The organism is Candidatus Eisenbacteria bacterium (genome assembly GCA_018831195.1).
Lineage (GTDB): Bacteria > Eisenbacteria > RBG-16-71-46 > CAIMUX01 > JAHJDP01 > JAHJDP01.
This window is the reverse complement of record JAHJDP010000023.1, coordinates 57,672-115,342: the sequence shown is the minus strand read 5'-3', so window position 1 is coordinate 115,342 and position 57,671 is coordinate 57,672. Positions and strand designations below refer to the sequence as shown.

Sequence of the window (57,671 nt, the reverse complement as noted above, 5' to 3'; positions counted from 1 at the left end):
GCATCCCACCGGTTGCGCCCCGAGTGTATCCGCGCACCCGATCGGTGAATTGTTTGGTAGGGCTGGGCTATTAAGACGCAGCCTCAGGTTGAATTCACCGTAAGAATGGTATCCGTCATCATAAGGAACTTCGCAGTATCCAACGTCATGCATCTCATGCACGCAGTCGGGACATTCATAACGACCGCTGGGCGAATAGATTGCAATATCGTCGCCCAGGTTGCACGAAGATTCGATATTTGTCGTTGGAATCGAAAAGACCGGGCCTAGAACAAGCCTCCTCCGGCAATAGAAAAGGTCAGGATAGTGAGCCCGGCCGGATTCAATCAAATTGTTATAGATGCGAATCTTGTCTCCAGGCCCAGGCGGGGTTTGGATGTGTGTACAAATCTGGAGTCCAGTACCTGCGAGTGTATTGTGAAAGAAATCGACGGGACCTTGAAGTTGCACAAGGCTTAGTTCATAACACATATCCTGCCAATAGTCACTAAATGTATTGTAAGAAACAGATGACGGACCGAGGATGAAGGCTATGGGCGGGCCGTCGCTCCCGCATGAGTTTTCAAACCGGTTGCCCGTAATTTCCCCCTGCGCAGCAAGGGCATCGATTCCATCCCCCTCATACCACGAATCAAAATTGTAACCGAGATGGTTGTTTCGAAAAAGACCTCTCACAGCAGCAGCTCCCACACATGGCGCGAAGTTGCCCTCAAATTGTGAATTTTCTACTCGGCAATCGAGGCAAAAAAGGGCTCCAGCTACGCCATGCGCTCCCGCAAACGGATCCGAGACGACGCCGGACTCACCCCCGTTCAATCCATTGTACATGAAGTTGGAGCCGAGAACCTGGCTGCCGGGGGCCAGGCATGCAGCCCCTCCGTTACCCAGGCCGGCACGGTTGTAATAAAAATTACAGGCATGAACGGTCACTGGCGCCTCGGCCAGTAAACCACCGCCTGACCCCGATGCGGGAGCGCCCCTTTCAATAGTCAGGCTGTCAATTCTCGTGATGCGACCTGCGGACTCCAGAATATGGACGCAGCGAGTTGTTTCACTTTCGGCGAGTGAAATCCGGGTGGTCCGGCCCTGCCCTCTTAATCTGATCGGGCGGTCCACGACGACGGATTCCGGATAAATTCCTTCCCCCACTTGGATCTCAGCTCCGGGAGGGGCGGCTAGGATGGCATCGGGAATTGTCTCATAATCATCCGGCACCCTCAATACGGGGGGAATTCCTACATACAAAACGTCTTCAACACGAACAGCTTGGGTTCCTTTGGTAACCTCTAGGTCATAAACACCATCTGCAGCCCACTGGAAGTCAGCATTCAGGAGTAGGGTATCGGAAGCAATCTGCTCCATTTCTTGAAAGGGGATTCTTTCATCAATTTCGCTGTGAACCAGCTCAAGACCTATCTCCCCCGTCCATCCGCGCTGCGCCAGTTTCAGCGATCGGCTATCACGCGTTTCGATCCATGGCTCCAGGAAGGCAAGGACTGTAAATGGGAGCACCGTAACGGCCTCTTCCAGCGAGGCCACAGGCTCACCACCTTCAAACAGCCGAAGCGTCCATGATCCCGGATCCGCTCCCAAAAGATCAAATGTGACGGCAAGCCACGTGTCGTCATGAGAAAGCCGAACATCCTCGTAGATCTCTCCCTCCGAAGATTCGAGCGTTGCTCCATCTACCTCGTCCAAACCATACCCATAAATGCGGATTATCTGGGCTGCCTCAGGATTGAGGGGATGCGCTCGAACCGACAGGACAATGGGACCACGGCATCCGACCGGCAGATTGCCGATATCCGGGCACCCCAGCCAGGTCAAAGCCGGCGAACTCTCGTGGATAGTCTCCGGATCGTCCGGACATATCCGTGGATCAGCATAGAAGTAACCGGCAAGATTTTCTTGTGCGAGCAACTCGCGATCATCGATTACCGGGGAGGACTCTTCCCAAATCAGACAGCAGTGGAGATTCAAAAGACCCGAGCTGAGTGTGAATATACCACCTGTCCTTAGGCCGCCCAGTCTCCTGTTTTCAATAAAGAGACAACGCTGGACAGAAAGCACACTCGAGACCCAGTCCATAACCGCGGAGCCATCCCACCCGGAGACATTGCGAAGGAAGGTGCAGTCCTCAATCGTCATTGAGCCAGGGTTGGCCTGAAGCGCAGGATCAGCGGCGTCCGAATTCGGATTCAAACCTGAATCGAATATTGTAAAAGCGACGGCCCCGCCATTATTCATGTCACCAATTGTCCGATTCTCCACGAACAGGCTGCGGCGGATATCGACTCCGCTGTTACTGCCGCTTAAATAGATGGCGCCTCCTTGAGTCCGTCCCGTTGGCGCACAACCGACGACATTCCCGCGGAAAGCGCAATCCTGAATCTGCAGAATAGAATGGCGGGCTCGGACGGCGCCGCCTCCGCCGACATCGGTCCAACCATTCTGGAATGTGATCCCTTCGAGCGTGAGGTTGCAATCAGCCGCCAAAATGAGGCGGTGCTGCCCCGATCCATCCCAGATCGTGGCCGCGGGGCCGTCGGTGGACCGGATGGTGATGCTCTTGGTTTCTATGGTGACCGATTCATCGAATGAGGCCGGCGCCAGCTCGACAATGTCGTATGCTTCGCATGAATCGATGGCTGACTGAATTGTATAAAATGGCCCGTTGATGGGATCGACGCGTAGAATCTCACTCGAAAGGGCACACTGATCCGGTATCAGCAGGATCAGCAGAAATAGAGGCCAGGAGCGGCAAGTCACGGGAGCCTCCCTTCGACAATTCATGGCGATAGGGCGCTTGAGATTCAGGAATAGTATAGCATCTCTCTCGAGCAGTCTGTATCCGGAATATCTGTTGTTCCTTCGGTAGAGGCCATCCGGCTGTCGGAGTTGGAGTTAGGATGTGACTCATTCCTAACCCCCGGTTACGGACCTGGCCTGACCCCCAGGATCGGTCCAGGATTAGAGTTAAACTCTAAGCCTGCCTCCACAAGGAATGTTGGGATCTACAAAAATCTCATCAGTTGATGTATCCTTATCAGTGACTAATGATCACACAAGCTATTGGTGATTCATGCCGATGAATAGCAAGCCAACAGTTTAATAAATGAAAAGGGAGAGTGAGGTATGAAAACCAGAAATAGCGGCCTGGTGTTTATCTTGTGCCTGTTTACAATTCTATTAGTCGGCGCTACAGGAATTGCATCTGCTGAAGATTCATTTGAACCAAATAACACGATTGAGGATGCGTATCCCATCGAAAGCGGAATCACATATGAATCATGGATTTCTGTTCCTGGTGATGTAGATCTCTATACATTTGAAGTCACGATTGCTGGTGCAATTGATATATCACTAACTTCGCTTCCAGCTGATTATGATCTTTATTTGTTTAGGTACAATCCAGAAGAAGATTCCTGGGATTGGGTGGCATTTTCAAATAACTGGGGATCAGAGGATGAAGAGATTCATGAATCAAATATGCCGACGGGAACATATATTATAGACATCGAGGGGTATGAAGACGTATATGATGCGAATGATTCCTACCTGCTGCTTGCTACGTACCCGGAGGGAATAACACCGATTCAAATCACTACTTGGGGAAGCATCAAGTTAAACTACACGGAGACTCGGTGATTCTCTGTTCACGATTCTCGATTGGTTGGACCCAATGGCATTGGCTCTTAAACGGGTCGGATCGGCTAACCCTTAATATCACAGCATAGTGCCTGCGTTTGAGGTCCCTCAGATATCTAGAAAATGATAAAGAGGGCCGAATTTCTGTCGCTGAATCGTCCCATGGGAGTTAAAATCGCCAAATCTGCCCCCGGCTTGCTCATCGTGGCTCCAAACAGGCGTGACGGGAATGCAGATTTCGCATCTTTGTGGAAGCGAATGCAATGTAGAAGACGAGCCAATGCTCAAGTCACATGAATTTTGCCCGCCAGACTTAAGATCCACGAAGTGTCCTGAAAAGCCAGTCATTCTATCATTTCCCGTGCCGCGCGGACTTGTTGTGTTCCGGGGCAAAGTGGTGTTATGGGATGATCGCGGGGAAACGTTGTGGTTGACGTTGCGATTCTGTTAATGTTATAGCAAGCGCGGCGTTGAATATGACACATGCGATGCGGCTTGAATGTGCGCCATCATCTAGGTGTCGGCCCGCCAGTAATTGAAGGCGGCAACCATCGTGGTCCGATCCAAGGCTCAGTTTGAGTCCATTTGTGGGTCCTATTGCGAGTTGAACCGATCAGGTCTCAAGTGATATTATTCGCTCGAGTTTGCGATAACTTACGTTAAGCGGATGTAGCGATTTTGATGATAATGGCTTCACAGAGAAGAGAATGGACGGAGGGCGCGTCAGGACCCCGCATAGTTTTACAGAACGTCTAGTTGCATTGATTGGTGCAACTTGAGAGCAGGGGTGCGGGTTCATCGCAGCAATTCCAGCAGGAAACCATGAAGAAATCACCCGCCGGAAACAGGCGGCTGAAGCGTGATCTCATCACCATCCTTCGGAACATATTTCAGCCTCTGCACCTCGCCCGCGACGATGGCGAAGGCGACGAATTCTTCAGGCACGTCGGCCTGCTTGAGGATCTCTCTTAATGTGAGACCCTCCTTCGTCTCGATCGTCATCGTGTGTTCGTCGGCGTCGGTCTTCAGCTTGTTCTTAAGGATTCCACCGGCGCGAAGAGTTATCTTCATGTGAGTCCCGCTTTCAGCCGCCCCAAAGTCAACCCGCCCTACATCGCCTTCGGTTTCAGTTTCTGGCCGCGAACCGCCGGGATGCCGCCGGGGATGGGCGCGCCCAGCTGCCCAATCTTCTCGAGATTGTCCGCCGCGAAGCCGAGGCCGAGATCCTCGAGAATCTCCCGCGTGGGATTGCCGTTTTTGGCCCAGCCACGGTTTTTGTAATAGTCATCCAAAAGCCGCTCGAAGTTTTCCCGGCCGACCATCTTGCCCTGTGCGGGGCCGTCGGGAACCGGCTCCTCGAGATGCCGGATCGGCGCCTGGTCGTGATCCCGCCCCGGTCCGCCGTTGCGTTCGATATAATGCGCGCGGGTCAGGTTCCAGATCTTCTCGGAGATGCGATACGCTTCTTCGATCGTCAGATCCCAGCCGGTCAGGCAGTTGATCGACTCGACATGCTCCTCGGGTGTAATGTCCAACTCGCCCCAGAAGAGACGGCAGCAGCTCCATGAATCAAACAAGGGCCGGATATGCTGCAGATAAATTACAACCGCCGCTTTGCCCTCGATCGTTTCGCGGCCGAGCTCGAGATCGGCCGTGATCGCCCAGCTGCGATTGTGATGCGCGCCGATATCGGCGGTGCAGAAGGAGAGAAGCTGTGACGGATACCAGCGCGTGTCATATCCGCTGAACTCCATTCCCTTGGCCTGTGAGATAAACTTCGGCGCGTCGCCGCCGATGTGATCCGCCGCCCGCTTCGTTCCCCTGGAGAAAGCGGCGCCAATCCCACGCTTCTCAACGATCATCCGCGTGAAATGTTCAAAATCGTCGATGTTGCCCCAGCGCAGCTCATGCCCCTCGAGATCGTCCTTTGTGATGAGGCCCTTCTGATAGCACTCCATTCCGAGGGCGACGGAGGCGCCGCCGCTCATCGTGTCGATGCCGAGGTTGTCGCAGAGGTAATTTGCATAGGCGACATGATTGATATCGGTCATGGCGCAATTGCCGCCGATCAGGGCCAGTGTCTCGTATTCGGGTCCTTCGAGATAAGCGTCCGGCTTGCCGGGGATCCTGGCCACGGCGTATTTCCCGCAGTTCATCCAGCAGCCGAAACAGGCCTTGTCGGTCACAACACAATCTTTGACGAAGCGCTCGCCGTCGATATGTTCCCAGCCGTTGAAATATGTTGTCTGGAAATTCTTGGTGGGAAAGCAACCCCGCTCGTTCGACCAACCCACAAAGAAGGAGGTGCCATATTTCTGCCAGGGCGCCATGTTTGGATGGGTCTTTGTCCGCTGAATAATGTCATAGGTCAGCTGCGTGTGTTTCTCGATATCGTAGACCGGAAGTGATTTCGTGCCGCGAACGGCGATCGCCTTGATCTTTTTGGAGCCCATCACGGCGCCGACGCCGCAGCGGCCCGCCTGGCGGCCGAAATCGTGCGAGATGCAGGAGAAGACGACGCCGTTTTCGCCGGCCGGACCGATGGTCGCGATCTGGAATTCCTCGCCGAGATCCGTCTTCATGCGGGCTTCCAGGTCAAGCGATCCCATGCCCCAATAATCACCGGCGGGGCGGATCTCAACCGTGTCGTTATCGATATAGATATAGGAGGGTTCCGATGCGATCTTTTCCAAAATGATATAGTCGTAACCGGCATATTTCAGTTCGGGTCCGAGGTGCCCGCCCATACTCGAATCGGCATGGCCGTTGGTGGCGGGGGAGATGCATCCGAATCCGATCTTCGAGCCGGCGGGCGCGAAGGATCCGGTCAAGACGCCCGGGGCCATGATGAAAATATTATCCGGTCCCAGCGGATCGGCGTCCCGGGGAACCTCTTCATACAGAATCTTCGAAACAAAACCGCGGGCGCCCATCCACTCACGCGCCATCTTCTCCGATGTCGGCTCCCGGCGGATGTCCCCCGTGGCGAGATTGATCCGCAGCGTGGTTCCTCCGAATCCGTTCATCTTGCTCTTGCTCCTTTCATCAATCATCGATAACGACAAGCGCGCCCGTGTTGCACACCTCGGTGCATTTCAAACAGAGATCACAGATAATCGGTGTCTCCATATCGGGATGCTCGTAGATGACGCCGGTTGGACATTCCTGAACGCAGAGTCCACAATTGGAACATTCGTCGGGATCAATGACAACGGCATCGTCCTTTTTCGAAATGGCGTTTGAAGGACAGACTTCTATACAATCCCCACATTGATCGCAGAGCTTCGGAATAAAGACGCCCGGCACGGGGAATTCCGCCTTGATGCGAATCGCTGATTTCTTGGGATTAATCTCTTTGCAGTGGTGAATGGTGCAGATCTGCTCGCAGAGTCTGCAACCCGTGCATTTCTCTTGCAGGACCTGAATCTTCATCGAGGCCTCCATCCTCAAACCAATGGTATTTCATGAGGGCGGGAATGGGCATCCGACTTCGGCCGGAGTCGGGGCGCCGAACAAAAATGATCGGCTGCAGAAAAGACATCCGCCACCTCTTAATGTACCCATGGCGGGCCGGTTCGTCAACGGTCAGAGACCGGCCGCCGGCGTCAGCCGTGTTGACGTAACGTAATGATTGGATTACGCTAACGCGACTATGACGAGGCTCCCAATGCGGCGTTTTTCGGGACTTTTTGTCGATATTCATTATATAGTAAGAGTTTCTGGAGAAGGTGGAGGTCATGATGCTGGATCTGCAGCGGCGCCTGGCGAATCGCGCCCGGGGGAAGGAGCCGTCGATTATCCGCGAGCTCCTGAAGTATCTCAAGATCGATGGGATGATTTCTCTGGGCGGCGGCTACCCCAATCCCGACACGTTTGTCTTCAAGCAGGTCGATGTTCAATTTAAGGATGGCACGAAGGCGGCGCTGGAAGGCAAGGATCTCATCACGGCCTCGCAGTACGGCCCCTCCGATGCGCATGCCGGTCTGCGACGGGAGTTGATCGATTGGCATCGGGGCAAAGATGGGGTGACCCTCGACGAATCCCAGATCGTCGTCCTCAACGGCAGCCAGGAAGGCCTCTTCATCATGGCCTATCTCTTTGCCGAGGCGGAGGACAGCATCGTCGTCTCTGAGCCGACCTATCCCGGCGCTTTGGCCTCCTTCAAATCTTTCACAAAAAACTTTGTGTCGGTCCCTCTCGATGTGAACGGGATGGATACGTCGGCCTTGGCTTCGAAGCTGTCGGTGTTGTCTTCGCAGGGGAAGCCGATGCCGAAGTTTATTTATACCATTCCGAACGGCCATAATCCCGGCGGTGTCGGACTCTCCCAGGATCGGAAGAAGCAGATGCTGGAGCTGGCGTCGAAGTACGATCTGCTCATCTGCGAGGATGATCCCTATCAACTGGTGCGTCTGGACGATAATCCTCCCGGGGCGTCCCTGCAATCGATGGATACGGAAGGCCGCGTCGTCCGGCTGGATAGCTTCTCAAAGATCTTCGCGCCGGGTTTGCGGATCGGATACGCTTCGGGGCCGGCCGATATCGTGAAACAGATCCTCTATTTCAAGCAATGCTCCAATCTCCACACGAGTATGTTCATTCAGGCGCTGTTACATCAGTATCTAACGACGGGCGGACATGACGGCTTCCGTGTGCACATCCGCAAGAATTGCGACTTTTATCGCAGGAATCGCGACGCGATGATGGCGGCGGCCCACGAGTATCTGCCTTCAGAGGTGACCTACAATGTCCCCAATGAAGGAATGTTTATCTGGTTTGTGCTGCCGAAAGATTGCAATGCGAATCGGATGATTGAGGAACAATGTGAAAGCTTAAAGGTGCTTCTTGTGCCCGGCGGCGCTTTCTCGACGCAGGGCGGCTTGCAGAATTGTATGCGCGCCAGTTTCAGCATGGTCTCCCCCGAGCAGATTCACGAGGGGATGAAGCGGTTCGGTGAGATGGTGAAAGTGGAATTGGAGAGATCATAGGTGTCACAGGATGGGCGTATCGGCATTGCGTTGCTCGGCGGGGGCCTCCGGCTCGGCGGGGCGGAGCGGCAGATCGTCCACCTGCTGAGCGGGCTGTCGAAAGAAACTTTTCGTCCCTGTCTCGTTCTAAAGCAATTTGACGGTCCTCTGCTCGAGGAGGTCCGCCGCCTCGACATTCCAATGTTGGAACTCAAATTCCGCCGCATTTACAGCCCGGCGGGGTACAGCGCCGTCGTGAAACTGCGCCGCTTTCTCATTAAGCAACATGTACAAATCCTACAGAGCTATCTCTACGGAAGCCATATGATGGGCGCCGCGGCCCTCGATCTGCTAGGAGGCTGGCGGGAGATGCCGCGCCCTCATCATGTTCTCGCGATCCGCGGCCACTCCCTTCCACATCCGGCCATTTTAAAATTGTTCTACCGCTGGGCCGGACGGAGAGCCTCCTCGGTCGTCGCGGTGTCGGATCATCTTGCGCGTACGGCGGAAGGATGGGGCGTCCCGGCGGAGCGTTTGGTCACGATCCCCAATGGGGTGCCGCGACAGGACGCTGACCCGGGCGGCCGCGATCGGATCCGGGGAGAATTGAAGCTTTCCGAAGATACCGTTCTGCTGGGTATGGTCGGCAATTTCCATCCGGGAAAGGGGCATGTGGATCTGCTGCAGGCTTTGCGGAAGGTTGCCGCCGAAGCGCCGATCCCGTGGCATCTGATGCTGGTGGGGGATGGCCGCACGCTGTCGGAAATGGAGCGGCTGGCAGCGGAGCTGGGTATCGGGGAACGTATAACCTTCCGGGGGCGTGTCGAGGATGTGGGCATGCATCTCGCCGCGATGGATCTTTTTGTTTTTCCTTCGCATAGTGAGGGGATGCCGAACGCCTTGCTTGAGGCGATGGCGGCCGGCGTGCCCTGTCTCGCCTCGGATATCCCCGTTCACCGGGAGATCCTGGCCGGGGGGGCGGCCGGCGGTCTTTTTGCCCCGGGGCAAGTAGATGCCCTCGCCGCGCTGATTCGCGGGATGCTGCAGCTGTCACCTGAGCAACGCCGGGAATCGGGCCGGCGCGCCAAACGGCGGATTGAAGAAGCTTACTCGATTCCCGTCATGATCAAATCGTATGAGAAATTGTACAATAATCTGCTGGAACCTTGATCCTTCAGGTCGAGTCGTATCGTCCAAACTACTCTTGCTGGCCTGGACGCTCCTCCGGCCACATGGGAAGGCGATGATCGCCCCTACGCCAATTTCTCCGGCGGATTCGATCCGATCGTCACATGCCAATCGGTGTTTTCATGAAGCATCAATGACTCCGCCGTCAGAACCTTCCCCTTGAGCTCTTCCAAGCTGTTCATCCGGTCAAGCTGATGATCCAGTTTCTCCAGACGGAACGCCATCATCCCTGATCGCCTGCTCAATTTTTTATACTGAAAATGCGAACGCAATCCTGCAAAGGCCGAACCTGCCGCCGGCAGGGCGATGACAAGAAATGTCAGGATCCTGGCAATTGATTGATGATAGGCATGCAGGCCGGGATACAGGGAATGGGGCAGGAGATGCAGGATCGCCGCAATGAAGGTCATCCAGAAACAGGCTTCACTCGCACGGGAGATCCTGTTATGCCTCTTAATTTCTCTTGCCGCCGTTCGTTCATGAAAGACTCTCTGATCGTTCAGCCAGGCCGTCCTAAAAAAATCTTTGAGAACCGGAAGAGAGTCTTCCGTCAATGCCTTGAGCTTCTGTTGATGCATCCGGAGATCCTGAAAATGATCGATGCACCAGGAGTTGATGATCCACTCTGATGTCCACTGACGGCCTTCCTGATCCGAGTCGTCATCCCTCAAAAAGTCCACGAAGATGCCGCAGCGAATCCATTCAGCCAGCAAACGGCAGTCGACCCAATGGCGATGCCAGCCTTTCCAGTTACTCCAATAAAATAGGGTAAGGATGGTCGCGATGGCCAGCACCTCGCCCAGAACAAGCAGATGCGGAAGATGAAATATGAATTGAGCTGAAACGATTATGACAGCCGAAGCGGCGAGAAGAAAAACCGCCCTGGTGGCGTTCCGATGCCGGGCTTGATAGAAAATAGCGGATTGATCGGCCTTCACATAGGTGGGAATAAAATACTCCAAAATCCGGCGCAGGCGCTCCTTCAAAAGCGCGGCGGCCTCCGGAGTCGTATTGCCCGCCGCCAGGGCCAGGCTCTTTTCAAGCGTCGACTCCAGCTTCTGTTTCTCTTCGACCTCATGCCGCCTCAATCGCTCCTCTTCGATGGGCGCCCAATCTACCTTGCATCTAGGGGGTATCGGCTCACGAATGATCTGCCCGGGATGCTCGCTGTGGATCCAGACGATGGGCCGATTCTTCCGGCGGGCATAGGCGACAATATCCGCCGTGCCGCCCCGCCCCCTCGCCGGCTGCCCGTCCCAGACAGCGATCAGCAGGTCACAGGTATCGACGACGTGGTGACCCGCGGCTTCATAGGCCCGTGACCGATCCTTTTGTGAAGGAAGGATCACGGTTTTCCCGGCCAGGGCGATGAGATCCGCAAACTCCTTCTGCGAATCGGCGGATTTGAAATCCGTCATGTAATCATCGATTTCGAGAGGAAGGATCGCATGAAGTTCCGAATTCGGGTGCCTCAGCAATTCACGCGTTGCGATTCGATCCGCGCCTTCCGCCAGGGAGGAGAGAATGAAAACGGGAGAGGAGGGCTTTTTGTTCTGTAAATACTCTGCGATGATTTCCTTGACGGCTTTTTGTACAGCCAAGGCCGCCGCCGCGGGGTTGGGAAGGATTCTATGTCCGGTCACTCCTATGCGGAGATTCTCACCATCAGTCATATCAGATCCTTTAGCTCGGAGCCGAACCGATCTACCTCACCGTCAGGGGAATATGGTATAACTGAAAGCTGTGAAATGCGAGGGGAGTTCTTCATGCAGAGCGCATCCTACGACCTTTTTCTCAGCTATCAATCTGAAGATTCGGCGCAGGCCGAACATCTTTATCAACGGCTGCAATCCGCCGGTTTCAAAGTCTGGTTTGATAGGGCCCGTCTCCAGGCGGGATTCAATTGGCATGCGGAGATTGAAGAGGGGGTTGAGGCCAGCCGCATCGTGCTCCCGATTCTCACCCCGCGGTGGAAAAACTCCGAATGGACCAAGTTTGAAACCTACGGCGCCGAGGTAGTCATCCCTTTGCTTTGTGAAGGGGATTGGGATGATGTGGCCACGCCTCCATTGAAGCGGTGGCAGAATATCAGCATCGATGCGGCGGATCCTGATCCGGCTGATTGGAAGAAGCTGCTTGCGGCGATCCGCGATCATCTTCGAAGGCCGGCCCCGATCAAATCGGAACGGATGGCCTTTCTCCGCTACACCGTAAATCCTCACTTTGTCGGACGCGAGCGGGAGATGAACCGGATTCATGAAGCCTTGCATGCAGAGCCGACGGCTGCCCTATCGCAAGGGAAAATCCACGCGATCGTCGCCATGGGGGGGATCGGGAAGACAACGCTGGCCCGCCATTATGCCGAGAGGTTTTGGCGGCTTTACACCCAGATTTTCTGGGTTGATGCCCGCGAGGAGGAGAGTCTTCGAAGTGGTTATGCGGGCATAGCGAAGCTCCTATTTCCTGAGCGAGAGAACGGGACGGATGAGGAAAAGCTGGCGCAAAGGGCGCTTGTTGAGTTGAACGGGAGCACCGAGCGGCTTCTCGTTCTGGACAATGTTGAGGATGAGGAATCGATTCAACGTTGGATTCCCAAGAGCGGAGGATGCCGCACTCTCATAACGTCGCGCTTCACCGCCTGGTCTCCGGGGATCGGCACGAGCCGGGTCTATGTCCTTGATCCCGGCCCGGCCCGGGAGTTGTTATTGCGAAGAACGGGGAGATACGGGAGGGAAGCGCAAAGTGAATCGTGCGACAGGTTGGCCGAAACCCTCGGTTACCTCCCCCTGGCTCTCGAGCAGGCTGCAGCCTATGTCGCCGAGGAAGGGCCCGATTTCGGTTTTGAGGATTATCTGGAGTTGTACCGGGAGGCGACCCAGGACTGTCTCGCCGAGGGCGTACTGGGATCCACCGAATACCCCGATTCTGTCGTAACAACCTGGAAAGCGACTCTGGCCAAGCTGTCACCTCAGGCGAGAACCCTGCTTCGGTTTTCATCCTTTCTTTCGCCTGAGCCGATTCCTATCGAGCTCTTCATCAAAAATGTGGAGAGGGTCCGGGCGCACTTTTCCGAATTCCCGCTGCCGGCCGGATCAAAACCCGCGAAGGAATCATCATCGGATAACTTCATGATCCGAAACGCCCTAAAAGATCTTACCCGCTATGCGATGGTTGATAATACCGGGCAATCCTTCCTCGTTCACTCGCTTGTACAAATGGTGGAGAGGCTGAATGCCGCCGGGGACCGGCGATCCGTCTGGTTGGGTCATCTATTGGAAATGGTCAATGCGTACGGTCCGGTTAATGCTCATTATCCAATAACCTGGGATATATGGGATGGGCTTCGGCCGCACGCGGAATTCCTTCTGAATCTCATTCCTGAAGAGTTGAAGGCCGAAACCGCCCTTTCGCTCAATGAAGAGCTGGCAAAGTGGTACTACGGAAAAGGTCTGTATAACAAAAGTCTGGTGTGGGAAGGGTTGAAACTGGAACTGGCAAAGAGGCTCCTTCCTGAAAATGATCCCCGCATGGGCAGCTATCTGATTAATTACGGTGAAAGTCTCTTGAGAGTCCGCGGCCGGGCGGAGGAGGCAGCGGAGATTTTTCTCAAGGCCGTAAAGATAGAAGAGAACGCCTCAGGACCGGAGAGCCCGTCTGTGGCCGATAATCTGAACTATTATGCCATGGCCTTGAAGGATTCAGGTCAAGAGGAAAAGGCGGAAAATGTTTACCGGCGGGCGCTCGCCATCTATGACAAGACCTCCTTTCCTGACAGTGAAAGACTGGCGCGAGTGTTGACCAATCTCAGCAGCCGGCTGCTGGATCGTGGTGATTGCCAGGGCGCCGAACCGCTGATAAAGCGGGCCGTTGATCTGCTTGAAAGCGGGAAGATTAGTGCTTCGTTCCCCTATATTCATCACATGCTCGCCCAGCTTGGAATCATATATTATGAGACGGGGCGAAATGCAGCGGCCGAGCCTTTGTTAAAGCGGGCGCTCGAGTTCTGCGCCGGCACTCTCGGCCCGGAACACCCAGAGATGGTTTTTCCGCTGGAAACCTATGCTGAATTCCTTGGATCTGAGGCCGCGGTTGATGCGGCGATGGAAGTTTATCAGCGCACACTTAAAGTGGTAGAGAAGAATAGCGGTAAAGAGAGTTATACTTATGCAAGAATACTGAATAATATCGGTCTGCTGCTTCAATCCCATAACAGGCTTGATGAGGCGGAGAAACCCTTGATAGAATCATTGGAGATTCGCCGCCGTGTCTGCGGCGACGACTCGGCGGAATTCATGAGAGTCATGGGCAACCTCGGCGAACTTTACCGGGAAATGGGGAGGCTTGACGACGCTCATCAATACCTCGATCCCGCGGTTCAGTACTGGGATCGGGCTGATGTCGAGATAAAATTCGAGGCGGGGCGCCTTTTTCACAAATTGGCCCGTCTCTATCGGTATGAGGCGAAAAGCAAAGAGACGGAAGAGATGTTTCGTAAAGCCCTGAAAATTCTCGATCAGCGGCCTGAACACGAGTGGACGCGGGAAGCGCGGCGGGAATGGTATGAAATATCCGGCGAGAAACCGGATTGAGCGGTAGAAAGCGAGGATTCCATGGCTGCCTGGTTCTTCAATGCTGAGCGAAAGATAAAAAGCGCCGACGCGGCGCTCGCCAAGGGTTTTTTCTACGAGGCCCTGAAAGAATACAAAGCCATCCTTAAAAAAGAGACCGACAACAAAATGATCCTCATGCAGGCGGAGAACGGATCCAAGAAGGCGCGCGAAGGATTGATAAAGGCGCAGCTTGCCGAGGCGGAACGGCTGCTCGGCGAGAATGATCCGGTCGAGGCGGCGGAATGCTGCCGGAACGCGGTCGATCTCGCCGGTGCGGATCTCGATTCGAAGGAAGCCAAAAAGATGCTGGCGAGGCTCATGCCGGGGATGGATGAATCACTCGACAGTGAGATCGGCGTCGATACAAAACCATCCGGCGGAGCCGTTCTCCGGCCGGCGTGCGGCTGCCGCGCCGAGGTGTGCGAGCTGGATCCTTCCGTCCCCCTCGATATAGACAAAGATGAACTTTTTGAGCTTTACCTCAACGCCTATCCGGAGGAACGCGCTGAAGAGCTGCGCCATCTTGGATCGGTGTTCCGCGACGCCTTTCTCCTGACGCAGGAGGGCAAGGGGGCCGAGGCGTCGGATCGTTTCGCCGAGGCTTCCGCCGAAGAAGCCGGCCGGCCGATGTTCCGCTTTCACCAGGCGCAGGCCCTGTACTCCTGCGGCCGGGATGAGGAGGCGCTGAAAATCCTCGAGGATCTGCCCCTTCCCGAGGACTTGCGGCCGGTGCGGACCGAACTGCGAACCGGTCTTTTCTGGCGATTGAAGCAGGTGGAGAATGCCGAAAACGAAGCGCGGCAACTCGCGGCGATGGCGCCGGATGATCTCGGCTCATCCCATCTCTATGCGCAGATTTTGGCGGCGCAGGGGAAGTACCAGGAATCCCTCGACATCCTCGACGAATGGCTCGATCCCGGCCAGGTCGTGCCGCCGATCGACATGCTGGTGATCCAACTCAATCTGAAACTGGACCGGGTGGATGAAGCCCGGCAGCTGCTCGAACGGGCGGTGAATCAATACTTTCACAATTCCCTCTCACGCAAGAATCAATCGCCGGTCAATGAATCCTTCGGATTGGGCACGCGGATGTTCACTCCGCAGGAAGATGAGGATAATGCGGAGAATCCCTTCCCGCTCTGGGCCGGACGGACGCTGCTGAATCTCTATATTAAGCATCAAGAAGAGCCGGACCGCGTCAACGGCTTGGTGGAGACCCTTATTATGTTCGATCCCGGCGCCGAGGTGGAGTACCGGGATCGATTTGAAAACTATGTGAATTCGTGGGAGTAGACCGGCAACTCAGGCTTTCACCTCCCACATGTCGCCTGATTCGAGCAATGATTGTACATCAACCTTTTTGTTCTTCTTGGCTTCACTGAGCTGTTCATGGACGACCGCATCATAGGTCTGATGCTTCACGCGCCGGAATATTCCCAGCGGCACAGGCCAGCGGTCGATCGTGTGGCCCGGCAGATCCTCCATGTGCGCCAGCATCATCGCGACGGAGGGATCTTCCCGCGTGGAATCATGAACCATGAGATCCTCTTCGCCGGTCCCGTTCCCGAGAGGCACAACCTCGAGGCCGTCTTTCAACAAGCGGATGCCCTTGTCGCGTTCTTTGCCGAAGATGAGGGGCTTGCCCTCTTCGAGAATGAGATCATGATCTTCGCGCACCGCGTTCTCGGTTATATACTCGAAGGCGCCGTCATTGAAGATCACGCAGTTCTGCAGGATCTCGACGAAGCTGGTGCCGGGATGTTCCGCCGCCGCCTTTAAAACCTCTTTCATGTGGCCCATGTACCGATCGACCGTCCGCGCCACGAAGGTGGCGTTGGCGCCGAGGGCGAGGGCGAGCGGGTTGAAGGGACGGTCGGGCGAACCCATAGGGCTCGATTTCGTTTTCTTTCCGAATTCGGATGTGGGGGAATACTGCCCTTTTGTTAAACCATAGATCCGGTTGTTGAAGAGGAGGATATTGACATTGATGTTCCGGCGCAGGATGTGGATCAGGTGGTTCCCACCGATCGATAATCCGTCGCCGTCGCCGGTCGCGATCCACACATCCAGATCGGGCCGGGCGACCTTGAGCCCGGAGGCCACCGCCGGCCCCCGTCCGTGAATCGTGTGCATCCCGTAGGTGTTCATATAGTAAGGGAAACGGCTGGAGCACCCGATTCCGCTGACGATGACAAAACGCTCGCGCGGTATGCCCATCTCGGCCATAACCGTCTGTGTGGCGTTGAGGATGGCGTAATCCCCGCAGCCGGGGCACCAGCGCGGATTCATCGCGCTGGCGAAATCGCGCCGGGTCATCGCCGCCGAAATGTCCTTGCCGCCCGAGTCCTTCAGTTCCTTCAGCACCTGGCCGCCGCCGGTCGAACCGCCCTTCTGCTTGAGTATTTTCGGGGTCATTTTGCCGCTCCCTTCCCGGCACGCATATCCTTTAATTCCCGTTCAATCGCCCGGTGGATTTCGAACTGTTTGAAGGGCTGGCCTTGAACTTTTGTATAGGATCTGGCGTCAATCAGAAAGCGGCCTCTCAACAAAAGGCACAGCTGCCCGAAATTCAGTTCAAAAACCAAGACCCGCTTGAACCTCTTGAGAATCTCGCCGAGGTTTTTCTGAAAGGGATTAAGATAGCGCAGATTGACATGCCCCACCGTATCGCCTCCGTCGACGAATTGCTGAACAATGCTCTGTATGGGGCCATAGGTGCTTCCCCATGAAACGATGAGGATGTCCCCTTCCTGCGACCCTTCAACGACGGCCGGGGGAATGTCATCGGCGATCCGCATCACCTTATCGGCCCGCAGCTTTGACATTTTCTCGTGATTGAGCGGATCTTGGGAGACGCTGCCCGTTTCGGCATCCCGCTCCAAACCGCCGACGCGATGCTCCATTCCGGGCGTGCCGGGGACCACCCAAGGCCGTGATAAGGTGATAGGGTCGCGGAGATAGGGTTGAAATCCTTCGGGATCGGTCCGGAAGTTCACCTTGATAGGCGGGAGATCTTTATATTTTGGAATGTTCCATGGTTCCGCGCCGTTGGCCAGGTATCCATCCGAGAGCAGGATGATCGGCGTCATATACTTGACGGCGAGCCGGACGGCCTCATAGGTCATGTGAAAGAGCTCCGGCGGCGAAGAGGCCGCGATAACCGGAAGATCGGCGTCGCCGTGCCGTCCGTAAATGGCCGTCAAAAGATCGGATTGCTCTGTTTTTGTCGGAAGTCCGGTGCTTGGTCCGCCGCGTTGTACATTAATGATGACGATCGGTAGTTCCATGATGTAGGCCAGGCCGATCGATTCCTCTTTCAAATCGAGTCCGGGGCCGCTGGTCGCCGTCGCCGCGATCGATCCGCCGAAGGCCGCGCCGATGGTAGAGCACATGGCGGCGATCTCATCCTCCGCCTGAAAGGTCAAGACGTCATATTTCTTATAACGGCTTAACTCGTGAAGGATATCCGACGCCGGCGTAATCGGGTAGCTGCCGTAGAAAAGAGGCCTGCCGCTCTTCTGCGCCGCCGCAATCAAGCCGAGCGCCACAGCCGAGTTCCCGTTGATATTCCGGTATTTGCCAGGCGGAAGAACGGTCGGCGGGACCTCGTATGTGTTCTGAAAGAGTTCGGTCGCTTCGCCGTAGGCCCATCCGGCCTGAAGCGCCCTGAGATTGGCTTCGCACAGCGTCGGAGTAGGCTTGAACTTTTCCTTGATCCAGGATTCGGTCGCGGTCATCGGGCGATTAAAGAGCCAGTACATCAGACCGAGGGCGAAAAAGTTTTTGCAGCTATCCTTGACCTGGGTGCTGAGATCGATCTCTTGGAGGGCCTGGTTGGTCAGATACGAAATATCAACGGAGATGACGCGAAAGCCGTCGAGGCTGCCATCTTCAAGGGGGTTTGTTGTATAACCCGCCTTCTTGAACTCCCGCTCGATGAAGGTTCCCGTATTGGCCACGATGATGGCTCCGGGTTCCAGGTCGGTGAGATTCACTCTCAGCGCCGCGGGATTCATCGCAACCAAAACATCCGGCCGGTCGCCCGGCGTATGAATGTCGAGGCTGCTGAAATTAATTTGGAAGGCGCTGACACCCGGGAGCGTCCCCTTGGGCGCCCGGATTTCCGAAGGGTAATCAGGCAGCGTCGCGACATCGTTCCCAAACAGGGCCGAGGTGCGGGTGAATTGATTTCCGGTCAATTGCATCCCATCGCCCGAATCGCCGGCGAGACGCAGGACAACATGATCCCGTTGCTCGCGGGTCGGTTGATGGCGCTGGGGCTCTTTCCTGGGCCTCGAAGGGCCATCTGATGCGGGGCTCTTTTTCTCAGGGTTTTTTTCGGTCGGAGTCACTTCGGGCCTCTGCGGATCACGGTTTTTGGTCGACGCCTCACGCTTTTTCTGAGACATCATTATTCTCCTTATGAGCCTGCTGATCAGGACAAGGAAGGGCCGGCATCCGAATGGGCGCCGCACCAACAGGTAAGACTAACACCCCTTAAAAGGCATGAACAGAACTTATTCATTACAAAAACACAGGGGTTCGTATCAGCGATTCTTATGGTCTTGGCGCGGCTCGGCCGGCCTGATAGCATAGGTTGAACCTGGATTTGGATCGGTGGAACTCAGTGCGCCTTCAAGTGGTACGAGGAGGGCGCCAGGGTTCTCCATGGAGTCCTTCCGCGCCGGCTTTTCACCGTGGGTCGAAGGTAAACGGATCGATGCAGGATCATTCTGTCGCCTTTTGTTTTTACTGAAGGGGGAGTCATGAGTTCAGAATCCGCCACTGAAGCGATTGCCGCTATGGAAGAGTTGACCTCGGCCAGGGCAAGGATCCTCAAAGAGCTTCGTAAAGTTATTGTCGGGCAGGATCAGGTCATCGATGAAATGCTCATCGCGCTCTTCTCCGACGGCCATGTCCTTCTGGTCGGCGTGCCGGGGCTTGCGAAGACCCTGCTCATCTCGACGCTGGCGCAGGTGCTCGATTTAAAGTTCAACCGGATTCAGTTCACGCCCGATCTGATGCCCTCTGATATTACCGGGACCGAAGTGCTCGAAGAGGACCGTACAACGGGCCAGCGCGTCTTCAAATTCATCAAGGGACCGGTTTTCGCCAACCTTCTTCTGGCGGATGAAATCAACCGGACGCCCCCAAAGACGCAGGCCGCTCTTCTGCAGGCGATGCAGGAAAAAGAGGTGACCGCCAGCGGCCAAACATTTCCGCTCGAACCGCCTTTCTTTGTGCTGGCGACGCAAAACCCGATTGAGTTGGAAGGCACCTACCCGTTGCCGGAGGCGCAGCTCGATCGCTTTATGTTTAACATTTTTGTCGATTATCCCGAGGAGGCTCAAGAGGTTGAAATCGTCTCTTCCACAACCGGCGACAATGAGCCGGATATCCATCGGGTGCTGACAGGGAACGATATTGTCCGCCTGCAGAAGGTCATTCGCCGCGTTCCGGTGAGTGATTATGTGGTGCGGTACGCCGTACAGCTTGCCCGCGCGACGCGGCCGAAGGCGACCTCGCTTCAATTCGTCAAAGATTGGGTCTCCTGGGGAGCGGGCCCGCGCTGCAGTCAGTTCCTCATCTTCGGCGCCAAGACCCGCGCCGTCTTGCTGGGCAAGGATACGCCCTCTTGTGAGGATGTCAGGAAGCTCGCGTTGCCGGTGCTGCGGCACCGGATCATCACAAACTTCAACGCCGAGGCGGAAGGGATCACGGTCACCGATATCATCGACCGGATTATCAAAGAGGTGCCGGAGCCGGCCGGGAAATAATGTGAAAGTTTTTGCGGAAGAGACGGGCGGATTATGACGGCGCGCTCAAAAACAGGAATCTTCAGTGGACGGAAGCAGCGCGCCGAATCGGCGGGTGAGGGCTTTGTGCACCTCGATCCGCTGCTTGTCAGCAAGCTGCAGCGGCTCGATCTTGTGGCGCGGCTCGTGGTGGAGGGTTTTCTCACCGGGCTTCATCGCAGTCCTTATCATGGGTTCAGCGTTGAATTCGCCGAGCACCGGCCGTATATGCCCGGCGATTCCCTCCGGCATGTCGATTGGAAGGTTTACGGCAAGCGGGACCGCTACTACGTCAAGAAGTATGAAGAAGAGACAAATCTCCGCGCCCACCTCATTCTGGACGCCAGCGCCTCGATGGGGTATAAGTCCGGCGGCGCCGTATTCTCAAAGTTCGATTACGGCGTCCGCCTCGCCGCCGCCCTGACCTATCTCATGCTTCATCAGCAGGATTCCGTGGGATTGCTGCTCTTCGCCGACCAGGTCCTGCGTTTTGTTCCGCCGCGAAGCGCGCCGTCCCAGTTGCGCTTGGTGCTGGCCGAACTGGACAAGGCCCGTGTGCAGGGAACGACCGAGATCGGACAATCCCTGCATCATTTAGCGGCGCAAGTCCGCCGGCGGGGATTGGTCATCCTTATCTCCGACCTGATGGACGACCCGGCGAAGATCCTTTCCGGACTTAAACACTTTCGGCATCGCAAGCACGAAGTGATTGTTTTTCATGTGCTGGATCCCGCCGAGATCGATTTTCCTTTCAAAGAGGAGTCGGTTTTTATCGATTCGGAAACACAAGAAAAGCTGACGACGATCCCGTGGGAGATCGCCGACGAATACGAAGCGCGGCTGGCGGCCTGGAAGAAATTGTACAAGAAGGAATGCGCGGATCATCATGTCGATTATGTCGAGATTCGGACCGATATGCCCTTTGATCTGGCATTGCTCCGGTATCTGGAGAAGCGCAAGAAACTGCATTGATCTGGAAATAGAGAAACTGAGGTCCCATGCCCTTTGGATTTCTTAATGGTGTCTTTCTTTGGGGTTTGTTTGCCGCCGCCGCCCCGATTCTGATACACCTCTTCAGCAGAAGGAAGGCCAAGAACCAGCCTTTCTCGAGTATCCAATTTCTGCAAGAGATCAATCGCAAGAAAATCCGCCGGATGAAATTGCGCCAGTGGCTTCTGCTGGCATTGCGTGTTTTGATCATCGCCTTGTTCGCGCTGGCCATGGGCCGTCCCGTCGTTAAGGGTTTCGGGAGCGTGACTGAAAGAAGCCCTTCAACGCTGGCGATCATTCTCGATGATTCGTACAGCATGGGCGCTTTGCTCTCCGGCGGCGATGACGCGCCGAGCCTATCCGGCAGCCACGTGCTGACGAGATTCGACCTCGCGCGGCAGCGCGCCGCCGAGATCCTGAATTTGTTAAAGGAAGGCGACCGGGTTTACCTGATCTTTTCCGCCTCTTCCGTCCGCATCCCCTATGAAACGCCGGTGTATGATTTCCGCCTGATCGGTGAAGCGTTGGAAAGGGCCGAAGTGCGGATGACGCGGTCGGATCTCTATGAGGCGATCGGCCGCGCGCAGGATCTCCTGGCCGACAGCAAGACATTGAACAAAGAGATCTTCGTGATCTCCGATTTTCAACGGGCCGATGGCGATGATCTTCTGCGCCGGGCCGGCGGGGAGCATCCGGCGGGCGGCGATTCAACGATGGACGGATTGGAGGCTTCAGGCCTCCTGCTGCGCAATGAAGAGATCCGTCTTTATCTCCTGCCGGTCTGGGGCGAGCGGCGCGACAATGTCGCGTTGCGTCGAGCCGATTTTCAACCCGATCCGGTCGATCCCTCCCGCGGGGGGCGGATGGTTGTACAGGCCAGGAATTTTTCCGAAAGGCCGGTTGAACGTTACGTTGTCCGGGCGTTAACCGCCGGGCCATCGCCTCAACTCGTGGGTGAAACAGCCTTTCCGATCGAGGGGCTCAGTGTTGAGCCGGCGGAGATGGGTCTAGGTGACATCGAAGGTGACCTGGCCGCGTTGGATGGATTCGTTCTGGAGTCGGTCGCCGATGCGCTCGACGCCGACAACCGCCGCTTCATCGCCATGGGCGAGGACAGGACCTATCGTGTTCTCCTTGTTCTGGGTGGATCCCCGAATGATCCCGAAGTGGCAAAAGGCGCCGCATATCTCCGGCTGGCGCTGGATCCCTGGTCCGCATCAGGAGCCGCCCCGGTCGATCAAGAACGTCTTTTCTCGGTGGAGCCGGTTTCCGCCGATGATCTGGCCTTCATCGGCGAGATTCAGGCCGATGTGGTGATTCTTCTCGATGTCGGCCGCATTCCCCGTCAGGCGGCGGAATCATTGGCGGCTTTCCGGGCGCGCGGCGGCGGCCTCTTTATTGTTATGGGGGATCGTGTTGATCCTCGCTATTACAATACCGTGCTGCTGGAGGGATTGACCGATCTTCGATTGGGCGGCCTGCATGTCTCGGAAGGCGAGGAGGCCTACTTTGTTCTACGGCCTGAACGCACCGGTCATCCGATCTTCAGCGGATTCGCGATCGGCCCCGGGCAGACCCTTACCCAGACACGTTTCCGCAAAGCGCTGGAGTGCCGTGTGGGAGCTTCCGGGCAGGTTCTTGCGGCCTTTTCCAACGGCCTCCCCGCCTTGGTTGAGGATCAGGGGCTGTTGCTCTTCACTTCATCCTTTGACGGTGAGTGGAGTGAGTTTCCGACCAGCGGATCTTTTCTCCCGATGGTCCATAAATCGCTCTTTTATCTTATCCGGCGCGAAGAGGGGCGCGGCAGCGGTCTGCAGGCGGGCGAGCCCCTGCGCTGGGTGACCGACCCCCGCCGTGTCGGGGACCGGCGCGTCATCTGCCGCGGGCCGGAAGGTTTGGACATCCCCGTGCAGGTTCGCGATTCGGGTGAGGGAACGGTGGTTGTGACCGATCCATTGCCGATCCCCGGTATTTATACATTAGTCAAAGAGCCGGATGAGGTCCTCATGCGCGCCGCCGTGAATCTGGACACCGATGAGTCGGATCTGCATCCGATGACGGCGGTACAGATCAAAACCCTCTTTGGAGAAAAGGCCGTTCGCGTCGAGGCGGAGCAATCATTCGATCGCACCCTGCTCGAGGCTCGCTTCGGGAAAGAGCTGTGGCGGATCTTACTGGTCCTCGTCTTCTTTCTATTGATCGCCGAGTCGTTCCTGGCGCGGGGCCGGATCGCGCTTTAAGGGCGACCATTTATCCTTTATCTTGTTTTCTATCAACGAGTTGCAAGCGCTCTCGCTTTTGGCGTCCGTCCGCTCCATCGCCGGGGCTTGCGCTGCGGGATTCTAAACGTCCATAATATGAGGACGCGGACCGAAGGTAAGGTTGCTGCGGGGTGGGTGGGAGCGATCAACCCGAAATAAGCTCGGGTTTTCGCTCTGTTTTTTTGAGCCCGAGCGCAGAAGACCGGAGGTTCGCAATGTCTATCACTCTCACCGGGAAAAATCTAACGGTCGACGATGTCGTCGCCGTCGCCCGATTCGGCGATCAAGTTCAACTCCACCCCGAAGCCGTCGAACGCATCAAGAAATGCCGCGCTTTTATCGAAGAGCGGATCGTTGCGGGCGAGATCATGTACGGGGTGAATACCGGTATTGGTGAGTTCTCCGAAGTTGTCCTCAATGACGACCAGGTTAAGCAATTTCAACGTTATCTTATTTATAATCACGCCGCCGGGATCGGCGACCCATGTCCGATCGAGTGGGTGCGGGGCGCGATGCTGTTGCGCGCCAATGTGCATGCCAACGGTTATTCCGCCTGCCGTCCTGAAATAACACGGACCCTGGTCGAGATGCTCAACAAGGGTGTCACGCCCGTGGTCTGCCGGAAGGGCTCCGTCGGCGCCTGCGGTGATTTGGCCCCGATGAGCCAGATCGCGCTGCTTATGATGGGGGAGGGCGAGGCCACATTTAAAGGCGTGCGCATGCCGGGTCGTGAAGCTCTTGAGAAAGCGGGAATCCCCATTCCGGGATTGATGGCCCGCGATGGGTTGGCCTGCATCAACGGATCCAACCTGATCAATTCGATGGCCTGTCTCATTCTCTATGATGCCGAGCGGTGGCTGAAGCAGGCCGAGATCGCCGCGGCCATGACATTGGAAGCGCTCAAAGCGAATCTCAAGCCCTACGACACCCGCCTGCACTCATTGCGGGGTTTTCAGGGCGCCGTCACCAGCGCCGGAAATATCAGGCGGGTGATTGAAGGGTCCGATCTCGCCACCGGCAAGGAAAAAGTTAAAGTACAAGACGCTTACAGCATGCGGTCGACCCCGCAGGTGCTCGGCACCATGCGCGATCAGATGCGATGGACCCGTTCGCAGATCGAGATCGAGGCGAACGGCGTGGGCGATAATCCGATCTTTTTACCGGAGGACAAGGTTGTTCTGACCGGAGCCAACTTCCAGGGAACGCCGATCAGCCTGCCGCTTGACACCCTCGGCGCTTCGATCACGATGGTCTGTGTTATGAGTGAACGGCGTCTCAACCGGCTGACGAATCCGGCTCTCAGCGTCGGCCTGCCGCCCTTCCTCACCAAGGGCGCGGGACTCATGAGCGGCATGATGCTCAGCCAATACACCGCCGATATGCAGATTGTCGAACAGCGGATTCTTTCCGCTCCGGCCTATATACAATCGATTCCCGCCGCGGCCGATCAAGAGGATTTTGTCTCGATGGGGATGAATACGGCGTTGAAGACGCATCAGATCCTTGAGGTCGCCTATGGTGTCTTGGGGATCGAGTTTATGGGCGCCGCGCAAGGGCTCGACTTCAGAACCTTCACACCGGGGAAGGGCACGCAGGCCGCTAAAAGTGAAATCCGAAAACATGTCGATTTTCTTGGCGAGGACCGGCCGCTCTATACGGATCACAACACGATGATGGCCCTCGTTAAGAGCCTCGCCATTCTCAATGCCGTTGAATCGGAGATCGGCGAGCTGGCGATCTACTAAAAACAGTCGCCCGACATTGTCAGGATCTTACGGATCCTCTTCATATGACCTGTCTGTGTGAGAGGCCGAGGTGGGCTATGGATATTATATCTGTATTTGCGACGCTGTTTCTCATTATGGATCCCTTTGGGAATATACCGGTTTTTCTTTCGATTCTTGATCGAATCCCCGAACGGAGGAGGCGCAGGGTTCTCATCCGGGAGCTTCTGCTGGCCCTGCTCGTGATCATCATCACTATCTTCGGCGGGCGTACCGTGATGAATTTTCTGGGACTGAAGGAGCAGTCGGTGAGTATCGCCGGCGGCATCATCCTCTTCCTGATCGCCTTGAGAATGGTCTTTGCGTCACATTCCGCAACCCCGGAGGATGATCTCGAAGGGGAGCCGCTGCTGGTGCCTCTCGCGATCCCCTTTGTTGCGGGACCTTCGCTGCTGGCGGTTCTGCTCCTCTTCTCGACCGGAGCGCCGGGTCAATTGCCGGGTTTGTTGCTGGCCGCCGGGCTGGCCTGGGCTGCGACTTTTGTTCTCCTCTTCGCTTCAACATTTTTGATGAGGATACTTACAAAACGAGGGCTGATCGCCATGGAACGGTTAACCGGCATGGTTCTGATCGCCCTCGCTGTACAACTCTTTTTAGACGGTCTGACGCGATACTTTCAGTAACTCAGTTGATGACGACAACCCCGGATGTTTTTGTGAGCCCACCGGCCCGCATCCGCGCGAAATAGTATCCGGGGGCCAGCAATGCACCGCTGGAAGCCCGCCCGTCCCACGGAATTTCCTGAATGCCGGCGGAGACCTCTTCCCGGGCCCAGCTCCAAACCCGGCGCCCCGCCGCATCGTACAACTCCACCTGAACCGACACGTCCCGCGGCGTCTGGAAACGCAGGGCGCCGCCGGGTCTCAGGGGATTCGGCGCGGCGGTCAGCCAGCTGGACGCCGCGGCGGGAAGGTCAGCCACATCGGCCGGCGTGGTTGTGGCATAGGAATAGGTGACCGATCCGGTTCCGCTGGTCAGATTCGCTGCGACCAGAACCAATTGATCGACACTTCCGCCGAAATCCTCAAAATCGAGCAAGCCGTCCTGGTTTTCATCCAGGGGTAAGTCCTGCACGCCCGTCGCCAAGCCCCCGGAGTAGGTGACGACCCGGGCGGCGAAGGTCGAGCTGTCGAGTCCGTTAAACAGAAGCCCCAGCGGTTCGCCATTGATAAACTTGACATAATCCGCGGCCCAGTGCTGCACAGCGGCGTTGTACGGTCCCGCCGGATAGCTGCTTCGCAGTATCGACGTGAAAACCGGGAGACTTTCACCGGAATAGCCGAAACGGCCGTCGAGTAATGTTTCGTCATCGACATAGTTGGCGACGACCCAATCACTGAAGACATCGGCGAAGTTTTCTGTATAACCCATGGCGTCGAGCACGGCTTCATATCCGGGGATGCCGTTGCCCGGCTGTTGAACCAGATTGTTAATCGCCACCTGCCCGCCGTAGCGCTCGAAGAAATAGAGAGTCCAAAGATAGGTTTTTATATAATCGGAGAAGGTGCCGTTCCAAACGCTCAGATTGTTGTCCGGTACGGAGTTGAAGCCCACAATGTTGTCGGGGTTGCCGTACAGCCACATCGCCAGCTCGGCGCATCCCTCATCCACCCAGGAGGATTCATTCGTATCGTAGTTGTGGTGGATCATATGCTCGAATTCATGGGCTGCGACGGCGGTCAGGTAGTCACCCCCCGGATCGCTGACGGCGCAACTCAGATAGATGACCTCGCATTCATTGGAGGCGAAGGGCTGTGTTCCATCGGGATATTGATCGTAAATCCAGAAGAATCCGTCGGAGCTGACATCAAAATCATAGTAGAGAATGTAGATGCGCGGATCGTTATCGAGGGGATCGGGCGGGAAACCGAAATGCGATGTGTTGAGATCCCAGATTCCCTGAGTGGGATAGGGGCCGACACTGCTGTTATCGAAATGTTCAAGGATCAGATCAACATCCTCCTGATTCACATGGACATTCCAGCGCGAATCTTCCACGACAACATAAACATTGTCGCCGACGCCGCGGATTGTACACGATTCCAAAGTGGCCGTGGGGTATCCAGCCAGATGCCAGATATACCAATCCCAGGAATCGCCGAGTCCCGGATCCGGCGGCGGGGTCATTCCGTCACTCATCTGGTAGTCGCCCGGATCTACAGGTTGGGCCATCGATTCGTAGACTTTGAGTTGATCCCTGATACACCGTGGGCCGTAAGCCGCCGGGTCATCCGCCCATCCCGTTGTAACAACGGCAGGAGCTAAAAAGAGAAAACAACAAATGAATAGGGGAATCTGAAAACTCTTCCTGTTCGTCATACGGGTCGCTTTCATTAAGATTTACCTCCGTTGACTTGACGCAGCCGGACGACAGTGGCTCCCCAATGTCCTCGTTCCGGTGGAGCGGAAGCGAAGGACTCCACGGCCGGATGGCTCTTCAAAATTTCGGTCACGACATCTTTTTGATAGCCCGTTCCTTTCCCATGAATGATCCGGACTTCTGAAAATCCGCGGTCCACCGCCTCCCAAAGGTAATCCGCCACCACATCGGGAATGTCGCGCGGGTGGAAGGCGTGGAGATCAATCACATCCTCAATGGGCAGTTGCATGGGCTCGCCGGAGAATTCATCATCCCCGGCCCGCGGCCTGCCGGATGATTTTTTTACCCTGGCCGGCGGTTTGCCGGAGGATTCATCATCCCCGAACGACGCCCCCCCCGATGATCCCGGTTTTAAAAAAATCATTTTGAGTGCATCGTCCCCGTAAACTCTTCGCCGCCACAGCGGAGCGTCCAATTCATTTCAGCCGTAGCGCTGAGGATGGCGGAAACAGCGCAGTACTTGTCGACGGAAAAGTTGATCGCCCGAAGGATCTTTCTGGAATCCAATGGTTCTGCATCAATATTATACAACACATTGATGCTTTTGAATATGCGGGGGTTTTCCCTACGCCGCTCCGCGTCGATTTCGATGCTGAAGGATTTCAGCTCGACCCGCATTTTCTTCAGAAGACTCACCACATCATAACCGGAACAGCCGGCCAAGGCACCGAGGAGCATCTCCATGGGCCCGGCGCCGGCGAGAGTATCCTGATCAAACCCCTCCAGCCTGGCGTCTGTCTGATAGGGAACGCCGCTCTTCGCGATATGCTCGAAGTGCGCGCCACTTTTCCAGGTCGACACGGATCTCATCGTGTTGGATGGTGCGGCCATGTAAACCTCCAAATGGACCTTGTCAGTCAAAAACAACTTCGCAGTATATTCATTCGCCGGCGGATGATCAAGTGATGCCTTCGATGGGCGCTTGGCCCCGCCGCGCCCGGCCATTTTTATCCCATTCCCGACGCGAGACCCGTTTCCCCAGACCGGCCCAAGGGCTAGACTGGACACCTATGGCGCCTGAAACAACGGAAAAGATCCCTGAGACGTTGGAACGGCGGCTCCTCGACAGAATCTCGGGGGCCGAGGCCTTTCATATCCTCCAGCGGCATCTACTGGATGTGAAAGAGCCGGGCGAGTCGTTTCTGCTGGGGGGGTTATGCGGCTCGTCACGCACGGTGGCCGCCGCCTGGCTGGCCCGCGAAGCAGCCAGCAGAGGGCGTGGACCAGTGCTTTACCTCCTTCCCGAGAGCAGCGTGATGGAGGACGCCCGTGAGGATATCCAGTTTCTCATCGGAAAGAAGCATATGGCCCTCTTCCCGGACCTGGGCGTTCCCGTTTACGGGTCGCAACATCCCAAAGTCCCCTATCGCGCCGGACGGATCGAAACCCTCGCGGCGCTTCTCAACCATGATGCGCAGCCGTGGATTATCCTCAGCACCCTCCCCGCGATTCTTAAGAGGCTGGCGCCCGTCGAGCGTTTTCGCAGCGGGATCTTTCATCTCCGGCTGGGGCAAACAATCGATCAGGAAGAGTTTCTCGGCATCCTGGTTCGTCTAGGTTATGAGAACCAACCCCTTGTCGGCGAGTACGGCGACATGTCTCATCGCGGCGGGATTGTGGATGTTTATACATTCGGGCTGGAGAATCCCGTCAGAGTTGAATGGGATGGGGATGAGATCGCCTCTCTGCGGGAGTTCGATGTTTTCAATCAGCGATCGATTTCGCAGCAGGCGCAGATGTTCATTCTTCCGATGTGGGAATTGCTGTTCGAGTCTGAAGATTGGGACCGGATAGACAAACAACTCTCGAAACGGCTCAATACGGAGGAAGGCAGCGAAGAGATGGAAGCGGCGCAAAACGCCGTCGACTTTCTCCGCAATGAAGCCGCTTTTACCGGGATGGAATGGATCGCGCCCTTCTTTGACATTCGCCAGGAAACATTGCTGGACTATCTTGGTTCCCGGGCAATTGTTGTCGCCGATAATCCGCTCATGCTGTCACGAGCCCTGCGGTCGGCGCAGGCGACGATCCAGGAAGAATATGCGAAAGTTTCGGGTGACAAGGCGGAGACCCACTGGGATACCGAAACCCCCTGGATGTCTCTTTACGGCAATCCCGAACAAAATTTCATCATGGAGCAGGACCTCTCCCGGCTGTTGAGCCGCTACCCGACACTCTTCCTCGATCCGGCGGGCAGCGATGAGGATTTCCCTGCCGTCGAGATCCCATCACCGCTGAGTCGCGGCGGTGTTGATTTGGCCGGGGTGGGAGAGGGTTTGGAGGATTGGAGCGGCGCCTCCGGCAAGGGGGGCGGGCTGCCCGCCCCGCGGATCGTGCCCGGAACGCAGCAAACGGCAAGGCCTTTAACATTACGAACACGGCCGCAAGAGCGCTTCAATCGAAACCTCGAGCTGACTCGGGATTACCTGTACCGCCTGCGGGACCGCGGCATCGATATCTGGATCTTCTGCGACACAGCGAATCATCGGGACCGGCTTGAAGAGCTGATGGCTGAGGCTCCGGCTGTCTTTGAAGTCGGCAACCTCGCGCAGGGATTTGAGTGCCCCGAGGCGGGGCTGGCTGTTCTGACCGATCATGAAATTTTCAGGCGTCTGCGGCGCCGGACCGCCGGGCGGCGCTACAGCCGCGGGATCAGCTTGAAAGAGCTTCTCGCCATGAGCGCGGGGGATTTCGTTGTTCATATAGATCACGGGATCGGCGTTTATAAGGGTATCCGCCGGCTGGTGGTCAACAGCCAGGAAACCGATTGCATGCTGCTCGAGTACGCGGGCGGCGACAAGTTATACATTCCAGTCGATCAGCTCGATCTTGTGCAGCGCTATTCGGCCGAGGAGGGTGTCCGTCCCTCACTGAGCAAACTCGGCTCAGGCCAATGGCAAAAGACAAAAGCCCGCGTCAAGAAGTCCGTGAAAGAGATGGCCGGCCAGCTCCTGCGCACTTATGCGATCCGCAAGAGCCGGCCCGGCTATGCCTTCGGGCCTGATACCGTTTGGCAAACCGAGATGGAGGCGTCTTTTCCTTTTGAGGAGACGCCCGATCAGGCCAAAACGATCGAAGAGGTACGGACCGATCTCGAACGAGCTGTGCCGATGGAGCGGTTGATTTGCGGCGATGTCGGTTATGGCAAGACCGAAGTGGCGTTGCGGGCCGCTTTCAAAGTGGCGCTGGAGGGGAAGCAGGTCGGCATCCTCGTACCGACCACGCTGCTGGCGCAACAGCACTATGAGACCTTCAGGGAGCGCTTGGAGAAATACCCCGTTCGCGTCGAGGTGATCAGCCGGTTTCGAACGACGAGAGAGCAAAAGGCGATTTTGGCCGACCTGAAAGCCGGTTCGGTGGATATCCTCATCGGCACGCACCGGTTGATTCAGAAAGATGTCGAGTTCAAGGATCTCGGGCTTCTTATCGTCGATGAAGAACACCGCTTCGGTGTGGCGCACAAGGAGAGGCTGAAGCATCTCAAGGAGACGGTCGATCATCTTTCGATGACGGCGACGCCGATCCCGCGGACGCTGCATATGTCATTGATGGGTGCCACGGATATGTCGATCATCCGGACGCCGCCGCGGAACCGGCAATCGGTACAGACTCAGATTGTTGAATTCCGCGAGGATGTCATTGCCTATGCGCTGATGCAGGAAGCCGACCGCGGGGGTCAGTCGTTCTTTGTACATAACCGTGTCGAATCAATCGACGCCATTGCGAATTATGTCCGCGGCCTGGTGCCGCACCTCAGGGTGGCGGTGGCCCACGGGCAGATGCGGGAGCGCCAGCTTGAGAATATCATGAAGTCCTTTCTCGCCGGCGAGCATGATGTGCTGGTTTCGACGATGATTATCGAAGCCGGTTTGGATATGCCGAATGTGAATACAATTTTGGTGAATCGCGTCGATATGCTGGGATTGGCGCAGTTGTATCAGCTGCGGGGGCGCGTCGGCCGCTCCGACCGCAAGGCCTATGCTTATCTGATGCTTCCGTCGAATCGTGTGATTACGGAGACGGCGCAGAAGCGGTTGAAGGCGATTGAAGAGTTCGACGATTTGGGATCGGGTTTCCAGCTCGCCCTGCGGGATCTCGAGATCCGCGGCGCGGGGAATATGCTGGGAGCGGAACAACACGGCTTTATCGTCAATATTGGTTTTGATTTGTACACACGGCTGCTCGAGGAGGCGGTGCGCGAGTTGAAGGGCCTTCCAGCGCCGGAGCGGGTCAGCGCCCGGATTATCACCAATATCGAGGCTTATTTATCCGACAGCTACCTGACCGATCCCAAAGAGAAGATGAATCTTTACAAAACTCTGGCCGACACAGAGAAGATCGAGCAGGTTGATGAACTGATTGCGGAAATCGAGGACCGGTTCGGGAAGATGCCTCCGGCCGGCGAAAATCTGGTGGAGTTGCGCAAGCTGCGGATTCGAGCGAGTCGCGTGGGCGTCGCGACATTGACCATTCGAAACGACCTGATCGATATCGAGATGAACCGGCCGCTGATGCGCAAAGAGATTCAGACCCTCGTATCGGACATGCCGATGCCGGTCGAGTTTCAGTCGCACGGCCGCCACCGGATCCGCGCCAAACACCCGGGCGAAAAGGCGGCGATCCGCGTCGCCGCGATGCTACTGGATGCCCTCGAATGACAATGACCAGGCTTTGAGGGTGTCGAGGTCCGCCGGCGAGATTTTGGCCTCTGGATGGAGCCGGAGATAGATAGGCAGTGGCATCCCGCCTTCCTCGACCTCCTTCACCGCTTCTTTGGAAAGATAAAGCTGCTTCTCCGGCGCATATTGCCGCCAGAGTGAAAAGTTGAGTTTTCCTCTGCCCTCTTCGATATGGCGGCGAAGCATCCAGGATACGGGGGCGATCCGGCCATACCACGGCCAAGTGGTGTTGTAGGAATGGCAGTCAAAGCAGGAGCGGGCCAGGATGTGGGTCGCCGGACCCTGAAGGGCATCATCCGGATTCGCCACGGGATGGGTCCGGTTCACGGGAACGAGCTGAATGGTGATCGCAGCCGCCGCCAGCAGGATGAGGATGATGACGAGGGATCGTTTCATAACGGGCTCCTTATGGGTCGCCGGAGAGGGAGATCGGTTTCCGGCTCCAGCGTATATTGGCCTCTCCGGCCGTCAGCTCATGTCCGGCGCGCCAGCACGACGGTGATATCGTCGGATTGGGTCGAGGGACCCGAATAGCTCGATAGTTCTGCCATGATGCGGCGGAGCAGATCGTCGCAGGGCTCTTTGTTGCAGTTTTGCAGCAACCGATGCAATCGCATTTCACCGAAGAAATCGCCATCGGGGCTTTGGGCCTCGGTGACACCGTCGGTAAATATCGTCAGAAGTGAATCTCGCGGCAGGTCGACCCCGGCCTCCTCGTACTCAATCCGCGGTTTTAGACCGAGGACGAGGCCGGCCGTGGTGAGGGTCTCAATCGATCCTTTGCTGTCGACAAGGATCGGCGGTTCGTGGCCCGCCTGTGCGTAGCGCAGGTTCCCCGCCGCGGGGTCGATGATGGCGAGAAAAACAGTGATAAACCGGCCGGGATCCACACTTGAATAAATAAATCGGTTCAGACGACCCATCGTTTCGGCCGGTCCCTGGCGGCAAAGATCCTGGCTGCGCAGAGAAGCGCGGAAGGACGACATCAGCAGGGCGGCGGGAACGCCCTTTCCGGCGACATCGGCCACAACGACGCCGAGGCGGCCGTCGTCGAGTTCGATGTAGTCAAAATAGTCCCCGCCGATTTCGCGGGCGGAAAGACTCAATCCGGCCAGTTCTAGCCCGTCCAATTGAGGGGCGGATCGGGGCAGGAGCCGCTTTTGTATATCATACGCCAGCTTCAATTCTTCATTATAACGCTGCTGCTCCAGCTCCATGCTCCGCCCGCGTTCCAATCCCCGGGCCATCGTGTTAAACGAGGAGGCGACGCTCCATAATTCATCCTGATCTTCCACAAAAATGCGGTGTGAAAGGTTGCCCTTTGAAAGTTCGCGTGTCGCCTCTGTGAGGCTGCGGACCGAGCGCGCAATCGATCGTCCCATCCCATAGACCATGGTGGTTGTGATCCATGAGGCGCCCAGAACGAGGACCGCCAGTATCCCAAGAATGATCAAGATGGCGATGGCCAGAGGATTGCTCTCACCCGCTGAAATCAACGCCATGAGCGATTCACCCAGTGTTGCGGATGATAGAACAGGGATGGCGGTGCGGTCCCACTGATGATTGTTCCACTGAAGGCAATGGATGATGGCGCCGCCGGGAAGCTGTTTCCAATCCGGCTGGCCGGGCCCGATGGCGGGGGATGTATTCACACCTGTGTTGGAGTCGATAGTGACTCCGCCGGCATTGCGCAAGACGCGCAAGGATGGACTGATCCTGACCGGTATGCCGAGAAGATCGCTGACCCGCGCCATATGCAGCGAGTCGACAATTGTTAATGCTTCGATGCGAAATGGATGTCCATTATAAACCGTATCGACCCGGGCTCGAAGATAGAGCGCCTGGCCGTCCCAAAGCAGAGGTGTGTCCGCGGAGGGACTGTCGATGCCGAGGAGGGAGTCGGGTGGAAAAGCCGGAGTTTTGCCGAGGGAATAGGCGGGATTATCTCCTTCTTGTATCAAGACCATCTGGCTCCTGACACCCATACCGAATGGGTGGGACGCGATCTCTCCCGACTCGGACAATGTCGCCGAAAGGCGTTCAACCGCCGCTTCGGATGATTGCGTGATGAGCTTGGTGGCGATGAGGCCGCGATAAGTGGAGAGGAAGAGGGCGCCGGAGAGCAGCAGGAAGAGGGCGACAAGAACGACGGGGACCACACCGGCCAGCAAATGTGAAACCAGGAGCCGGTTGCGGATGCGCCGGATCGATAAATGAATCCGATTCGCTGTTCGAGGAAGGGTCAGCGCCGCATAGATCAGGGCCATGGTGGAGGCAAATGACTGGAATTGGAAAATCGACAGAGCGATGTCGCTCGGGAATATTTTGCCGTCGACACCGATGCTGTAGCCGCACAGGAGCAGCGAGATGAAACTCACAAAACTTACAAGGGTGAGGGCGCGGGCGCCCAGGCCCTCCCGCCAGCGAAGCGCCCAAAGCCAAGGGATGGCAAGGATGACCACCAGGGGATAGAGTTTTCTGCCGAATCCCGCGATGAGGAGCGCCGCGATGAAGAGCGCCGCCCAGACCCAGAAGCGCCGGTTCTGTTGGCGCCTCCAAAGGGTGAGCGAAAGGATGACATGCAGGAGGATGATCGATCCGACCCAACCCGTTACCAAGACGAGATTCAGCGCAAACGGTCCGATCGTCCTCTCTGCTGATCCATAGATGAAACCGACGAGTATTGGGCCGACACGGCAGGTGATGATCCCGATGCACCAAAGGATGAGGAGCCCGGACAACTTGGGGCGTGACCGATACCGGTACCAGGCCAGCGCTATGGAAAGTCCAAGCAGATGAAAGAGGTAAGCGGTCATTCCGTGCCCTCTCCGGCCGGTCCGTTCTGGGGATTGCCAGGATAGCCAAGATCCTGAAGCCTCTGGATCTCCGCAGTCTAAAGGAAGTATACGGGCGCTGAAAGGATCTGTTTCGATAAGGAAGATTCTTCCATGATATGATCTTATACTGTATCACTTGATCCAGGTTCAGCGAGCGCTATGGGTATCAGGAGTCCGGCCGCCGGGAGGTGCAATGATCAAGGCGATTCTGTTGGATGTCTATGGGACACTCCTCACCACCGATCTTGAGATCGCACCCTATTCCGATCTTCTGCGGGCGTATCAACTTGACGACCGTGAGCTGGAAGAGGCCCGGCGGGATTTTATGACCACACCCTACGATACTATTGATGCATGGGTGCTGGCGCTGAGCCGTCAGTATCCTGACCGCGTTGTTTCCAAAGAAATTCTGCACAAAGTCGAAACCGAACTGAAGCGGCATCAAGCGTCGTTCAGATTATTCGACGGCGCGGCGGCCGTCCTTGACGGCCTGCGAGGGAAGGGATACGTGACCGCGATTGTCACAAATCTCTCAACGACATACAAAGAGCCCATCCTTCGGCTCGGTCTGGATGAGCTGGTTGATTATCGGGTCTATTCCTGTGATGTCGGCTTCATGAAACCGGAACGTGAAATATTCGAGATTGCTCTGGGAGCGGTGGAGGCGGCCGCCGGCGAGGCCGTCATGGTGGGGGATAACCTCGCCGACGATGTAGAGGGAGCGAAAAACGCAGGGATCCGGCCCATCCATATCGAGGCCGGCGTCCACGGCGCCTTGCCCTCCCTACTCGAGTTGCCGGAGCATTTGGAGCGGCTTATTTAACGATAACGATCCGCCCTCCCACCCGGCTCCGGGAATCAAGATTCAGAAAGTAAAGGCCGGAATTCACCAGGTCGCCGTTTTCCATGCGGCCGTCCCATAGATAGACCGCTTCGGCGCCGGAAAAATCACCTGTCAGGGTGCGGATATGCCTGCCGTCCAATCCATGAATGTCTAAGAGGGCCGGAGTCCGCCCGGCCGGCATATCACCGAGAGGTGCTTGTATAAAAACCCTCTGGCCGGCATGAACCGGATTCCGGCTGAGGCGCAGCCCGCCCCTCCCGCCGGATGGTTCCAGGGACTCGACACCGGCACCGGTTGAATTGAATCCGGCGTAGGCGTCCTGATGGAGATTGCGGATATCGGTCCAGATCGGCACCGCCCGGCCGTTGTGGGAGACCACGCCGATATACTCGCCGAGAAGACCCGCCCGCGAGAGTGAGATCACCGGCTGTCCGAGATCGATCGCCGTATCGTTCGGGAGGTTTCCTGTGAAAGCGAAATTCGGGTCGCTCGCTTCTGTGCTGACCTGGGTGTTCGCCGCCCAGGTGAGGCCGCCGTCGGTCGATTGCGTCAGGTAACAATGATATTTGCGGTTTTGTGGATCATTCCGCCGGTCTAAGAAAACGACAGTGACGGTGCCCTGATTGTCTACCGTGAGCCATGGCAGGAATTGATCCCGGCCGTTGCCCGGCGTGTCATCGTTGATGCGAACCGGTGTGCTCCAATTCGATCCCATGTCGTCGCTGAACATCACCCAGATGTCCCGATCGGTGAAGCCGCCGCGCCGGTCCATGAAGGAGAGATAGAGGCGCCCGGAGTAGGGGCCGTCGGTGATATCGGCATCCATATGGGGTGACGAATAGGCGTCGACACCCCCGTTCAGTTCCGTCGACGGCGTATAGACATTAACCACGGTGCGGTCGGCGCCGAAAGTGGCCCCGCCGTCGGTGGAGACATCCAGCAGAATGGCGGAGCTGTAATAACTCGTCCACGCGATGTAGACCTCGCCGGAGCGGCCGACCACCGGTATGGGGAATTGCACATTGGAGATATCCCCGACGCGGATGGAGTTTCCCCAGGTCTGGCCCGAGTCGGTCGAGCGGCGATACATGATCTCCGTGATTGAGGAAAAGCGGGCCCAGGTCACATAGAGGTTTCCCGCGTGCGCGCTGTCGGTCCGGTCACAGGCGATAAACTCCTTGTCTTCGAAAACGCCGGGGTACTGATCGATCACCGTCATGGAAGGACCCCAGGTGACGCCGCCGTCGGTCGATTTTTGAACGAAGAAGCCGTTGGGCTCGGAGGTGCTGGTGTAGGAGAGGATGATCACATAGAAATTTCCGTCGAGATCGGTCGTGATCCCGGGATCGCTGTGCCAAGGATAATGGGATTCCTCTAGAAGTCCACCCTCGGTCCATGAAGCGCCGGCGTCGAATGTATAAGACCAGCCGAGCCGCCGGTATCCCAGCCGGAAATCCCGCCAGACAGCGACCATATTGTTCGGATTGGCGGGATTGATCGCAATCTGCTCTTCGTTCTGAAGCTCCGTCGTGCTGTCCTGATTCAGCCGCTGGTTGATCCACTCATCAGCCTGGACGGCCAACGGAAGAACAATCAAGCAGATGAAGATAAAGAGCCGGAAGACGCCGTTCGGTTTGCCCATGATAATGCCTCCTCGTGGGGCTGGTTTTTTTGGGGGCCGGCCGCGATGCCGCTCACCGGCATTATAACGATATCATAATCGGGGGCGTTCTTGAAGGGGTTAACGCAGCAACAATGTCCGCTTCACCGTTTCCGTGTGATCCGTAGTGAGCTTGTAAAAGTAAATGCCGCTGCCGACGCGGCGTCCGCCGTCATCCCGGCCGTCCCAGCTGAAATGATGAAGCCCCGCATCGAGGCCGCCTTGATAGAGGTTTCGCACCCGCCGCCCGGCGACATCGAAGATCGAGAGCGTGACGGAACCGCCGGGGTGATTCAGTTCAATCCGCTGCGGCGGCAGGAAGGGAGTCGGCGAGAGATGAAGAGCGCCGAGAGGCCATGACGCCGCTTGAGGGGGTGGGGCCATGGAATAGTGCGCGCCGACACGGGCCGAATTAAAGATGTCAGCCCCATATTGATTCCATCCGCCGCGGGCGGAGGCGGCGATGCTTCCCGGCAATTGTAAAACCTGTAGCGTCGCGTCCCGGCACGCGATCACCATCTCCAAATCGCCGTCGCCGTCCAGATCCTCAATGGTGGGGGGCATCACCAGATCATTAAAGATCATCGGCCAGCCCGATTCCGGGCGGCAGGTCTCTCCCGGCTCCCAGGAGAAGAGCGCGCCGCCGGCCGAGGGCGCGAGGATTTCTATCACGCCGTCGCCGTCGAAATCGCTCAAAATCGGCTCGCTCCAGACCACGCCGGCATTGATATTCCCTGAATTTCTCGAAGGGAGAATGGACTCATCGGTGCACCTCCATCCGGTGATCTCGGAATTTCCGACGCTGAGGATATGAACGCGGTGGGAAGAAACATAGCGCCCCCGGCGATCAACCCGGCCCGCAATCACCATTTCATATCCGCCGTCATGATTGAGATTGGCCAGCGCCGGCCGCGGCGGAGGGTAGCTGTCATTATCCGACCGGAACGACCAATCCCAATTCTCGCCCCGCGCCTCGACCTCCCCCGTCAGCGGATCGATGACCCAGACGCGGCCGGGCCGCCCCGGGTCGCCCGGTTCGCCGGTCTGGTTGGTCACGACGATCTCTTCCATGAAGTCGCCGTCCACATCCGCGACCGCCGGAGAGGAAAGGGAGTAATCGGCGATATCGGTATCGAAGGCTTCGAGATGAATATCCCATAGGGGATCGGCAAGGGTGGATCGATCGCGATCGCGGGGAACAGGCCAGCAGATCAGATGCCCCGACCGCGTCGATTGTATAATATTGAATCCGCCCGGTTCGGCCGCTGAGGCGATGGCGAGGGATCGGAAATTATAAGTGGATCCGTCCGGTGTTTCGGCGTACGACCCGCTTGGAAAATGTGTAAGGAGAGGCTCGCCGTCAGCCATCCAGGCATGCAGAAGGGCGCCGTCGGAAGGGAGCAGGATTTGTGGAAGATCCTCTCGATGGAAACGCCAGACCAGCGGCGCGCTGAGGATAGAGGAGACGGGCGCGGTCCAATACAATTCGGGCCGCCAATGTTCACCATCCTCCTCCGGCACGAGACGCAGGACATAGAGGGCGTTCTGGCGGACATTTCCGGCCAAGCCCCAGCTCGGCACCGGCGGCGAGAGGAGATCTTCCCGGTAGTCGAAGGGGAAAAGGGCCAGCGCCTCCGTGAAGATCCGATCGGGATCGTCGGGTAATCCGGGATCGAAGAAGAGACCGTCGGCATATTCCTCGCCCGACCGCAGGGGCGCGCCGTCGGAGAACCAGGCATAAATCTTCCGGCCGGCCGCAAAGACGACACCGCGATCGCCGAAATAGGGCGGCGGCAGAACGGTCGGCGCCGTCGAGAGGATGCCGGGCACCCGGCGCGGCCAGCCGGGAGCGGCGGGATACCAGGGGTGATCGGGCTCCGTCACGGCCGGGGGGCCGGAAACGCAGCCGTCACAGGCCCGGATCTGAAATCGGTATTGTGCAAGAAGACCTTCGTCGTAGGTTTCGATCGCCATGCCGTTCATTGAAGAAACTTCGTAGCGGCTGGTGGAATCGGCGAACCCGATCAGAAAGGGGTTATCATCGGGAGGGACGGCTTCGATCAGATAGCGGACCGCGCCCTCGACCGGACTCCATCGAAGCACCAGGGATCGGCCGGCGGACTCGATCTGCAAGTCTTTCGGCGCTTGGAGTGAATCGGCGGCGCCGCCGCAGGGGCCGAAATGCTGTATTGTCGAGCCCTCCATGAGACCGGCTTCTACTTCCAGGGTAAAGGTTGTCTCCAGAACCTCTTCTATGGTCGCGGCCGAGAGAAGGAGCGGGGTGGAGGTGGTTCCAAAGCCGCCGGGAGGGATGCCCGCGGCGTCCGCCGTGCTGTCCACCACTTCCCCCGGGCCACTGAGCCTGCGAAGGGTAATGTGCAAGGTGTCCGGCGCGGCGTGGCCCCTGTTCCGAAAGATCGGAAACAATTTCAGGATCACATCGGCGTCGGCTGATCGCCATGTTCGCTTTGAAGTGATCAAATCGAGTACGGGGGCGCTCCAGACCGTCGAAAAATCCGAGAAAGATCGGAGATTTTCTCCATAGTCGAGACGGAGGGTGAAAGGCATCGTGATCTCATCGGGCGCCGATGGCGCGAGCGCCAACGACCAGGTCGCCTGAAGCGTGTCGCCCGGATCCACATCCCGTTCCGGCGCCAAGCTGCCACGATGCGGCCCCCGCAGTGACAACCAATCCGACGCATCGGCCCGGAAAATGATAGCGTCATCCGTTGCGTCGCCGCGGAATTGGAATTGAATTGAATCGCCGCTCCAGACAATCTGATCCTCCCAGGTTTCCATCGATGTGCCGACAGCGGTGAAGCCGCCTCCGGTGAAGAGCGTTCCGGTGAAAAGCGGTTCGGGCGACCCCTCTTGTGAGTGGGTCGACAGCATGTAGGAACCATCCTCGGGATCCCGCCAGAGCCGGACGTTTGAGCCTTCCGGTGTGGGGGGCGCTCCCTCACTGCGATACCCGTGCCCGGCGTCCGGAAGGGAGAAGCGGCTTTTCGCCGGATGGGCGCCGCCGGCGCCGATGAGGATCGATTCCCGATCCGCCATATCGTCGATCGAGAGATCCACATCGATCGGGGGCGATGCCCAGAGCATCGGCTGCGGATGGGACGCCGGACCGACTCCCGTATTCAGAGCGGTCACATGCAGCCGGATGTTTTCGCCCGCCTCCGGAAGGCCGTCTCCATCGCCGCCGGGCGGGGCGTCGGAAAGGATGTGATGGTCATAAGTGAGATAGGGCAGGGTTGATTCGACCGCAAGGCTCTCCCGCACGGTGAGATACCCCGGAGCGGTAACGGTGATGAGAACGGGATCGGATGTGAGGACCGGGAAACCCGGGAAGCGGGCGGTGCCGTCAAGCCCGGCCGTCTCGATGCCGTAGGACGCGGCCCCCTGTTTCAGGCAGACGGCGGCATCTTGTACAAAACCACCGCCGACGCCGTCGCGGAGCTGAATGGAAATGGAGCGAGGACCCAAAGATGAGAGGCCGGGGGGATCGATCTCGATCTCGAGCCGCTTCGGTTCGCCGGGCCAAACCGGCATTTCCGGATCTCCAAGAAGGGTGTATTCGAAGGATTTTTCAACCGCGTCGGCGCCCCCCTCATAAGCCTCAACGATCGACAGGGAAAGGGCCGCGCCGAGGTTCGGGAGATCACCGGTCGCGACTTTATCAAAGAGCCTTTCGGCGATATCGCTTCCGAACCCGCCGAGCGAGAGGGTCTTGCCGATGAAGGCGACCGCCCCGCCATCGGGCGATCTAAGAAAAGCTTCGCTCACGGCGTCGAGATCGTACTCGTTGACGAAACTCCCGGCGCTGAAGACGATCGAATAACGGGGTGCGCCCGCCCCGTTCTGAAGCTCATAAACGAGCTCCTTCGACAGATCCCGGATGCCGGACCATTGTCCGCTCAGATGCGACCGGCAACGCGACCGCCAGGTGTCGGAGTGGTTGCATCCCAGCGGGGGCGGGGGAAGGCCGGCGACCGTGGGATTTCCAAGAAAAGAACGGAGAGAATGTTCAAGATGCCAAACAATGTGAAATCCGTCATTGAGACGGTCGCGCAGCGCCGATCCGGTCCAGGGTGTCGGATGCAGCGGCTCCAAATAAGAGATGAGTTCGGTATAACAGGGATGCGGGATCCCATCGCACATCTCCATATGCAGGTCGGGCATCGCATAAAGACGCAGTGTGTCGGACCAGCCCGCCGCGCGAAATGGTTTTAGGACCCTCTCGGTATGCGGATAGCCGCAACCGTCATCGCGGGGATTCATATCATTCACCGGTCCCGTCGCCAGCAGGACGGATGTGTAATAGCCGGGACCGGGATCCAGGCCGCGGTCGCGGCGATAGGCCCGGATCTTATCCACCATGACCTGGGCCTCGGCCGCGCTGCGGCAGGGCAGGCGTCCGATCCAGGCCTGATCAAATTGCGGCGACAAGGGCCCCAGATCGCCGGCGCCGTCCCAAATGAAAGCGTCATCATCGAGGTTCCAATCCTCATGATACCGCACATAGTAGATGTCGGCCGGAGGATCGGGCCGGTCGTGTTCCCGGTCGCTCTGGCCGTCGAGCCGGCGCGTGGGCACGATGTCGATATCGCCGCCCAGCAGAACCCATCTCACCCCCCAGTATTTCACCGCGTCATACAGGTAGTTCTTTATCTTTTCCGCCGTATCAAAACCATCATAGCGGCGCCGGATCGCGCTGACGCGCTCCACGACGGTCGGCAGGCCCTGCTCGGTTTTCCAAAGAGCGTACGCGGCGAAGACGGCGGTCATCGGTCCGGCGGAGTTCCCGGAGATGGTTTGATCGTCGGTCAGGATGACCTGGGCGATCGCGGGGCCTTGCAGCGAGGGCCAGCGCGTGGGATTGAAACCGCCGTAGGGTGTCGATGCGACCTGATTCTTTGTATAAGACGGTGTCTGAAACAGCGTATCAGCCGCGGCATCCAGGAGCGCCTCGGCCGGAATCGCCGCCCCCCCGTAAAACGTTTGCAGGTCTTCGGGATTGAGAACCGTCTTGAGGATCCATCGCGCTTCCGGAGATCGCACCCCTTCAGTATCGGATGATCGCAACGGCTTGAAGACGGCCGCCTCTTCCGAAGGAGAGAGCGGATCAAGGTAAAGGGTGATGTGGAGTTCGCCGGGCGGAAACAATCGGCCGGAATCGAGCGGATGATGATTTGGTTTGAACATTATCTGTGCGAGATGATAGCCGCGGAGAAATCCTGTTCGTAGGAGTTTAACATAAGACGGCTCAATCTCCCGCACCCGGGCCGCGCCGGGCAATAGAATCCAGCGGATCTCGCCGGCGGGTGCGGAGGTGTGGGAAGGCAGGGTTGCGGTTGAGGGCCCTGCGCTCGGAGAAAGAACGAGATCGAGGCGGCCGGGCGTCCGGCCCGCCCCCACCGCGGGCGCGGCGAGGCACCCATCCGTCAGAAGGAAGAGGATTCCGGCGGACAGGATTCCAATGAAGCCGAAGTGCGTCATGCGATCCATCCCACGGCGACGCCTCATTCCACCCTCCACAAAAGGGGATCTCACAAATCCCGCTCCCCGGATTCCAGGGGTTTTACCGGGGAGGCTTCGCCCACTATGATGCCACAGGAGGGATCGATGAAATACCGCTTTTGCCCACTTTGCGCGACCCCCTTGAAACCGGAGTTTCGAGGGGGCCGGGAGCGTCCCGTGTGCCATCGATGCGGGTATGTCCGCTATGAAAATCCCGTCGCCGGTGTGGCCGGGATCGTTCTCGTTCCCGGCGATCATGCGATTCGCTGGCATGAACCCCTGATCGGTGGCGGGGCCGGCCTTGCCCCACCCGGCCGGACGCCCCTCATTCTTCTGGCCCGCCGCACGATTCCGCCGGAGGGATGGTGCATACCGTGCGGTTATGTTGAAGCCGACGAGGAGATTCGATCGGCGCTCATCCGCGAAATGGAGGAGGAGACGGGTCTGATCATCGCGCCGCGGGAGGTTTATGCCGTCCAGAGCAATTTTCACAATCCGGATCAACCCACGGTGGGAACCTGGTTTCTCTGCAGCGTCACCGGCGGGCGAGCGCAGGCGGGAGATGATGTCGATCGCTTGGCCCTGTACCCGGTGACCGATCCGCCGCCGCTGGCCTTTCCGACGGATAAGGTTGTCTTGGAGCGGTTGGGATCGATCCCGCCGGAAGAGTTGTGATACGATGCCCCTCGGTCCCCGGCACGGGGAGAGAGTTGATGTGATGAGGGGGGAGGATGAATTATGCAGAAAATTGTCGAATGTGTTCCGAACTTCAGCGAGGGGCGGGATAAGGGCGTCATCAATGCGATCACGGCGGAAATTTCGGGAACAGATGGGGCGGAGCTCCTCGATGTCGATCCCGGCGCCGATACCAACCGCACCGTCGTGACGATGGCCGGGGCCCCTGAGGGGGTTCTGGAAGCGGCTTTTAAGGCGATCAAAAAAGCGGCGGAACTCATTGACATGTCCCGGCATGCAGGGGCTCACCCGCGTTTCGGCGCGACCGATGTTTGCCCCTTTGTCCCTGTTTCAGGAATGACGATGGACGAGTGTGTCGAACTGGCCAAGCGTCTCGGCGAGCGGGTCGGCCGTGAGCTTGGGATCCCCGTCTATCTTTACGAGCACGCCGCCACGCGCCCGGATCGGCAATCGCTGGCTGATATCCGGCAGGGTGAGTACGAGGCGCTGCCGGAAAAGCACAAGGATCCCGGGTTCAAGCCCGATTACGGTCCGGCGGCATTTAACAAAAAATCAGGCGTCACCGCCATCGGGGCCCGTCAGTTTTTGGTCGCCTATAATGTGAATCTCAACACCCGCGACAAGAAGCTGGCGCACGAGATTGCTTTGAATATCCGCGAAGGCGGGCGGAGTCTCAGGGGCGAAGATGGCAAGTTTGTCCGCGATGAGAATGGCGAGGTGGTGCGGCAGCCGGGTACGCTGAAGGCGGCCCGGGCGGTGGGCTGGTATATCGATGAGTACGGCCAGGCGCAGGTTTCCATCAACCTGATTAATACAAGTATCACCCAGCCGCATGTCGCTTTCGACGAGGTTGTCCGGCAGGCGGAGGCCCTCGGCCTGCGCGTGACGGGGAGTGAGATTGTCGGTTTGATTCCCCTCGAGTCGATGATCGCGGCCGGCAGGCACTATATCAGGAAGCAGGGTTTGTGGGAGGGTGTGCCGGAGCGGGAGATTGTACATATCGCCATCAAGTCGATGGGTCTCGCCGATCTGTCGCCTTTTGATCCCGATGAAAAGATCATCGAGTACAAACTGCGGAAGAAGACACCGAGCCTTATCAAAATGACCGTGAGGGATTTTCTCGACACCGTTTCATCCGACGCCCCGGCGCCGGGCGGCGGCAGCGTCGCCGCCCTATCAGGGGCCCTATCGGGCGGGCTGAGTTGCATGGTCGCCAGCCTGACGCGCGGCAAGAAGGGATACGAGCAGGCGCAGGTCGCCCTGGAGGCTGTCGCCGACCGGGCCCAAGGACTGAAAGACGCCTTTCTGCTCGATGTTGACCGGGACACCGATGCTTTTAACCAGCTCATGGCGGCGGCGCGGCTTCCCAAGAAGACGGATGAACAGGTCGCGGCGCGTGAGGAGGCGATGCAGGCGGCGACCCGCCTGGCGATCGATGTCCCCCTGTCCGTCCTGAAGAGGAGCCTGGAGGTTCTCGAGGTGGCGGATGCTGTGGCCGATTCTGGCAACGTGAATTCTCTCAGTGATGCCGGTGTCGCTGCTTCGGCGGCGCGGACAGCGGCGGAAGGAGCCTATCAGAATGTCCTGATCAATCTTCCAGGTCTGACCAATGCCGCGGAGCGCCGAAAAATCCTCGATCAAGCACAAGCCGTCCTGTCGGCGGCCTTGGCGCAGTCCCAGCGGATCTGGAAGGGGATCAGCGATAAACTCGCGAATAATTTAGAGAATTAGCGCGGCGCCGCAGAAAAAATAAAAAATGACGGCGGCGTAACGGTTTGATTTACAAGCGGTTACGCCGCCGATCCTCTTTTTCTTAAAAAGATACAAAAAAATAGATTTTACATGTTGACATCTTATTTAGAGTATGCGATATTTTAATACATAGATGACAGGTATCCCTCCCCAAGAGCCTGTTGTCGGAAATGCGGTCACCCGTAGGGAAACTTGGTAGCCACGCGGCCAGGCTCTAAGTGGAAGTTCGGGTGACCGCCTTTCTTTTTAATAAAGCGTGACCCGCACCGTATCCCGAATGGCCAGTGCCTGACCCACGATGATCGCGATCCCCGGTTCATTGACACTGCGATAGGAGACAACCGCCAGCCCATCCCTCGTATAGGCGACCGGGTCGATTTTTCCGGGAGAGGCTAGAAAATAAACCGCTGTACTATCGGGCGCCGGCTCACCATTCACCTTGAGGGTCGCCCAAACGGTCGAGCTGCTGAGGGTGTCGGCCTTGAGCAAAAGGGGCATGACATCCAGCTGCAGCTGAATTCCGGTTTGCGGACTCACGGGGTCGTTACCGGTTTTGCAGGATGGGAGGATCACCGCAACGGTCAGAAGACCGAACAAGACCCCCCAAAAGGAGAGACGGGCGAATCGGGGTCTCTTCCCGTCAGCACCATTGTACCTTGTTATCTTTGTCATTCTGCTGGTATGACTCACAGGCCTATTCACCTCCTGTTTTGTGAAAGTTCCGATTAAAGATCGGCCACCCTCACCGGTGCGGCCTTCCTAAGTACCCTCCACTACCGCCAGAACACCTAACAGCTCCGTCTCCACATCGATGGCGATTCGCCGGGCGGCTTCTTCCATGAGCGCCCGGCGAACTTCCGGCGGCGGCACCATTCGGTCCTCATCGGAACCGATCGGTAGGAGTTCCATCCCCATTCCTCGCCGGATTTTGCTGTGAAGTAAGGTCTCATGGAGGGTAGACCCATAGATTCCGTCTTTAACAATAAGCCTCATCGTTACATTGATTGTCGCCCGGGGTGACGAAAGGATATGCGGGATGCTGAGGCCTCGATCGTTGCCTTCAGAAATCCCCACAAGATTCGTCGACACCGTGACGACCGGTTCCCCGCTCCCAAGAGCAGCGGCATCGGCCGCTGACCGAACTCGGAATTCCGGAGTTTGTGAAAGTTGAGCCAGGAGCCGATCTTTCACCATATCCAGAAAACCGTTGGGATCCTTCCCTGTTCCCTCTTGAGCCGGGGACTCGAGGATTACCGTCATGAACCTGTCAGCCGGTCGATATGGTACGAAGCCCCGCACCAATGTCTGCCGGCCCTTGCTGAAGCGGAATGACATCGTTGTCGGCGCTTCAATACCGGAAAGCAATTCCCGGTTAACACCGAACTCCAACCCAAATCCCCAAAAAAGGGAGTGGCGGATACCGCCAAAAACCTCTGATTGGAAATCCTTATCGGTAAGGTTGTATTGGGAGAAATATTCCCCCCGCAACGCGAAGCCGAAGGGCAGTCCATCGTACCAATCGACGCCGGCGCCGCCCGTCAGGGCCATCGATTTATCGCCTCCCGGCATCCAGAGGCCGGGTGACAACATGACACTAACGAGTGAACTCTTCCATTGAAGGGATCCCTCGGCGAGAAGATCGTGTGTCCGGCTTGTAAATTCGGCCAGAGGCGGCTTCTCTTCGTCAAACCCTGTTGGAAGGCTGAGAGCGAAACGAAGGCTTCCCCTGATTTCACTGTCTTCGCTGAGCCAAGTGTGAAGCCTCGCTTGAATGGAGGTATCTCCAGGGCCCTGCTTGTGAAGCTCCCCAAGCAGTTGCTCGTGGAAAGGGAAGGAAGCGCCGACAGCCAACCAATGTGTAACCCCATAGAGCGCTGAAAACCTGTTGGTCACAAAGGTCGGGGCGGAAGATTTTTCCTGGTCGTACTGGTATCGTAGGAAAAGTTCGCCGGGCGCCGGACCATCGGCGTAGGCCAGATGATTCAGGTCACCATCGGCCGGGACCGGCCAAATGGATGTTGCCGCATATGTGTAACTTGTTGCGCACAACAAGATAAGACCTGCGATCCAAACGATCCTCATCTGTCTCCCTTTGGCCATCCCTTCGACGACGGCCATGCATCCCCACGCTATCATCGCAAGGGCCGTGCCACTTGCGGTGGTTATCCGCTAGGGGGCGTTGCCGGAACGGGAGGAGGGAACTTCCCGCACCGGCGCCCCCTAGAATTACCGTGTGACTAAAAGTTTCCTGCTGATACGGATCTCTTCCGTATTCAACATATAGAAGTAGACGCCGCTGGCGGCCCGTTCACCCATGTCACTACGGCCATCCCAGACAATGGTGTGGTAACCGGCTGTATGCGGTCCCTCGGACAACAGACGGATCTGCCGGCCCCGGACATCATAGATGGCCAGCCTGGCGTCAGCCTGCCGCGGCAGGGCATACGTGATGCTTGTTGTCGGGCGGACCGGGTTCGGCACGTTTTGATAAAGCGCCGCGAGATAGACCGGTTCCGATGTTCCTGCGAGATCCTTTTCTCCGCGTGCAATGACATGGTTGCACTTATCTCTCAGGTCGTAAGCCATCATCAAGGGCGCCTCGTTCCCTTTTAATACTCTGAAATGGAAACGTGCGATAACACCCTCGCCGTCGACACCGGGATCTTCCGGATGCAGGCGGGTGGCGTCGATTTCAACCCGGCCTGCTCCCTCGATTGTGTGGAACATGACATAGCCGCCGCTGCGACCCAGCAAACCGCCGTCCTCGGCGCCGAGGAATTCCATCTGCGAATCGTCATAACTGAGCCGGATCATGGCGCCCATTAATCCTTCAACATGGCTGGCGACGATCTCGACCGTTTGGATCGGTTCGATCCCCGTCTCCATATCGGAGCGAGCGTTAATTTCGGCGGCGCCTTCCACTGGATCATTCAGGGGCATAAAGGCAGGATTCCAAGAAGCGCTGAGGGTCTGCGATCCTGTATAACCCTTAGAGGCGAACCAGGAGAACTGGGTGCTGAAGGACAGAAGATCGTCGACATCCCAGCTGTTGTCCGGCGCCGGAATCAAACTGGGGGCCGATCCGGACGCAGGGCCGATATCGGCGATCGGATCCTGTATGCCGTTTTCACCGTTCCATCCTAATGTGAAGGCAATCTGATCTGCGAAATTGATATACCCATCGGGATTCGGTCGTTGAACGGGAACGGTCGAGTCGGTCCCTGCTGTTGTGTTGGCGATATCACCGAGGTAAGCGACCTTGGCGTCGAGGGCGTACCGGTTCCACACGATCGGGGCATCGCCGTTGATATCGGTTATCTGGGAGAGATTCGTGTTCAAGGCCACCGATCCGGATTGGATCCGGGTTTGCTCGGTCACGGCGGTGGATTTCGCCTTCATCCGGACCGTCGCGACAACGTAGGGGCCGGCGCCGTTCAAGCCGGTCGGCGCGCCGGTGACGGATGCCGAGATGAGATAGGTCCCGGAGATATTGTCATAAGTGCTGTTAAAGAGCAGGTCGGTGTAGCCGGTTCCCGCCCAGGCGTTCCCCGGTGCGATCCCTTCAATTTGAAGGTAATCGGCGGGGAAGGTTCCACCGTAGGAGGCGCCGACAACACTGTCGGGATAGATCAAACGCATCTCAATCGACTGTTCCATGTTGTTCTGGAAGAGCAGAGCCTTGTCCCCGTCCCGCTGATCCCGCACGGCCAATGCGGTCGTGAGAGCGCTGTCGATTGTCAGCAATTCGGTGCTCGCTGATTGATCCTGAGCGGTGAGGCCGCCGAGGCCGTCGCGCAGGATCGCGTAGAGGTAGTAGGTCCCATCCGCCGGTGTGCCCGACGGTGAAGCCGAGAAAGTCCATCCGGTCGTGCCGGCCGATGGAGATATCGTTCCCGCAGTGAAGCAGAGTTCCGCCGTGCCCGCATCGAAGGTTGAGGCGGTATCATAATAGAAATCGACCCAGCCGCCGTCAGGGGCATTCTGTGTTGAGAAGGTGAATGTATAAGATGAAGAGGGCGGGAAGCTCGTCGGCAGGGCGCTTGCGCCCGTAAAGGTCAGCGCGATCGTCGGGACCGGAGCCGCTTCAAACTTCACGGCGCGGTCTCTGGAGCCGTCCGATACATAAACATCCAGAACAGCTCCGTTGTCGACGAGATCGACGGTTTCGGCCTGTACAAAACCACCGAGTGTGTTGCCGGTCGAGCCGAAGGACGTACTGTATGATGGAGCGGTGGCACCCCCGCCGCCCTCCGCTTCTACATCATGATAGATCACGATGCGATCATTGCCGGCGTCGACAACCGCGACATAAACATCACCGCTGCCGTCATCCTCAACATCCAGATCCCAGGGGGTGACGAGGTCATCGGATCCCGAGGAGGCGGTGCTCCACTGGGTGACATATTGTATGTAAGCGGGGATTTGCAGGGCCGGTTCGGGCGGGTGGAAGGCCAGCTTTTGAATCCGGTCGTTACCCGAATCAGCCACATAGACATCATAGTAGCCCAAGCTCGAGTTCCAACGCGCGCAAATCCCGTGCGGATTGCTGAATTGTCCATTGCCGCTGCCGACAGTGCCATAGCGAAGGACATCCGGCGTCACGGTATATGTGAATCGGATATCGGTGGCGGCGGCCGGTTTCTCGCCGTGAACGCCGTCACCGAAAGTGATCTGCCCCGTTCTCCAATCCAACTCATAAACCTGGTCGCCGGGACCCGCGGTCTGCAGATTGTCAATCCGGGTCCAGGTTGCGGGCGTCCCGTCGGGATCGAGTGTCATTTCATCGAGCGAGCCTTCTTTAATCGGAGCGGTCAATGTCCAAGTCACCCAATTGTCGGGAACGGTTCCCGGGGTGGTCAAATCGTATTCTACGTCGGCCGTCGCGCCGACAAGTCCGGCGCCCGCCGGTTGAGCCGTCATTGTTTTCGCGTCGCCGGGGAGCTCATCGCCGGCCCAGGCGAAATTGCCGATCTCGACAACCTTGATACGATTCGCACCGGCATCGGCGATAAAGGCGTAATGGTTGATCGTGGATACGGTCGTCGCCCAGTCGTAATCAGCCGCCCCGGGATCGGCCGCGGGGATATCCGCGGAGATGCCAGGAACGACCAACAGCGGATCGGCGAGGTTGGCGTAGGCCGTTGATGAAACCAGGACGCGGTTTGTCGTGAGATCGGTGATCGTGACATTGCCGCCCGCGCTGGTCGCCCGGTAGGTATGGCCTGTCACTTGATTCGGATCAGTGATCGCCGCAGCGCCGCCCGCGTCATCCCAAAACGTCGCGCCGCCGCCGACCGCCGCCTGCGCCGCGATCACACTGGCTCCACTCCAGGCCACATACACATCGGTCGGATTCGTCAGGACGTCGTCATACGCCTGTTGGTACGACTCCACACCGGCCGCCGTCACCGTATAAACAAAGAACTCCTCATTCTGGCTGCCGCTGTTGTCCGCTTCATCAATAACGAAGATGTCATCTGATGTTGCGGTGTTTTCATTTTGGGCTACCATGATGGAGGCGAGATCCTGGAAACTGGCCGGTCCGCCGGTGGCTTCATCGAACTCGACAAGCGCAACCGAGGCCCCAGAGGAATTACCGTAGTCGAGGTCGCCCAATCCGAAGGCCGCCGTGCCGCCGCCTTGATAATCCGTCACCAGGTAACGAATCTCAAAAGAGCTCGTGGACGACAGAGAGTTCGCCGGCAGCACCACTTCCGGCGCGGCGGAGGCGTCATCGTAATCGATCGTATAGACTTTATCGGCGGCTGTGAAACCGGTGAGGTTAGCGACCCATCCCCAAGTCGTTCCATCAATGATCACGACCTCTGTATAGGGGATGACCCAGTTTGCGGCCGGATCCCCGTATTCGGCCAGGACGATCTGATCGGTGTCCCATTCCTGGGCCGCCGGCGTCACACCAAGCGCTTGGAATGTGAAATTATCCGAGTCATCAATGACATAGGTTGCGCTGACCTCGAAACCCTGGATCCGGTCATTACCGCCGTCCAAGACATAGACCATCTTGCGTCCGTCAGCGGCATACCGCGCACCGATCCCCTTGGAACCCTGAAAGGGAATGTCGGAGACGGGATTGTTCACCATTTGATCAAGACCCGCTGCGTTAATAGCGTTGAAGTAGGGGCCGTTCCACTCGATGACTGCTGTGTAGGTCGGGGCCGCTAGCCCTTGCCCCGACCACAGCAGACCTATGAGGAGGACAACCACACGAGCACACTGTTTATAAATTTTGCCGTCCATGGCATTAATCTCCATTTGGGTTCCCATTTAACGGATCACAAAACCGTGTTCGCTGTGGTAGTCAATCTCCAAGCGATTGTGATCCAGCAACCGGGTTTCGGCCTTGCCGTCTCCGTCAGAGTCGGCCGTGATAAAGATAAGTGAAGCCGTTCCGGATGCGATGGACTTGCAGATCATGTAAGCAATATCGCCGCCGCCATCGGCCTTTGTGCCGATCGGCTCGTCATCTTCAATGATGAGACCCCAGCTGGCGTCGAATCTGAAACGTCCGATTCCCGCGGTCTGATCCCGTAACAAAAGAAAGGGATTGTTTCCGTAGAAGAAGGGACCCTGTTCAAGTCGGATGACTTCCATTTTCGCCGGCTCATAGGCGATGGTGATCGCAAGCCCGGCGAGGTTTTCCACATTCTCGATATGGATGGCGATTTGGAATTCGTCGGCGCCCGCATGAATGGTGTCGGGTGAGAATGAGATGGTCGGGCGGGCCAGAGTTCGGAACGGGAAGTTTTCGCTGAAGCTCTGAAGGCCCGGCATATTGTTCACGCCGACGCTGAGGTGATATTGTGTATTCTCCGTCAATTCCGTGAGAATAACGCTGTGCCCGCGGTTGTAACTCTTGGGAGACAGCGGCTCCGATGTGATGAACCCATAACTTGTACTTAACCCGTAAAAGACCTGGCCCCAGGTGTGATCATCCGTCCGCCACTCGATGAGGGCCTTGCTGCTGGTGATTCCCTTGATATGCAAGTCGGTGATGTTGGGCGCCGTCGAGTCGCTGAGCGCCAGTGGTGGCAGGGTTCGAAGGGATTGCCCCGTCAACTGATCCTGCCGGCCGCGGGGGTCGGTGACGGTTACCTCATAATAATAGGTCGTCTCAGGATCCAGACCCATGATCGAGGCGATGTGATTGGCGCCGATCGAAGTTGTGCGGCTGGCCGTGTTGACCAATGTAGAGGACTTGGAATAACGGACGATACCCATCGCGTCGCCGCTGGTTTTCCAAGTGAGAACGGCGGAGCTGTCGGAGATATCCGTGACGTTAAAATCCTTGATACTCAATGTACCCGGTGTCGGATCGCCGGGTGAGATGTCTCCGTCGCCGGAAATGCCGCAGCCCCATGAGAAGATGAACGCGAGCACTCCGGCTCCAAGAAACAAAAGTACGCGGTGTTGTGTCATATCGTCTCACTCCCTTGAGATTCTGGTCCTCCTGGTTTGGGGAAGTTCACCGGTAATGCATTTTGCAAAGCATGTGCCATCCGCGGAGGGAAATCAGGGCAAGGGGTTACGAGAGGCTATATGATGACATAGGAAGGATTTGCCGACCTGTGGGAAAATGATTCGGCCTTCGCGCCCTTTCCCGGCGGCCGCATTTTGCCTCATCCGGCCGATTCTGAAGCAACTGCGACAAAAGATTGGCCGGTCTCAATTCAGTGATTGAAACCGGCCGGAGGTCTCGGTTTTAAAGATGGGTTCAGATGGATCGTTAGCGGATCACGGTTCCGGTTTCGAGCCGGAAAGAGATCGGGAGCCTATTGTAATCCAATAACCGGGTATCGTCTTTGCCGTCCTGGTCGCCGTCGCGCTCGCTGAAGCCGAGGGTCGCCGTTCCCGGCAAGAGGGCGCGGAAACGGAGATAGGCGATATCGCCGCCGCCGTCCGCTTCGGTGCCGACCGGGATAAAGTCGACCATTGTCAGGTACCAGCTCGCCTCAATCTTTATCTTTCCCAGTGTTCCGATCGGATCGGGCATCATGATATGCCCGCCCTGTTCACAGAAGAAAGGTCCCGCGCAGACGTTGCTCGAGTCGGGGCCGCTGAACCGGCAGGGGCACTGCATCGGTTCCTGTATAAATTGGAGCCGGGCAAAATCATAGGAGATCTGCGTCGCCAGCCCCGCGATATCGACCGCGTTCTCTATATGGAGGGCGACGGTGAAGATCTCATCGGCTTCTACAATGACTGTATCAGGTGAGATCGAGAGGATCGGCCGCGATAGTGTTCGAAAGGGTATGTCGGCGCTGTTCGCGGTGAGACCGCGGCGGTTGGCTGCTTCCACGCGAATATGGTAATCGGTATCCTCCGCCAGATCGGAAATAATCATACTGTGATTGTTATAGTAGACTTTTTCCGGCGTCATCGATTCAGTGATTATCGTTCCGTACGCCGTTGTGAGACCGTACTCGACCTTTCCCCAGGAGCGATCGTCGGTTTCCCAAACCAGGAGGGCGCTGCCGCTTGTCACTCCCTCGATGGCGGCCCTGATAAACATCGGGGGTGTCGAATCGTTCATCCAGGCGGCTTGCGCCGTCGTGAAGAGGTTCCCCTTCTCCTTCGCCTGGTCACCCCCCGGCTCCTGCGCGACGACGTCAAAGAAGTACGTTGTCTCGGAGATGAGATCTTCTATCGGAAGATTATGCATGGTCGACAGAGGGGTGAGGCGGCTTGCATTCATTGCCGAGGAATCGGTGGAGTACCAAACCGTGCCCACCGTTTGGGTTGTCGTGTTCCAGGTGATCACGGCGGATGTGTCGGTGATATCTTTCACCGCAAGATTCTTGATCTCCAACTCGGTTTTGCCGCTCCCGCCGGGGCCGGTTCCACCATCCCCGCTGATACTGCATCCCAAATAAAGGACCAGCATGAAAGCCAGCGCCGGCAAAAATCCCCATATCAGATTCATTGAAATTCTGAAGGCGCCCGGAGGGGCTGTTGAATATCGACGATTCATCGCTCTAACTCCCGTGAATAACCTGTGATAGACAATCCAACGATTCCCGGCACAGAAGTGAACTCAATCCCCTCCGGACCCCACTAGATATTTCGTCATTTCACCCACTCCGCTTTAGCGGCGCCGGGGTCCGGGAGTATGGAATCTCAGCTCCTCCTCAGGGTATGGGGGGGGTGAGCCCGCCTGGACGGCATGCGTCGGCGGGGGTAAGATGCCCTGTAAGGCGCGGCGGCCGGTTTGATCCCGATTTCCTGAAATTGAGGAGTTTTTGATGGCGACGACCACACCGATCGATCCGAAGCTCGATCTCTTTGATGCGATCGATAAACTGCGGAAGAAGCTAAATGCCGTGATTCTCGCTCACTTCTATCAAGAGGGGGAGATTCAGGATGTGGCCGATCATGTCGGCGACAGCCTCGCGCTGGCGCAGGAAGCCGCCCGGACGACAAAATCGGTGATCGTTTTCGCCGGGGTCCATTTTATGGCCGAAACGGCGAAGATTCTCAATCCCGACAAGCAGGTCTTGTTGCCCTCCCTCGACGCCGGCTGTTCTCTGGCGGATGGTTGCAAGCCCGATGAGTTCCGGAAGTTTCTCGGCCGGCATCCCGATCATGTTGTCATCTCCTACATCAACTGCTCCGCCGAGGTGAAGGCGATGTCGGATGTCATCTGCACATCGAGTAATGCGGTGAAGATTGTGCAATCGATTCCGGCGGATCGCAAGATCGTCTTCGCGCCCGATCAGCATCTGGGCCGGTATGTCATCAAGCAGACGGGCCGCGATATGGTCCTGTGGCCCGGCACCTGTGAAGTGCATGAAACCTTCAGCGCCAAGCAGATTGTACAGCTCAAGATCCGCCATCCCGAAGCAAAGGTGGCGGCTCATCCCGAGTGCACCGAGGCGGTTCTGAATCTGGCCGATCATATCGGTTCGACGTCGAGTCTGTTGAAATTCGTCGCCGCGTCGCCGGCGGCGGCGTTTATTGTCGTGACCGAACCCGGCATCATCCACCAGATGAAGAAGCTTGCGCCGGACAAGATATTTATCCCGGGGCCGAGCGACTCCTGCTCTTGTAACGAGTGCCCCTACATGCGCGAGAACACGCCGGAGCGGCTATATCTTTGCATGCGGGACAGGACGCCGGAGATCGAGGTGCCCGAGGAGATCCGCCGCCGGGCCTTGATTCCCATTCAAAGGATGCTGGAGATTTCGAAATAGGGTTTTGAAGCGTTGATCGGTCGCGATGCCTCTGTTTTACATCGGCACTATCCGCCTGCTTCATCTTGCCGGATAAACCCCAGCTGGGCGGCGACCGCCGGGAGCCAGCGCCGGGGATGCAGCATCAGTCTCTTATAGTTGTTGGGCAGGGATGATCCGGTTGTCCAGTAGGCCCGCCATCCCCGCCGGGATGCGGAATAGAGCAACCCGTTCACCAGATGGTCCAAAGCTTCCACCGTGGCGCGCCGTTCGTGATCCGTAAGCGGCATCGCATCCGCCTGATTTAACATTTTCAGAATCACCTTCAACTGTGATGATCGCAGCCGCAACAGATTCTTCGAATGCGTCATATTCTCTTCATGCCGGCGTTTTTCGGCCAGTACCATAGGGCAGAAGGCGAAACGTCCGGCGCGGGTCAGCCGCAGCCAGAAATCTCGATCGTCACAGAACGGGATCTCTTCATCAAAGAACCCGATATCCTCCCAGCACTTTCGGCGGAAGAGAGTGCTGGCGGTGGGGATGTAACTGCCCTCTATCAATGATTCATAGAGACCGGAACCAAGGATGCGAAATCCCTCCTGCTCTTCGAATTCAACGATATCCAGGCGTTTGCCTTCCAGGAAACGCAGGCCGAGATCGCCGTTTTCTCTGAGACGCGCGTCACCAAAACAGAAGACGATATCCGGGAAGATCCGGAAGGCTTCCTCGAGCTTTTCCAAGTGATGGGGCAGGAGAAGGTCATCGGCGTCCAATAAGGCGATGAGATCGGAATCGGCCCGCAGGATGGCCTGATTGCGGGCCGCGGGAAGTCCGCGATTCTCTTGCTCGATCAGTTCGACCCGCAGCCCATGCGGCAATGGATGTTGCCGGCGCCAAGCCCGGATCCGGCGGGCGGTATGGTCCTTGGATCCGTCATCGACAATGACAACCTGATCCGGCCGGCGGGTTTGGGCGAGGATGCTTTCCAAGGCGTCGGTGATGAAAGCCTCTGAATTATAGGCGGCGATGGCGATTGTGATAGCGTGATGACTCATGAATCGAATATCGGCATTACGAGAGGTTGAATAAGGTCATTCTCTCTCGACCCGTGTGGATCCCGGCGGCGCCTGCGGCCTTCCATGTTCATGAACCGCTTCCAAAAACGCCGCGATATTTTCCCAAGGGATATCCGGCTCATCGATATCATAGGCGGGGCAGAGGATAAGTCCAGCGCGGCCGAGCGTGTCGATCCGTTCCCGCACTTCGCGGCGAATCAGATCCGGCGTGCCGAAGCTGAAGGTTGTTTGCCGTCCGACGGTGCCCCAAAAGGCCAGGCTGGAGCCGAATCGCCCGCGGATGCGCCCGGCATCCATATGTTCCGGTTGCAGGGGATGGATCGCATTGACGCCGATCTCGATCAAGCCCTCGAGGATCGGCTCAAAATATCCGTCACTGTGATACAACACACGCAAGGACGGGTGGAAGCATCGCGCCGCCTGAATGATCTTTGAAAGCCGCGGTTTGAAGAACTCATCCCAGGTTGCGGGGCTGATTATCATCGTTCCCGGCATCCCGACATCGTCATCGAGTGTCAGCAAATCAATCCCGGCCTTGGCCAACGCTTCGGCGTTGCGGAGCGCCAGCTCCATTAGACGATCGAGAAGATAATGCGCCATGTCGGGCCGACGGACCAGATCGATGAGGAAATTGTCCAACCCGCGCAGGCGCCAGGCGCCCTCAAAGAGCTCACCACCGAGGTGTGGGAGGCTGCCGCCGGCGGCGAGTCCCCTGGCGTGCAGATCATCGACCTGGCGCATCAACCCCTTGGCGTGATGGGGTCCGCTCGCGTTGGGAAAGGGGAATTGTTTCAGCT

37 protein-coding genes (2 of these 37 cut by a window edge) are annotated in these 57,671 nt (G+C 57.4%); 16 read left to right on the top strand and 21 right to left on the bottom strand.

Going from position 1 to position 57,671, the window contains the following annotated elements:
- A protein-coding gene (locus KJ970_04065; protein ID MBU2690079.1) for a T9SS type A sorting domain-containing protein crosses the window boundary here: on the bottom strand, nucleotides 1–2,793 show its 5' portion. It extends 564 nt beyond the left edge of the window; the window shows 2,793 of its 3,357 coding nt (coding positions 1–2,793); its start codon is at nucleotides 2,791–2,793; its stop codon lies beyond the left edge, outside the window.
- Nucleotides 2,794–3,135: 342 nt separating this feature from the next.
- Here KJ970_04065 and KJ970_04060 point away from each other — a divergent pair, with 342 nt between their 5' ends.
- On the top strand, nucleotides 3,136–3,648 hold the full coding sequence (locus KJ970_04060) for a PPC domain-containing protein (protein ID MBU2690078.1): 513 nt from the start codon (nucleotides 3,136–3,138) through the stop codon (nucleotides 3,646–3,648).
- A gap of 831 nt (nucleotides 3,649–4,479) precedes the next feature.
- On the opposite strand, the gene KJ970_04055 is transcribed toward KJ970_04060, so the two are convergent.
- Genes KJ970_04055 through KJ970_04045 form a run of 3 tightly spaced genes read right to left on the bottom strand, consistent with a single transcriptional unit; the run spans nucleotide 4,480 to nucleotide 7,080 of the window.
- Complete coding sequence (locus KJ970_04055; protein MBU2690077.1) at nucleotides 4,480–4,719, bottom strand: MoaD/ThiS family protein; 240 nt, start codon at nucleotides 4,717–4,719, stop codon at nucleotides 4,480–4,482.
- Between the two features lie 38 nt (nucleotides 4,720–4,757).
- Nucleotides 4,758–6,674, bottom strand: coding sequence for an aldehyde ferredoxin oxidoreductase family protein (locus tag KJ970_04050; protein ID MBU2690076.1), 1,917 nt, complete (start codon nucleotides 6,672–6,674; stop codon nucleotides 4,758–4,760).
- A gap of 19 nt (nucleotides 6,675–6,693) precedes the next feature.
- Entirely contained in the window at nucleotides 6,694–7,080 is a 387-nt protein-coding gene (locus tag KJ970_04045; GenBank protein ID MBU2690075.1) for a 4Fe-4S binding protein, read from the bottom strand.
- 22 nt (nucleotides 7,081–7,102) lie between these two features.
- Between KJ970_04045 and KJ970_04040 the strand changes: the two genes are divergently transcribed.
- The 3 genes from KJ970_04040 (at nucleotide 7,103) to KJ970_04030 (ending at nucleotide 9,785) form a co-directional block, all read left to right on the top strand.
- Nucleotides 7,103–7,276: a hypothetical protein gene (locus KJ970_04040; GenBank protein MBU2690074.1), complete on the top strand. Its 174-nt coding sequence runs from the start codon at nucleotides 7,103–7,105 to the stop codon at nucleotides 7,274–7,276.
- Between the two features lie 109 nt (nucleotides 7,277–7,385).
- Nucleotides 7,386–8,636 carry a PLP-dependent aminotransferase family protein gene (locus KJ970_04035; GenBank protein MBU2690073.1) on the top strand — a complete coding sequence of 417 codons (1,251 nt, stop codon included), beginning with the start codon at nucleotides 7,386–7,388 and terminating at the stop codon, nucleotides 8,634–8,636.
- Nucleotides 8,637–9,785, top strand: coding sequence for a glycosyltransferase (locus KJ970_04030; protein MBU2690072.1), 1,149 nt, complete (start codon nucleotides 8,637–8,639; stop codon nucleotides 9,783–9,785).
- 83 nt (nucleotides 9,786–9,868) lie between these two features.
- On the opposite strand, the gene KJ970_04025 is transcribed toward KJ970_04030, so the two are convergent.
- Nucleotides 9,869–11,446 carry a hypothetical protein gene (locus tag KJ970_04025; protein MBU2690071.1) on the bottom strand — a complete coding sequence of 526 codons (1,578 nt, stop codon included), beginning with the start codon at nucleotides 11,444–11,446 and terminating at the stop codon, nucleotides 9,869–9,871.
- A 123-nt stretch (nucleotides 11,447–11,569) separates the two neighbouring features.
- On the opposite strand from KJ970_04025, the gene KJ970_04020 reads away from it, so the two are divergent.
- Both KJ970_04020 and KJ970_04015 read left to right on the top strand, forming a co-directional pair.
- Nucleotides 11,570–14,392, top strand: coding sequence for a tetratricopeptide repeat protein (locus KJ970_04020; protein MBU2690070.1), 2,823 nt, complete (start codon nucleotides 11,570–11,572; stop codon nucleotides 14,390–14,392).
- 21 nt (nucleotides 14,393–14,413) lie between these two features.
- Nucleotides 14,414–15,706, top strand: a complete 1,293-nt coding sequence (locus KJ970_04015; protein MBU2690069.1) for a tetratricopeptide repeat protein — start codon at nucleotides 14,414–14,416, stop codon at nucleotides 15,704–15,706.
- A gap of 9 nt (nucleotides 15,707–15,715) precedes the next feature.
- Here KJ970_04015 and KJ970_04010 read toward each other — a convergent pair whose 3' ends face one another.
- Nucleotides 15,716–16,729 (bottom strand): 2-oxoacid:ferredoxin oxidoreductase subunit beta, encoded by a 1,014-nt coding sequence (locus KJ970_04010; protein ID MBU2690068.1) that lies wholly within the window; start codon nucleotides 16,727–16,729, stop codon nucleotides 15,716–15,718.
- 95 nt (nucleotides 16,730–16,824) lie between these two features.
- A complete protein-coding gene (locus tag KJ970_04005; GenBank protein ID MBU2690067.1) occupies nucleotides 16,825–18,822 on the bottom strand; it encodes a 2-oxoacid:acceptor oxidoreductase subunit alpha in 1,998 nt (665 codons plus the stop codon).
- Between the two features lie 357 nt (nucleotides 18,823–19,179).
- On the opposite strand from KJ970_04005, the gene KJ970_04000 reads away from it, so the two are divergent.
- The 5 genes from KJ970_04000 to KJ970_03980 all read left to right on the top strand — a co-directional run bounded on the left by KJ970_04000 (nucleotide 19,180) and on the right by KJ970_03980 (nucleotide 25,866).
- A complete protein-coding gene (locus KJ970_04000; protein MBU2690066.1) occupies nucleotides 19,180–20,190 on the top strand; it encodes a MoxR family ATPase in 1,011 nt (336 codons plus the stop codon).
- 33 nt (nucleotides 20,191–20,223) lie between these two features.
- A complete protein-coding gene (locus KJ970_03995) occupies nucleotides 20,224–21,180 on the top strand; it encodes a DUF58 domain-containing protein (protein MBU2690065.1) in 957 nt (318 codons plus the stop codon).
- Between the two features lie 26 nt (nucleotides 21,181–21,206).
- Complete coding sequence (locus KJ970_03990) at nucleotides 21,207–23,438, top strand: BatA domain-containing protein (protein MBU2690064.1); 2,232 nt, start codon at nucleotides 21,207–21,209, stop codon at nucleotides 23,436–23,438.
- Nucleotides 23,439–23,674: 236 nt separating this feature from the next.
- Complete coding sequence (locus KJ970_03985) at nucleotides 23,675–25,204, top strand: aromatic amino acid ammonia-lyase (GenBank protein ID MBU2690063.1); 1,530 nt, start codon at nucleotides 23,675–23,677, stop codon at nucleotides 25,202–25,204.
- 77 nt (nucleotides 25,205–25,281) lie between these two features.
- Nucleotides 25,282–25,866: an NAAT family transporter gene (locus KJ970_03980; protein MBU2690062.1), complete on the top strand. Its 585-nt coding sequence runs from the start codon at nucleotides 25,282–25,284 to the stop codon at nucleotides 25,864–25,866.
- A gap of 1 nt (nucleotide 25,867) precedes the next feature.
- Here the strand turns inward: KJ970_03980 and KJ970_03975 are convergent, their stop codons facing one another.
- The 3 genes from KJ970_03975 to KJ970_03965 all read right to left on the bottom strand — a co-directional run bounded on the left by KJ970_03975 (nucleotide 25,868) and on the right by KJ970_03965 (nucleotide 28,454).
- Complete coding sequence (locus tag KJ970_03975) at nucleotides 25,868–27,577, bottom strand: T9SS type A sorting domain-containing protein (protein MBU2690061.1); 1,710 nt, start codon at nucleotides 27,575–27,577, stop codon at nucleotides 25,868–25,870.
- A complete protein-coding gene (locus tag KJ970_03970) occupies nucleotides 27,577–27,852 on the bottom strand; it encodes a Smr/MutS family protein (GenBank protein MBU2690060.1) in 276 nt (91 codons plus the stop codon). The genes KJ970_03975 and KJ970_03970 overlap by 1 nt, the downstream gene beginning before the upstream one ends.
- A 131-nt stretch (nucleotides 27,853–27,983) precedes the next feature.
- Nucleotides 27,984–28,454, bottom strand: a complete 471-nt coding sequence (locus tag KJ970_03965) for an OsmC family protein (protein ID MBU2690059.1) — start codon at nucleotides 28,452–28,454, stop codon at nucleotides 27,984–27,986.
- Between the two features lie 179 nt (nucleotides 28,455–28,633).
- On the opposite strand from KJ970_03965, the gene mfd reads away from it, so the two are divergent.
- Nucleotides 28,634–32,281 carry a transcription-repair coupling factor gene (gene mfd, locus KJ970_03960; GenBank protein ID MBU2690058.1) on the top strand — a complete coding sequence of 1,216 codons (3,648 nt, stop codon included), beginning with the start codon at nucleotides 28,634–28,636 and terminating at the stop codon, nucleotides 32,279–32,281.
- Here mfd and KJ970_03955 read toward each other — a convergent pair.
- Entirely contained in the window at nucleotides 32,261–32,698 is a 438-nt protein-coding gene (locus tag KJ970_03955; GenBank protein ID MBU2690057.1) for a heme-binding domain-containing protein, read from the bottom strand. The genes mfd and KJ970_03955 overlap by 21 nt on opposite strands.
- A 77-nt stretch (nucleotides 32,699–32,775) precedes the next feature.
- The gene (locus KJ970_03950; protein MBU2690056.1) at nucleotides 32,776–35,118 is read right to left on the bottom strand and encodes a SpoIIE family protein phosphatase; all 2,343 of its coding nucleotides are present in this window, start codon (nucleotides 35,116–35,118) and stop codon (nucleotides 32,776–32,778) included.
- 214 nt (nucleotides 35,119–35,332) lie between these two features.
- On the opposite strand from KJ970_03950, the gene KJ970_03945 reads away from it, so the two are divergent.
- Nucleotides 35,333–35,962: an HAD family hydrolase gene (locus tag KJ970_03945; GenBank protein MBU2690055.1), complete on the top strand. Its 630-nt coding sequence runs from the start codon at nucleotides 35,333–35,335 to the stop codon at nucleotides 35,960–35,962.
- On the opposite strand, the gene KJ970_03940 is transcribed toward KJ970_03945, so the two are convergent.
- Nucleotides 35,955–37,625, bottom strand: a complete 1,671-nt coding sequence (locus tag KJ970_03940; GenBank protein MBU2690054.1) for a glycoside hydrolase — start codon at nucleotides 37,623–37,625, stop codon at nucleotides 35,955–35,957. The two genes, KJ970_03945 and KJ970_03940, sit on opposite strands and share 8 nt — an antisense overlap.
- Nucleotides 37,626–37,724: 99 nt before the next feature.
- The gene (locus tag KJ970_03935; protein MBU2690053.1) at nucleotides 37,725–43,169 is read right to left on the bottom strand and encodes a hypothetical protein; all 5,445 of its coding nucleotides are present in this window, start codon (nucleotides 43,167–43,169) and stop codon (nucleotides 37,725–37,727) included.
- Between the two features lie 99 nt (nucleotides 43,170–43,268).
- Between KJ970_03935 and KJ970_03930 the strand changes: the two genes are divergently transcribed.
- Nucleotides 43,269–43,838 carry an NUDIX domain-containing protein gene (locus tag KJ970_03930; GenBank protein ID MBU2690052.1) on the top strand — a complete coding sequence of 190 codons (570 nt, stop codon included), beginning with the start codon at nucleotides 43,269–43,271 and terminating at the stop codon, nucleotides 43,836–43,838.
- A 63-nt stretch (nucleotides 43,839–43,901) separates the two neighbouring features.
- Nucleotides 43,902–45,590 carry a glutamate formimidoyltransferase gene (ftcD, locus tag KJ970_03925; protein MBU2690051.1) on the top strand — a complete coding sequence of 563 codons (1,689 nt, stop codon included), beginning with the start codon at nucleotides 43,902–43,904 and terminating at the stop codon, nucleotides 45,588–45,590.
- Between the two features lie 267 nt (nucleotides 45,591–45,857).
- On the opposite strand, the gene KJ970_03920 is transcribed toward ftcD, so the two are convergent.
- From KJ970_03920 to KJ970_03900, 5 genes are all read right to left on the bottom strand, one after another.
- Complete coding sequence (locus KJ970_03920; GenBank protein MBU2690050.1) at nucleotides 45,858–46,301, bottom strand: hypothetical protein; 444 nt, start codon at nucleotides 46,299–46,301, stop codon at nucleotides 45,858–45,860.
- Nucleotides 46,302–46,370: 69 nt separating this feature from the next.
- Nucleotides 46,371–47,693 (bottom strand): hypothetical protein, encoded by a 1,323-nt coding sequence (locus KJ970_03915; GenBank protein ID MBU2690049.1) that lies wholly within the window; start codon nucleotides 47,691–47,693, stop codon nucleotides 46,371–46,373.
- 144 nt (nucleotides 47,694–47,837) lie between these two features.
- The gene (locus KJ970_03910; protein ID MBU2690048.1) at nucleotides 47,838–51,869 is read right to left on the bottom strand and encodes a T9SS type A sorting domain-containing protein; all 4,032 of its coding nucleotides are present in this window, start codon (nucleotides 51,867–51,869) and stop codon (nucleotides 47,838–47,840) included.
- Nucleotides 51,870–51,896: 27 nt separating this feature from the next.
- Entirely contained in the window at nucleotides 51,897–53,048 is a 1,152-nt protein-coding gene (locus tag KJ970_03905) for a hypothetical protein (GenBank protein MBU2690047.1), read from the bottom strand.
- 307 nt (nucleotides 53,049–53,355) lie between these two features.
- Nucleotides 53,356–54,552: a hypothetical protein gene (locus tag KJ970_03900; protein ID MBU2690046.1), complete on the bottom strand. Its 1,197-nt coding sequence runs from the start codon at nucleotides 54,550–54,552 to the stop codon at nucleotides 53,356–53,358.
- A 319-nt stretch (nucleotides 54,553–54,871) separates the two neighbouring features.
- Between KJ970_03900 and nadA the strand changes: the two genes are divergently transcribed.
- A complete protein-coding gene (gene nadA, locus KJ970_03895; protein MBU2690045.1) occupies nucleotides 54,872–55,819 on the top strand; it encodes a quinolinate synthase NadA in 948 nt (315 codons plus the stop codon).
- A gap of 47 nt (nucleotides 55,820–55,866) precedes the next feature.
- Here the strand turns inward: nadA and KJ970_03890 are convergent, their stop codons facing one another.
- Nucleotides 55,867–56,853: a glycosyltransferase gene (locus KJ970_03890; GenBank protein MBU2690044.1), complete on the bottom strand. Its 987-nt coding sequence runs from the start codon at nucleotides 56,851–56,853 to the stop codon at nucleotides 55,867–55,869.
- A gap of 36 nt (nucleotides 56,854–56,889) precedes the next feature.
- A protein-coding gene (locus KJ970_03885) for a hypothetical protein (GenBank protein ID MBU2690043.1) crosses the window boundary here: on the bottom strand, nucleotides 56,890–57,671 show its 3' portion. It continues 316 nt past the right edge of the window; the window shows 782 of its 1,098 coding nt (coding positions 317–1,098); the start codon falls outside the window, past its right edge; its stop codon occupies nucleotides 56,890–56,892.

Coding starts and splice junctions, on each gene's coding strand:
- KJ970_04055 (MBU2690077.1), bottom strand. CDS start 4,719: ATGAAGATAACTCTTCGCGCCGGTGGAATCCTTAAGAACAAGCTGAAG.
- KJ970_04060 (MBU2690078.1), top strand. CDS start 3,136: ATGAAAACCAGAAATAGCGGCCTGGTGTTTATCTTGTGCCTGTTTACA.
- KJ970_03930 (MBU2690052.1), top strand. CDS start 43,269: ATGAAATACCGCTTTTGCCCACTTTGCGCGACCCCCTTGAAACCGGAG.
- KJ970_03900 (MBU2690046.1), bottom strand. CDS start 54,552: ATGAATCTGATATGGGGATTTTTGCCGGCGCTGGCTTTCATGCTGGTC.
- KJ970_04040 (MBU2690074.1), top strand. CDS start 7,103: ATGGTATTTCATGAGGGCGGGAATGGGCATCCGACTTCGGCCGGAGTC.
- KJ970_03940 (MBU2690054.1), bottom strand. CDS start 37,625: ATGGGCAAACCGAACGGCGTCTTCCGGCTCTTTATCTTCATCTGCTTG.
- KJ970_03915 (MBU2690049.1), bottom strand. CDS start 47,693: ATGAGGATCGTTTGGATCGCAGGTCTTATCTTGTTGTGCGCAACAAGT.
- KJ970_03935 (MBU2690053.1), bottom strand. CDS start 43,169: ATGAGGCGTCGCCGTGGGATGGATCGCATGACGCACTTCGGCTTCATT.
- KJ970_04005 (MBU2690067.1), bottom strand. CDS start 18,822: ATGTCTCAGAAAAAGCGTGAGGCGTCGACCAAAAACCGTGATCCGCAG.
- KJ970_03905 (MBU2690047.1), bottom strand. CDS start 53,048: ATGACACAACACCGCGTACTTTTGTTTCTTGGAGCCGGAGTGCTCGCG.
- KJ970_04050 (MBU2690076.1), bottom strand. CDS start 6,674: ATGAACGGATTCGGAGGAACCACGCTGCGGATCAATCTCGCCACGGGG.
- KJ970_04020 (MBU2690070.1), top strand. CDS start 11,570: ATGCAGAGCGCATCCTACGACCTTTTTCTCAGCTATCAATCTGAAGAT.
- KJ970_03910 (MBU2690048.1), bottom strand. CDS start 51,869: ATGGACGGCAAAATTTATAAACAGTGTGCTCGTGTGGTTGTCCTCCTC.
- KJ970_03945 (MBU2690055.1), top strand. CDS start 35,333: ATGATCAAGGCGATTCTGTTGGATGTCTATGGGACACTCCTCACCACC.
- KJ970_04000 (MBU2690066.1), top strand. CDS start 19,180: ATGAGTTCAGAATCCGCCACTGAAGCGATTGCCGCTATGGAAGAGTTG.
- KJ970_03950 (MBU2690056.1), bottom strand. CDS start 35,118: ATGACCGCTTACCTCTTTCATCTGCTTGGACTTTCCATAGCGCTGGCC.
- KJ970_03990 (MBU2690064.1), top strand. CDS start 21,207: ATGCCCTTTGGATTTCTTAATGGTGTCTTTCTTTGGGGTTTGTTTGCC.
- KJ970_03965 (MBU2690059.1), bottom strand. CDS start 28,454: ATGGCCGCACCATCCAACACGATGAGATCCGTGTCGACCTGGAAAAGT.
- KJ970_04010 (MBU2690068.1), bottom strand. CDS start 16,729: ATGACCCGGCGCGATTTCGCCAGCGCGATGAATCCGCGCTGGTGCCCC.
- KJ970_03955 (MBU2690057.1), bottom strand. CDS start 32,698: ATGAAACGATCCCTCGTCATCATCCTCATCCTGCTGGCGGCGGCTGCG.
- KJ970_03985 (MBU2690063.1), top strand. CDS start 23,675: ATGTCTATCACTCTCACCGGGAAAAATCTAACGGTCGACGATGTCGTC.
- KJ970_03890 (MBU2690044.1), bottom strand. CDS start 56,853: ATGAGTCATCACGCTATCACAATCGCCATCGCCGCCTATAATTCAGAG.
- KJ970_04035 (MBU2690073.1), top strand. CDS start 7,386: ATGATGCTGGATCTGCAGCGGCGCCTGGCGAATCGCGCCCGGGGGAAG.
- KJ970_03970 (MBU2690060.1), bottom strand. CDS start 27,852: ATGCAACTGCCCATTGAGGATGTGATTGATCTCCACGCCTTCCACCCG.
- KJ970_03975 (MBU2690061.1), bottom strand. CDS start 27,577: ATGAAAGCGACCCGTATGACGAACAGGAAGAGTTTTCAGATTCCCCTA.
- KJ970_04015 (MBU2690069.1), top strand. CDS start 14,414: ATGGCTGCCTGGTTCTTCAATGCTGAGCGAAAGATAAAAAGCGCCGAC.
- KJ970_03980 (MBU2690062.1), top strand. CDS start 25,282: ATGGATATTATATCTGTATTTGCGACGCTGTTTCTCATTATGGATCCC.
- nadA (MBU2690045.1), top strand. CDS start 54,872: ATGGCGACGACCACACCGATCGATCCGAAGCTCGATCTCTTTGATGCG.
- KJ970_03995 (MBU2690065.1), top strand. CDS start 20,224: ATGACGGCGCGCTCAAAAACAGGAATCTTCAGTGGACGGAAGCAGCGC.
- KJ970_04045 (MBU2690075.1), bottom strand. CDS start 7,080: ATGAAGATTCAGGTCCTGCAAGAGAAATGCACGGGTTGCAGACTCTGC.
- mfd (MBU2690058.1), top strand. CDS start 28,634: ATGGCGCCTGAAACAACGGAAAAGATCCCTGAGACGTTGGAACGGCGG.
- ftcD (MBU2690051.1), top strand. CDS start 43,902: ATGCAGAAAATTGTCGAATGTGTTCCGAACTTCAGCGAGGGGCGGGAT.